A 55,445-nucleotide genomic window follows, 5' to 3' on the forward strand; every position below is an offset into this window, starting at 1 on the left:
TCGCCATCAGGCCGCTCAACTGCGACGGCCAATACGGCGTCTTCTTTGCCAGCTGGCAGGTCGCATCTATCGACTTGACCAATGGCCAACCTGTCAGTGATGTGTCCGAACAGGCGTCAGCTATGTCTCCGGTCTAAACATCAAGCCGGGCGATGACAGTTGAGGGTGGAGCGCGGGCCACGGCGGAAGTGCAATCGGGTGGGCAAAGGCGCGCCAGCGCCGTGCCCACGATCTGTCCTTGATTGAGAAGAAGCCGTGGGCACGCTTCCGCCTTCGCTCTTCGAGCTACGGCGGACAAGTCGCTTTGCCTACCCTACGAAACCGGGCGACGCCGATAGCGCGTCGCCTACTCCGCCAGCCGCTGCTGCAGCCTTGCCTTCACGATCCCGTCGCGCGCCAGCTGATCGGCACGCTCGTTCTCGGGGTGGCCGGCATGGCCCTTGACCCAGTGCCAGCGGACCTCGTGCTGCTTCAGCGCGGCATCGAGCCGCTGCCATAGCTCGACGTTCTTCACCGGCTTCTTGTCGGCGGTGCGCCAGCCATTGCGCTTCCAGCCATGAATCCAGCCGGTGATGCCCTGCCGGACATACTGGCTGTCGGTGTAGAGATCGACCGTGCACGGCTTCTTCAGCGCTTCGAGCGCCGAGATCGCCGCCATCAGCTCCATCTGGTTGTTGGTGGTGTGGCGCTCGCCGCCGTTCAGCTCTTTTTCCTTGTCGCCGAACTTCAGGATCGCGCCCCAGCCGCCCGGCCCGGGATTTCCCGAGCAGGCGCCATCGGTATAGATCGTGACATTGGGAAGCTCGCTCACGCGACCAATCCTGACGGCATCAGCCCGTAATCGCGTACGCTCGTCACGCTCTGGTGGAAGCGCAGCTTGCGGACATATTCCTGCGGATCCTTCGGCTTGACCAGCGCGCCTTCGGGCACGTTGAGCCAGTCGACCAGCCGCGTCAGCAGGAAGCGGATCGCAGCACCCCGCGCCAGCAGCGGCAGCGCCGCCTCCTCGGCCTCACTCAGCTTGCGCACGCGGCCATAGGCATTGAGGAAGGCGCGCGCCTTGGTGACGTTGAAGGAATGATCCGGCTCGAAGCACCACGCGTTGAGGCAGATCGCGACGTCATAGGCCAGCATGTCGTTGCAGGCGAAGGTGAAGTCGATGATTCCCGAGAGCTGGTCGCCGAGGAAGAAGACGTTGTCGTTGAAGAGGTCGGCGTGGATCACGCCCTCCGGCAGATTGCTCGGCCAGATCCCGCTCGAGAGATAGTCGAGCTCGGCCGCCAGGAACGCGCGCAGGCCCGGCTGCACCTCGTCGGCACGGCTTGACGCCGCATCGAACAGCGGCCGCCAGCCCGCGACCGACAGCGCATTGGCGCGCTTGATCGCAAAATTCGCGCCGGCCAGATGCATCTTCGCCAGCGCCGCACCGACGCCGGCGCAATGAGCCACGTTCGGCTTGCGCGGCCACATGCCTTCGAGAAAGGTGATGATCGCCGCGGGACGCCCCGACAGCTCGCGCAACGCCTCGCCGTCTCTTCCCTTCACCGGCAGTGGGCAGTTGATGCCGTGCTCGGCCAGATGCGTCATCAGGGCGAGGAAGAACGGCAGGTCGTTCTTCGCCACACGCTTCTCGTAGAGCGTGAGGATGAACGAGCCCTCGGTCGTATGCAGCAGGAAGTTGGTGTTCTCGACGCCCTCGGCGATGCCCTTGTAGGAGAGCAATTCGCCGAGATCGTATTGTTTCAGGAAATCCGCAAGCTCGTCGGCGGCAACGTCGGTGTAGACCGCCATAAAAGTCTACTCGGCGGCGGCTTCAGGGCGCACCTGACGCGGCAGCGGGAAGAACTCGTTCTCCTCCGCGGCCGAGACCGTCTCCACATGCAGCGTGAAGCGCTCGGCGAAGGCGTCCATGATCTCCTCGACGATCACTTCCGGCGCGGAGGCGCCCGCGGTGATGCCGAGGCTCGAAATGTTGCCGAACTTGTCCCAGTCGAGGTCGGTGGCGCGCTGCGCCAGCACCGCGATCCGGCAGCCCTCGCGCTCGGCGACCTCGCGCAGGCGCTGCGAGTTCGACGAATTGGGGGCACCGACGACGATGAGCGCGTCGACCACCGGCGCCACCTTCTTCACCGCGAGCTGGCGGTTGGTGGTGGCGTAGCAGATGTCTTCCTTGTGCGGCCCGTTGATGTTCGGGAAGCGCTCCTTCAGCAGCGCCACGATCTCCGCGGTGTCGTCGATCGACAGCGTGGTCTGGGTCACGAAGGCGAGGTTGTTGGGGTCCTGCGGACTGATCGTCTTGGCGTCCTCGGCGGTCTCGATCAGGGTCACGGCACCGGTCGGAAGCTGGCCGAGCGTGCCGACCACCTCGGGGTGATGGGAGTGGCCGATCAGGAAGATCTCGCGGCCACGCTTGAAGTGGATCGCCGCCTCGCGGTGCACCTTGGTCACCAGCGGGCAGGTCGCATCCAGCGAGAACAGATTGCGGGACTGGGCGTCGGCCGGAACCGATTTCGGCACGCCGTGGGCCGAGAACACCACCGGCGCGCTGGTGTTTTCCGGGATTTCGGCGAGCTCCTCGACGAAGATGGCGCCCTTCTTTTTCAACCCGTCGACGACATATTTGTTGTGCACAATCTCATGGCGAACATAGACGGGGGCGCCGTACTTATCGAGCGCGCGTTCCACGGTGTCGATCGCCCGGACCACCCCGGCGCAGAAGCCACGGGGAGAACAAAGCACGATCTTGAGGTCTGGTTTGGCTGACATTGAGCGATCTCGGGACCGAATCACCTCGCCAAATGGGCGGGAAGCGGTCGATGGATGGAATAGGGCTTGGGTACGGGCTTACAGGGAATTGGGCCCCCTTTCGGGCGCTGTCAAGGCACTATCTATAGCAGAACCATTGCGTGGCTACCCCCTCCGGGCTTATATAGCGCGAATTCCCAGTCATCGCTGATGACCACCGGTTTCGCCTCCAGAGGGGTGGGCGAAGCACAAAGGAGATTTGCCATGAGCAACGCACCTCTGATGCCCAAGGCGACCGCCGTCTGGCTGCTCGACAACACCGCGCTGACCTTCGACCAGGTCGCCGATTTCACCAAGATGCACCCCCTCGAGGTGCGCGCGATCGCCGACGGCGACGCTGCCCAGGGCATCAAGGGCATGGATCCCCTCTCCAACGGCCAGCTGACCCGCGAGGAGATCGAGAAGGGCGAGAGGAATCCGGATTATCGGCTCCGCCTCCAGGAGAGCAAGGTGGTGCTGCCGCCCCAGCCCAAGCGCAAGGGCCCGCGCTACACCCCGGTCTCGCGCCGCCACGAACGTCCGAGCGCCATCCTCTGGCTGCTGCGCAACCATGCCGAGCTCAAGGATGCCCAGATCATGCGCCTGGTCGGCACCACCAAGAGCACCATCGCGAGCGTGCGGGACCGGACCCACTGGAACACCTCCCAGCTGACCCCGATCGACCCCGTCACCCTCGGCCTCTGCTCGCAGATCGAGCTCGATTTCGAGGTGGCGCGCGCGGCCAAGGAGAAGCCGATCGACGCCGCCTATGGCGGCGCCACGCTGCTGCCGGCCTCCGAGACCACCAAGAAGGACGAGTTCGAGCCGGCCGAGCGATCGAGCGACGACCTCAACCTCGACGCCGTGTTCGCCAAGCTGAAGACGCTCGGCGGCAAGAAACAGGAAGACGAGGAGCAGTAGTCCTCTCTCTCTTCCGTTCGCTTCAAACGCAAAAAGCGCGGCAGGAAAACCTGCCGCGCTTTTGTTTTGTCCCCCTCTCCCGGTGGTCGTCCCCGCGAACGCGGGGACCCATAGCCCCAGGGAGAGGTTTGGCGAAGACTCGTCGTTCGGTACTGCTATCGCTTTCTATCGATAGCTTCCGCGGTATGGGTCCCGGCGTTCGCCGGGACGACAGCGGAATTCGTTGCTCTATGCGAGCGCTCCTCAGAACTTGTACGTCACGCCGGCGCCGACCAGCCACGGATCGATATGCGCGGTGCCGGTGACCGGCAGGCCGGAGACGGTCGCGCTGTAATCCGGACGCAGCCAGAGCTTCTTGACGTCGACGTTGAGACCCCAGTGCCGGTCGATCATGTAGTCGAAGCCGAACTGCACGGCGCCGCCCCAGGCGTTGCTGACATGCAGGTTGGTGGTGGTGGCGACGATCGCGGGCGGACCGACGATTGCGGCAGGCGAATTGGCCGCGGAATTGTTGAAGAACACGGTGTAGTTCACGCCGGCGCCGACATACGGCTTGAACGCGCCGAACTGGTCGAAGTGATATTGCAGCGTCAGCGTCGGCGGCAGCAGCGTGGTCTTGCCGATCGGCAGGTTCGCGAGCGAGCCGGTGCCGCTGATCGAGTGCCGGGTCACGCCGAGGATCAGTTCGGCCGCGATGTTCTTGGTGAAGAAGTAGCTGATGTCGAGCTCGGGGACGACCTGGTCGCTGATCGAGAGGCCGGAATTCGGCGAGGACAGCGAGGGCACGCCCGCGACATTGACGGTCGAGCCGCCGGCATCCGGCAACACGCCGAGCACGCGCAGGCGCACCATCCACGGATTGAACGCCTCCACCGGCGGCGGCGCCTTCTTGTAAACCGGCAAATCGGCAGCCTGCACCGATGCAAACGTGCCCGCGAGCATCGCGCCAACCGTCGCAAGCCGCGCCAGGTTTCTCGTCGTTCTCTGCATTTCAATCCCCTTCAGCCTTCTCTCGCGCGTCGTTGCGCGACATGAGCGTCAGAGCAGAAAGGGGGTACCGAGGGATTTGACTTCGATCAATTCAGGCAAAGGCCGCCACGATTTGGCCGCAGCGTTGCAGATCTGTCACGGGAACAGCGAATGCGGGGTGCGCGGCGCGGCAGGATAATGCCGCACCTCACCTCAGGGTCGCTCGGGATGGTTCAGCATGTATTCGCCGAGGTCGCGCTGGCGGCGATCGGCACGGGCGGTGGCGGCGTTGCGCTGAACGTCGCGATCCTTGCGGCAGGCCACGTATTCCGGCGAGCCTTGCGCATTGCCCCGGCTCAGGCAGACCGCGTCGTCATCGTCACCGCCCACCGCCACCGGCGTCTGGTAGCGCGCGGAGCAGGCGGAAAGAGCGATGGCGAGCAGCACAGCTGCAAGCAGGCGCGGCGCGGCGGCAAGTGGCATACGAGGTCCCCTATTGGCCGGCCCTGTTTAGCGCGGAATGAGGAGATTGTAAGTCGGCAACACCGTCATACCGGGGCGATGCGAAGCATCGAACCCGGAATGACAGACCAGATTCGCCTCACACCCGCCCCTTCAGCGCCTCCCCGATCTCGTCGAGCGCCTTGGGATCCTCGATCGTCGCCGGCATGGTCCAGGACTCGCCGTCGGCGATCTTCTTGATGGTGCCGCGCAGGATCTTGCCGGAGCGCGTCTTGGGCAGGCGGCCGACGGTGATTGCGAGCTTGAAGGCGGCGACCGGGCCGAGCTTGTCGCGCACCAGCGCGATGATCTCCTTCTCGATCTCGGCGGGCGCACGCTTCACGCCGGCCTTGAGCACCAGGAAGCCGCAGGGCACCTCGCCCTTGATCGCGTCCTTGACGCCGAGCACGGCACATTCGGCAACATCGGGATGCGAGGCCAGGATCTCCTCCATGCCGCCGGTGGAGAGCCGATGGCCGGCGACGTTGATGATGTCGTCGGTGCGGCCCATGACGAAGACATAGCCGTCCTCGTCCTTGTAGCCGGCATCCGAGGTTTTGTAATAGCCGGGGAATTCGCTGAGATAAGCCTCCTTGAAGCGCGCATCCTGATTCCACAGCGTCGGCAGGCAGCCCGGCGGCATCGGCAGCTTGATGACGATCGAGCCCATGGTATTGGGCGCCACCGGTTTCGCCGCTTCGTCGACCACGTCGACCTGGTAGCCCGGCATCGGCACCGTCGGCGAGCCGTGCTTCACCGGCAGCATGCCGAGCCCGACCGGGTTGCCGGCGATGCACCAGCCGGTCTCGGTCTGCCACCAATGGTCGATCACCGGCACCTTCAGCTGCTGCTCCGCCCATTCGACCGTCGGCGGATCGGCACGCTCGCCGGCGAGGAACAAGGTGCGGAATTTCGACAGGTCGTATTGCCGGATGAACTTTCCTTCCGGATCGTCCTTCCGGATCGCGCGGAACGCGGTCGGCGCCGTGAAGAACGCGACCGCCTTGTGCTCGGCGATCACGCGCCAGAACGCGCCGGCGTCGGGGGTGCCGACCGGCTTGCCCTCATACATGATCGTCGTCGCGCCGTGCAGCAGCGGCCCGTAGACGATGTAGCTGTGGCCGACCACCCAGCCGATGTCGGAGCCACACCACCACACCTCGCCCGGTTTGACGCCATAGAGGTTGAACATCGACCATTTCACCGCGACGAGATGGCCGCCATTGTCGCGCACGACGCCCTTCGGGATGCCCGTGGTGCCCGAGGTGTAGAGGATGTAGAGCGGATCGGTCGCGGCAACAGCCGCGCAGGGTGCCTTCTTGCCGTCGTTCAGCGCCTTGCGGCGCAGGCTCGCCCAATCGTAGTCGCGGCCCGGGGCCAGGTCGCAAGTGAGCTGCGGACGTTGCAGCACGATGCAGGCCTTCGGCTTGCTGCCGGCCAGCTTGATCGCCTCGTCGAGCAGCGGCTTGTACTGCACGATGCGGCCGGGCTCGATGCCGCAGCTTGCGGAGAGAATGAGTTTCGGCTGCGCGTCGTCGATGCGGGTGGCGAGCTCCTTCGCTGCAAAGCCGCCGAACACCACGGAGTGCACCGCGCCGATCCGCGCGCAGGCGAGCATCGCGACCACGGCCTCCGGCACCATCGGCATATAGAGGATGACGCGGTCGCCCTTGGCGACGCCGAAATCCTGCATGATGGCGCCAAGCGCCTGCACCTCGTTCAGCAGTTCGGCATAGGTGAGCTTGGTGACGCTGCCCGCGAGCGGCGAATCGTGGATCAGCGCGACCTGGTCGGCGCGCCCGCCTTCGACATGGCGGTCGAGCGCGTTGTAGCAGGTATTGACGACGCCGCCGGCGAACCAGCGGCCGTAGGTCCCTTGCGAGGGGTCGAAGATGGTCTTCGGCGGCTCGATCCAGTCGATCTCTTTCGCGGCCTCGGCCCAGAAGCCTTCTGGATCGGCCAGCGAGCGCGCATGGACCTCGTGATAACTGCTCTTGCCCTGGATGTTCATTCCCGCGCTCCCGTTACCTTTATCGGCCTGACCTCGAACCTTGCGGCAGGACGGTCGCCCCGCCATGACCCGGATCAAGTGTCGGCCTTGTTTGAGAGGTATTTTCCCGGGAACGGGCCGCGGTTCAAGCTGAAAAGGATGGGCCTTTTGGTGGAGAGGCAAAGAGTTCGCGCGGCATCGGCGCTGCGCTCCTTCTCCCGCTCTTGTCCGCCGAAGCCTTGGCGAAGGCGGATGCGGGGCCGCGACGAGCTTCGCTCGCGCTGAGAGGGTTGGGGTGGGGGTGCCTCCGCGTCGGGACCGCCCGAGGCTTTAGCAGGCGGTCTCCAAGAGGAAAAAGCCCTCACCCGCCGCGCTCTTCGATCGCGGCGACCTGTCCCGCAAGCGGGAGAGGTGACCGAGCCACCGCGCGACTTCGGCTTCTCCAACGCTCCTCAGCTCTCCGTCGCGTTCAGCTTCTGCAACCGCTCCTGCATGACCTTCTTCAGATCATAGCCCGGCCGGCCGAAGCTGGCGTTGCGGAGGCTAAGGAAATCGCGCTGGGTCCTGCGCAGCTCGCCGGCCGAGCGCTTGCCCGCCGACTTCAGCACGCGCTCGTAGGTCTCGGCGATCTGGCGGTCGAGCACGCCCAGCTCCGGATCGGCGCAGATCACCTTCTCGACCTCGCGCTTGGCGCTCGCGCATGCGAAGGACGGACCATTGCCGGAAGCCGCATTCAGCGCCCGGGGCGGCTCATCGCCGAATTTCGCGATCTCCGCGATCATGCTGCGACGGCCATTGGCAGCGTTCTCGTTGCCGGGATCGAGCTTGAGCGCCGTCTCGTAGTCGGCCAGCGCCTTCTTGCGCTCGCCCATCTTCTTGTAGAGCACGGCGCGATTGTTGTAGGTCAGCGCGAAATTCGGATCGAGCTTCAGCGCAGCCTCGTAGTCACCAAGCGCCGCTCCGAACTCACCCTTGAACTGGTAGGAATCGCCGCGGTTGGTGAAGAAGTTCGGCCGGGGCGCGAGGCGCAGCGCCTGGTCGTAATCGGCGATCGCCTTGTCGTACTCTTTCATGGCCGCATAGGTGAGCCCGCGGTTGTCAAAGTATTCGGGCACCTTCGGATCGAGCCTGATCGCCTCGCCGTCGTCGGCCACCGCCTTGTCGAGCTGGCCGAGCTTCTTGTATGCGGCGCCGCGGTTGGTGTAGGTGCGGGGACGGTTTGGATCGAGCCGCAGCGCCTCGCTGAGATCCTTGATCGCCTTCTCGTTGTCGCCGCCGAGATAGTAGTTCACGCCGCGGTCGGACCATGCCTGTGCATCATCCGGCTTCAGCTTGATCGCATGGTCGCAATCAGAGAGCGCACGATCAAGCCTGCGCTGGGTGGTGTACACGACACCGCGCAACTCGTAAGCCTCCGCATCCTGCGGATCGAGCTCGATCGCCTTGCTGAGGTCGGCCGCCGCGCGGTTGAGATCGCCGCCGGCCTCGCGCAAGAGGTCGCCGCGCAGGCGCCAGGCCTTCGCATTCTTGCCGTCGATTGCAATGGCGCGGTCGATATCCCGCAGGGCTTGCGTAAGGCCGCCCGAAGTCCGCGCGTTGGCGTCGGCACGAACCAGCAGCGCCGCGGCGCGGTCGGACGCGGGACTTGCGCCCTGGTCGATGATGACGGTGCAGGCGGGGATCAGCTCCGCAGGAGCAGCCTTGCTGCCCGTCACGCAATCGGTGCCCGCCGAGGCGGGGGCCGCCAGGACGAGGCTCACCGCCGCCCCGAGAAGAAAGGCGCGAAGCGAGGTTTTGGCAAGCGAAGGCGCTTGCGCGGAAGAATGCGTGCCGCACATGGCAGAGGGCTCCGTGACGTCAGGTTTTCACCATTGTCGCGGCAGAAAGAGGATGGGTTCAATTCGCCACTGTCGACGAACTCTCGTGACGCAACGGGCCTAATATCCGTCTACCCCGTTGAGTCGTTGCAGTCGCTCCTGCATCGCCTTCTTCAGATCATACCCCGCCCGGCCGTAACCGGCATTGCGGCGGGCAATGAACTCATCCTGCTCGCGCTGGAGGTTCTTCGCTTCCGCCGGATTGCGCGCCTCCCGGATCACCCGGGCATTCGATGCAAAGATCTCGCGATCGAGATCGGCGAGCTCGCGGTTGCCGCAGATCGCCTTCTCCACCGCCCGGGCCGCACGCCTGCAATTGAAGCTGGGCTTGCCGGCGACCGCCATCTGCGCGCCGATCCGCTCGATCTCGCGCGCCATCGCCTTGTGATTGGCCTTGGCCTTCTCGTGGTTCGGATCGATCTTCAGGGCCGCGCCGAAATCCTGCACCGCCTTGGGCTTGTCGCCCTTCCTCAGCCAGAGCTCGCCGCGCGCGTTCCAGATGTCGGCGAGCGCAGGGTCGAGCGAAAGAGCGCGGCTGTCGTCGGCGATGGCGCGGTCGACCTGGTCGTGGCGCGCATAGAACGCGGCGCGCGCGATCAGCGCCTTGATCAGATCCGCCTTCGCCGTCTTCTCATTGTCGATCACGCCGGCGCAGGCCGTGGCCACCTTGTCCATGTCATCGGCCGCGGTCGCCGCGAGGCATGAGGCGACATCGACCTGGATCACCGCAGCCGGCTCGCCGCCGGTCGCAGCCTGGGCGGCACCGAGCGACAGCGCGCAAAACAATACGGCACCTGACAGTTGAATGAGTTTTTGAAAACACATGCTCGTTGCAGTTGGAAGTCTTGCTTTCGGACTTGCCTTAAGTCTTGCCTTTAGATCTTGCCTCGGGGCCGTACTATCCATCATACGGCCGGATTGGTGCTAGCTTGTGGCGCCGCTCAGACCGGCTTCGGGGATCATCGTGTCGACATTCGAATGGATCATCGCGCTTCTGCTCGGCGCCGTTGCCTTATCGGCGCTGGCGCGGCGGATCAAGGTCCCCTACCCGACCTTTCTGGCCATCGGCGGCGCGCTGATCGCCTTCGTGCCGTCCAGCCCGTCCTGGGCGCTGGAGCCGGACCTGGCCTTGGCGCTTTTTGTCGCACCGGTGCTGCTCGATGCCGCCTTCGACACCTCGCTGCGCGATCTGCGCAACAATTGGGTTCCGGTCTCGACCCTGGTCGTCGCCGCGGTCGGCCTGACCACGGCCGGCGTCGCCTTCGTCGCGCACCGGCTGATGCCCGACATGCCGTGGGCCGCCGCAATTGCGCTCGGCGCCATCGTGGCGCCGCCCGATGCGGCCGCCGCGGTTGCGATCCTGAGCCAGGTCAAGCTGCCGCACCGCATGGTGAAAGTCCTGGAGGGCGAAAGCCTGCTCAACGACGCGAGCGCGCTCCTGATCTACCGCATCGCGGTCGGGGCCGTCGCCACCGAGCATCTGTCATGGAGCCAGGTCGCGCCGACGATGGCGCTCGCGCTGGTCGGCAGCGTCGTCGCCGGCCTGCTCGCGGGCTACATCATCCCGCTGCTCCTGGAACGGGTCAAGGAAGCACCGAGCGCGATCATCGTGCAGTTCGCCACCACCTTCATGGTCTGGATCGCCGCGGAGCATCTCGGCCTCTCCGGCATTCTCACCATCGTCGTCTACGCCATCACCATGGCGCGTACGGCAGGGGCGCGTATGCCGGCACGGCTGCGGGTGCCGTCCTATGCGGTGTGGGAAACGATGGTGTTCGTGCTCAACGTGCTCGCCTTCATGCTGATCGGCATGCAGATGCGGCCGATCTGGACGCGGCTGGATGCGGACGTGCGCTGGGAATATTGCGTGGCCGCTGGCTGGATCCTGCTGACGGTGATCCTGGTACGCCTCGCCTGGGTGACGTTCTATCGCACGACCTTGCGCGTGCTGGTCGCGCAGGGGATCTACCATCCGAAGGATCCCAGGGCCGTCGCATCGCCCAAGGGCGGCCTCATCATCTCCTGGTGCGGCATGCGCGGCCTCGTCACGCTCGCCACCGCTTTTGCCTTGCCGGAAACCTTTCCCTATCGCGACTTCATCGTCTTCATCGCCTTTGCGGTGGTGCTGGGATCGCTGGTGATCCAGGGCCTGACGTTGCGGCCGCTGATCCTGGCGTTCGGCCTCAAGGACGACGATCCCGTCGGCACCGAGGTCGCGCGCGCCCGCGCCGTCGCCTATCGTGCCGCGCTCGATGCGATCGAGAGCGATCCGTCCGAGGAGGCCGAGATCCTGCGGCTGGAATATCGCGCCATCCTGATGCAGGCCGGGACCGATCCCAACGGCGGCATCGCCAGTGGCGAGCTGCCCGCCGATCCCCTGCGCCGCCGCGCCATCGCGGCCGCGCGCAAATCGATCTTCGAGCTCCGCGCCACCGAGGTGATCGGCGACGATGCCTTCCACCGGCTCGAAGAGGAGCTCGATCGCGCAGAATTGAGCGCGGGGGGATGAGGTAGCGCAGCCACAAACTCGGTGTCGTCCCGGACAAGCGCGCCCCAAGCGCGCGCAGATCCGGGACCCATAACCACAGGACGTCGTCGTGACACGAGGTTGGCAACTCCAAATCTTCGCCAAACACAATCCTGTGGTTATGGGTCCCGGGCTCGCGCTACGCGCGCCCCCGGGACGACGACGGTTTGAACCAAACCCCACCTCCCCAGACTCATTCCTGATGACGACCCTGACCGACGACCGTCGTGTACGCGCGCGAGATGCGTCGCCTGCACGATATTTTTATCTCCACATGGCCCTGGCCTGCGCGGCCACAGCTTTTCTCGGTTTCGCGCCGACCTATTGGGTGCCGCTCGCCCACGGTGCGTTGTCCGCAAGCCCCGTGATTCACTTTCACGGACTCTTGTTCTTCACCTGGTCTGTCTATTTCGTGCTTCAGACCTGGCTCGCGGCCTCGGGCCGCGTGGTCAATCATCGCTCGCTCGGCATCGCCGGCGTCTCGCTCGCAACCGCGATGACGATCTTCGGCTTCCTCGCCTCCGTGCACGTGATGCAGCACTCCGCCGGGCAGCGCGAGGCCGGCATCGGCTTCTCGATCGTGCCGATGAGCGGGATCGCGTTCTTCGCCGTGGTGTTCGTGCTCGCGATCATGAACACCCGCAGAGCAGAGATTCACAAGCGCCTGATGCTGCTCGCCGCGGTCTCGATCCTCGATGCCGCGATCGCGCGCTGGTTCCTGACCTTCCTGGCGCCTCCCGGGCCACCCGGCCCGCCGCCGGTGCCGGTGACGATCGCGCCCGCCGTCCTCGCATCGCTCCTGCTCGTCGTCGCCATGGTGCGCGACTGGCGCACCGAAGGCCGTGTGCATCCGGTCTACATCTATGGCACGCTCGCGCTGCTGGCGGTGAAGGTCTTGAACTGGCCGATCAGCGAGACGGCCGCGTGGCATTCATTCGCTGGCGGGATATTGGCGCTGGCGCAGTAGGTCGCCAAACACTCCGCTGTCATCCCGGGGCGCGCGAAGCGCGAACCCGGGACCCATAACCACAGGGAGTAGTTACCTTGGTGAGCTGGTCACCGCGAGTCTTCGCCAAACCACGTCCTGCGGTTATGGGTCCCGGATCTGCGCTGCGCTTGTCCGGGACGACAGTGAAGCGTGAGGCGGCGCCTACGCCCCCGCCTTGCACGTGATCCCGCCGTCGACCACAAGCTCGATCCCCGTCACATATTTCGACTCGTCGGACGCCAGAAACAGCGCGGCGTTGGCGACGTCGAAGGCATCGCCCATGTGGCCCATCGGCACCTGCGCATCGCGCGCGCGCCACATCGCCTCGACATCGCCCTTGGCGTAGCTGCTCGCAAGACCTGCGGAGTGCTCGACCATCGGCGTCTTCATCAGGCCGGGCAGGATCGCGTTGACGCGGACATGGTGGCGCGCGAACTCGATCGCGGTGGTGCGCGTCATCTGGTTCATCGCCGCCTTCGAGGTGCCGTAGGTGACGTAGGAGATGCCCATGTGGCGGATCGAGGCGATCGAGGAGATGTTGATGATCGAGCCGCCGCCCTGCTTCACCATGACGGGAATGACGTGCTTCATGGCGAAATAGGCGCTCTTGAGATTGACGCTGAAGACGCGGTCCCAGCTCTCCTCGGTCACCTCGACCACGCTGCCCATCTCGGCGATGCCGACATTGTTGTCGAGCACGTCGATGCGGCCATAGGCCTGCAGGCACGCCGCCACCATCGCCTCGACCTCGCTCGCACGGGACACGTCGGCGGTGAACGCGGTCGCCTTGCCGCCCTCGCCGGTGATGATCTTCGCGGTCTCTTCGGCCGCAGCGCCATTGCGGTCGACGCAAAACACCTGCGCGCCCTCGCGCGCGAAGGTCACCGCGGTCGCCTTGCCGTTGCCCCAGCCCGGTCCGATCGAGCCGGCCCCCACCACCATCGCAACCTTGCCCTTGAGCCGATCCATCATGTGTCTCCTTTGTTGTTGTTCTTGTAGCCTGGATGAGCGCAGCGATATCCAGGCTACGGATCGTTGCAGATCTTCATCGTGGTGACGTTAGCACCAATGGGATGCCCGACAATCTCCGACAGCGTCCGGCAGCTTCCATCATGGCACAGCCGCCATTCGCCGGCCGCGCCCGAATTGCCGAGCACGACCTCCTGCATGGCTGCGCGCTTCGGCTGCCACTGAAACCAGCCGTCGACCAGCCGCGCCTCGGGCGGCGGCTCCATGCCGGGGCCGGTGCCCTTGACGCGGGCCTGCACCAGTTCGAGACCGGCGGGGGTGACGCGCCAATCCTCCTGCCAGTCGACTTTCGCGATCGAATGCGTCCAGACCAGCGTGAACGCCGACAGCGCCAGCGCCTTCACGCCGAAAGCCGTTGCGAAGCAGAGGCTCACACCGCCTCGACCGTTACAGGCGGGCGCTGCCGCCATTGCCACAGCGCGAGCGCCGCAGCGAGCACGAAGCCCGCGATGTCGCTGAACGGGAATTCGCCGAGCAGGCAGAACGCGGCGCCGAGCGCGACCAGGCGCTCGATCAGCGTCAGCCGGGTGAACAGGAAGCCGATCGCGACCATGCCGAACAGGCCGATCGCCACCAAAGCCTTGACGGTCGCGAGCGCGACCGCACCATAGAAGCCGAGTTTTGCCGCCATGGGGTCGCCGGCTTGCAGCATCAAGGCCGGGGAATAGACGAAGATGAAGGGGATGACGTAGCCGGCCAGTGCGATGCGCATCGCCTCCCAGCCGATCTTGTCCGGGTTCTCCTTGGCGATCGGCGCCGCCGCGAGCGCAGCGAGCGCCACCGGCGGCGAGAGGTCGGCCATGATGCCGTAGTAGAACGCGAACATGTGGCTCGCGATCAAGGGCACGCCGAGTTTGGCCAGCGCAGGTGCCGCGAGCGCGGCGGTGATGATGTAGGTCGGGATGGTCGGGATGCCGGTGCCGAGCAGGATCGACAGCAGCATGGTCATGATCAGCGCCAGGAACAGGCTCTTCTCGCCGAGCCCGATCACCCAGCCGCCGAAGATGGTGCCGACCCCGGTCTGCGACATCATGCCGATGATGACGCCGACGATGGCGCAGGCCATGCCGACGGTGATGGCGGATTTGGCGCTCTCGGCCAGCGCGTCGCGGCAGGCCCGCAGCGCCGCAAGGCCGCCGCGCACGAAGGCGGTGATCACGATCAGCCCGACCACGACGCTGGCGACCGGCACGATCTTGAGGCCGTCACGCGACAGCGCGGCGACGAGGAGCGCAAGGCCGATCCAGAAGATGGTGCGGATCACGTTCGAGGAGGCGCCCGTGGTGATGGCGGTGCCGAGGATCAGCGCTACCGTCAGCGCGAGGCCCATGCTGCCGGCATAGAGCGGCGTAAAGCCCTCGAACAGCATGTAGACGAGGGCCGCAAGCGGCAGCACGAGGTACCAGCGCGTCACCAGCGCCCTCCAGGCGCTCGGGATTTCCGAGCGCCTCATGCCGACGAGCCCATGCTTGCCGGCTTCCAGATGCACCATCCAGAACGCGGACGCGAAATAGAGGATCGCGGGAATGGCCGCCGCCTTGACGATCTCGGAATATTGCACGCCGAGCGTCTCGGCCATGATGAAGGCGACCGCGCCCATGACCGGCGGCATGATCTGCCCACCCATCGAAGCCGTGGCCTCGACGCCGGCGGCGAAGGCGCGGCGATAGCCGAACCTGATCATCAAGGGAATCGTGAACTGGCCGACGGTCACGACATTGGCGACGCCAGAGCCGGAGATCGTGCCCATCATGCCCGAGGCGAACACCGCAACTTTCGCAGGTCCCCCGCGGGTGCGGCCGAACAGGCCGAGCGAGACGTCGGTGAACAGCTGGATCATGCCGGCGCGCTCCAGGAACGAACCGAACAGGATGAACAGGAAGATGTAGGTCGCCGACACGTAGATCGGCACGCCGTAGAAGCCCTCGGTGCCGAACGACAGATGCGTGACGATCTGGTCGAAATCGTAGCCGCGATGGTTGAGCGGCGACGGCAGGTACTGACCGAAGAACCAATAGACGAGGCAGGCGCCGCACATCAGCGGCAGCGCCGCGCCCATCAGGCGCCGCGTGCCCTCGAAGATCAGCACCGCCAGCACCGTGCCGACCACGAGATCAAGCCGCGTCGGGTCGCCGTCGCGCGCGATCAAATCGGCGTAGAAGATCCACTGGTAGAGCCCGCACAGGAATCCGGCGCCGCCGATCACCCAGCCGAGCGCACGGCCGGCATTGCTCTTCGCCGTGAAGTTGGCGATCAGGCCGAAGGTGAGGAGAACGAGGAAGCCGACATGGACGCCGCGCACCACCTGGCTCGGCAGATAGTTGAAGGCGGCGACATAGAGCTGGAAGGTGGCGAAGGCGATGCCGATCCAGTAGGCGAGCGCGCCCCACCAGCCCGGGCCGAAGCCTTCCGGAAAACCGTGCTCGAAATTGTCGAACTCGACCTTGACCTTGTCGGGCGCAGCTGCGGCGCCCTCTGCCTTTTCCAGCATCTTATTCGTCCTCAGCCTGTCCATGCCGCGATAGCATTGGCACAGGACCCAAAAAACGTCATGCCCGGGCTTATCCCGGGCATGCGCGAACAATCTCTCCACCGTCATTCCGGGGCGATGCGGAGCATCGAACCCGGAATCTCGAGATTCCGGGTTCGGCTCTGGCGAGCCGCCTCGGAACGACACCGGATGGAATTACTTGATCAGCCCTTTTTCCTTGTAATAGCGGATCGCGCCGGGGTGCAGCGGAACCGGGCTGCCTGTCGCGGCGGTCTCGAGCTTGATCTCCTTGCCGGCGGCATGCGCATTCTGCAATTCCGGCAGCGAGTCGTAGATCAGCTTGGTCATCTGATAGGCAAGATCGTCCGACACCGCGGAGCTCGTGACGAGATAGTTGATCACGGCCGCAGTCGGCACGTCCTTGTCCTGGCCGGTATAGGTGTTGGCCGGAATGATCGCGGAGACGAAGGGCGGGCCGATCTTGTCGACGGTCTCCTTCGGCACCGACACCACCGTGATCGGGCTCGAGGTCGAAAGGTCCTTCAGCGAGGCGACGCCGAGACCGGCCGATTGCAGCGTGGCCGCAAGCTGGCGGTTCTTCATGAGGTCGACGGATTCGGCGAACGGCAGATATTCGACCTTGCCGAGATCCTTGTAGGTCATGCCCGCGGCGCCGAGGATCGCGCGCGAATTGAGCTCGGTCCCCGACTTGGGCGCGCCGACCGAGAGGCTCTTGCCCTTGAGGTCCGCCAGCGTCTTGATACCGGACTCGGTGGTGGCGACGATCTGGATGTAGTTCGGATAGATCGCGCCGATGGTCCTGAGCTTGTCGAGCTTGGACTTGAAGCCCGCTTCCTCCTCGCCGTCCCAGGCGGCCTTGAGCGAGTCGCCGAGCGTGAACGCCAGCTCGCCGCGGCCCTGCTGCAGCAGGATCAAATTCTCGACCGACGCCTTGGTGGCCTGCACCTGCGTCTTCACGTTCGGAATCTTGTCGCCGTAGATCTTCCCGATCGCGACGCCGAGCGGATAATAGACCCCGGAGGTGCCGCCGGTCAGCACGTTGATGAAGGATTGCGCCTGCGCGCAAGGTGCCGACGCCGCCAGAGCAAGAGCCGCGGCCGCGCCGAAGATAGTCCGTTTCATGGTTGTTGTACTCCCCAAACCGGCGGCGAAATTGGCCGGATGAGGGATGCGGGTCAACCCATCCAAAAGATAAAGCTGGGCTGCGGTAAACGGCCGGTCAGGCTCGATTTTTGGGAACCTGCGGCTGCGGCGACGTGGCGCAGCGAAGAACGAGCGACCTCACATGAGGATCGAACGCTGGTGCCGCTGGCTCGGTCGCCTCTCCCGCTTGCGGGAGAGGTCGCGCCGAAGGCGCGGGTGAGGGTTCTCTCCTCTAGGGAATTGTCCCATTGCGGAGACACCCTCTCCCCAACCCTCCCCCGCAGGCGGGGGAGGGAGCGCACCACCTACGAGGCGATCGAGCTCCCCCTCACTGGAACGTCATGTCCAGGCACTTGGAGATGTCGGAACCGAGGCCGGACGAGATGATGATGCAGCCGCGCACCTTCTGCGCGCCGACATCGGCGGCCCACACCGAATAGCCGCCCGGGCCGAAGAACGAATTGGTGTTCGGCGGCTCGGTCTCGGTCGCGTCGAAATCATACTTGCCGTCGGTCTCGAAGATGCGCGGCTTCTTGATGCAGCCGCCGTCGGTCTGGACGTTGATGACTTCCTTGTTGTCGCGCGTCAGCGCCAGCGAGACCTGGCAGCGGAAATATTCCGAGGTCTTGGTGTTGAAGAGATAGGTGTAGGACTTGCAGGTCGCCGTGTTCAGCTTGCCCGGGGCAAGGCCGCGGCTGCACGAAATCCTCTGGTTGTGGCTGAGCTGGTAATCATCGGCCCGGGCGGCCGGCGCCAGCGCCGTCAACGACAATGCAGCAGCCCAGCAAAGTTTAATCACATGGCGCATCCGAATCATCCCCACCCCTAATTTTGTCGAGTTGCGTTCTAGACGGAAAGCGGAACATAGTCGCGAGGGGACGAAGGGAAAATCACAAACTGCTGGGCCAGACGTGATGCGCTGCGGCGCTTTCGCAAATTGACCCGGATATACCGTTCGTGATTTGTTCAAGCCCAGTGCCCCAACGACGGGGAGGATGGGATCATGGCATTTTCAATGAAGACATTTGCAGTTGTTTCGGTTGCACTCATAACGCTCGGCGCATTCGCCGGGTCCGCTTTCGCGCAAGCCCCGGCAACGCCGTGGGAGCTCAAGCCCGACACCGGCTACGCCTATGACAAGGAAGGCAAGACCCTTTCCTACAAGATGGGCACCAGCAACGCCGGCGAGCTCCTGAAGGGCGCCAAGAAGGTCCCGAGAGGCACGCTGTTCTTCATCGGCCACAACGGCCAGCTCTACATGCGCAGCGGCCCCTATCTGGAAGGCGACGGCAAGTTCAAGTTCGGGCCGGATCAGTAGGTGCGGCGACGGGCGACAGAGCCGCCACACTCGGTGTCATCACCCGCGAAAGCGGGTGATCCAGTATTCCAGAGGCCATTGTGATTGAATCGAGAGGCCGCAGCGTACTGGATGCCCCGGTCAAGCCGGGGCATGACAGCGGAGGATGTGGCAGGGCTAAGAGCTAAAACGCCCCCGCCAATTCCCTTGCACCGGGTTTGCCGCTGTTCGAATCCATCCGATCGTCCGTCACCGCCAGCAGCTTGGCGACCGTGTTGTGGCGGATCGCGACCGGGTTGCGCTCGTAGCCGCCGCGCTGGAAGAAGTTCGAGGTCGGCACCTGCTCGCGCATCGCCTGCGGCATCGTCACCATGTCGAGCCCGGTGCCGTCGCCGGTGAGGTTCATCATCTCGAGCTCGGCCGCGGTCAGCGGACGGGTGTAGCCCTTGGCGCGGGCGAACAGCACCGAGGTCAGGAGCTTGTGGGTCTGCAGCATCGGACCGACATCAATGTCGAGCACCATCGCATGCATGGCCCAGCCCTGCGCGGTGTTGCCGATCTTCTCGTGCTCCGACCAGGTGTCGGGCACCGACTTCGCATGGGCCACCATTTTCTTCAGCACGACGAGCTTGTGCTCGAGCGACTGGCGCGCCGGTCCTGATGTCCGCGCCACCTTCTCGGAGAGCGCGCGAATGAGTTCGTGGCCCTGCTCGGCCAGCAGCTCGACGCTGTTGGTGGTCAGGAGCTGGTTGTAGCCCATCGCGGTCGAGATCGCGCGCTTGCCGCCATGCTCGATTCCCGCCTGAACGTCGTGGCTGCCGGTGCCCCCGGTCTCGAACGAATAGACCCGCACGGCCTGCTCGCGCGTCAGCCCGGAGGCGAGCGCGTAGCGCGCATAGGCGCGCTTGAACTCGACCTCGCTCGCCGGGCGCTGCGGCGTGAACTGGTAGAGCTCCTGCGCCGCGCGCAGGAAATCGGCGACCACCGGGATCGGCTTTTTGGCGGGACGGTCCGGCGTTTCCTCCGGCTCCGGATTCACCGGCTTCTTCGGCCCGTTATAGAGCGGCGGATGCTCCAGCACGTAATCATCGAGCGTCACTTGCTGCCCGCTGCGCCGCTTGGCGTTGCGGCCTTTCCGCTTCTCCGAGATCTGGCTCCAATAGGCGCCGGCCTCGGCGTCGAAGGCCGCGCGCGCCGCCTGATATTCCGCAAGCTTGCGGCGATATTCGAGCACGGCCGGCGAGGCGCCACCCTGCGCGAAGAATTGCGACAGCAGCTGCGCGTTGGCATCGCGAACGGCGGGCGGCAGCGCGTCGGCCTCGCCGCCACGCGCGGCGGGCGCGAGCAGGACGAGCGCAAGTGGAACCAGCGCGAAGCTATTGCGAATCGAATGATGCATGCTGCCCTCTTAGCAGGCATCCGGTAACCGTCACGTTAACGCGCCGTTTACCTCTTTTTTCGTCTCTTGCGTCACTTCCAGGCGAACACCGGCTGTTCCAGCTCCGCCACGCGGGTGTGCCGGCCCGCAAGCACCTCGCGGAACTGGTAGATCAGCGCCGCCGTCGGCGCGTGGATCAGGCTTTCCTGGTGATGGAAGCGAATGACGCGGCGCGCGCTTTCGGGGATGGCGACGAAGTCGAAGGCGTCGTCGCGCTCGATGGTGTCGAGCGCAATGCGATGGACCGAAGCCACCTCGTCCGGGTTCGGCCTGATCGCGGTGCCGCCCGAGGCCCACACCACCACCGGCGTGATCAGATAGCCGGAGCGGGTCGGATAATCGTCGAGCGTGCCGAGCACCTCCGCGCCGGTGAGGCGCAGGCCAAGCTCCTCGTCGAGTTCGCGCAGGGCCGCCTCGACCGGCGTCTCGCCGGCGTCGCAGCGGCCGCCCGGCAGCGCCCATTGGCCGCGATGGGCGCGCAGATGTGATGCGCGCAGCGTGAGCAGGAATGCGGTGTCATCGTCCTCGCTCGCCGTCAGCGCAACCGCCACCGCGGCACGCTTCAGCGTCGTCGGCGCTTCACCCGCCGGCAGCCGCATGAAGGCCGCGCAGGCATTCGCGATATTCCGCCGTGTGGCATCGTCGAACGGTCTCATGATGCTTGACTACACCACGTCCGGCCCCGATGAAACGAGAACGCAAGGCCTGCACAGGAATGGACGACGAGATGACCAACAAGGCCGCCGCAAGGCTCAAATCAGACGGCTGGACCATCCTTCAGACCACGGGCTTCATGCACCTGATCGGCCCCCTGTGGGAGCGCAAGGTCGACGGCCATTATGAATTCGCGCTCGCGACCGAGGACAAGCACCACAACCGCCGCGGCATGGTCCAGGGCGGCGTGATGATGACCTTCGCCGACCGCACCTGCGGCATGACCGCCCGCTACACATCCGGCAAGGAGTTCATGGCGACGGTGCAGCTCGACACCCATTTCGTCGAGGCCGGCCAGATCGGCGACATCCTGATCTCCCGCCCGCGCGTGGTGCGCTCGACGCGCAGCCTGATCTTCATGAGCACGGAGGTGACAGTGGATGGCCGCTGCATCGTGATGGCGAATGGCGTGTTCAAGATTCTGAAGGGGCCGGGATAGGCTCGCGGTCAGGCCGCCATTGCTGCCGACCACACACTCCGCCGTCGTCGCCCGGCTTGACCGGGCGACCCAGTACGCCGCGGCCTCCCGGCTCAATCACAGCCGTCTCTGGAATACTGGATCGCCCGATCAAGTCGGGCGATGACAGTTGTGAGTATAGCGAGCAGTTTCCGCCATGCGTCATTGCGAGGAGCTCTTGCGACGAAGCAATCCAGAATCCTTCCGCGGATGCAGTTCTGGATTGCTTCGCTGCGCTCGCAATGACGGCTGTAGCTGGCTATGCTGCGCTCCATAAAGATATCGAGGATAGCCCATGCAATACCGCCAGCTCGGCCGTAGCGGCCTGAAAGTGTCGCCGATCTGTTTGGGCACCATGATGTTCGGCGGGCCGACCGATGAAGCCACGTCAAAACGGATCATCGCCAAGGCGCGGGATGCCGGGATCAATTTCATCGACACCGCGGACGCCTATTCCAAGGGCGGCTCCGAGGAAGTCGTGGGGCGCGCCATTGCCAGCAACCGTCACGCCTGGGTGCTCGCCACCAAGCTTGCCAACCCCATGAACACTGGGATGGGCGACGATCCCAATCGCGCTGGCCTGTCGCGGCGCTGGGTGCTGCAGGCCGCCGACGAAAGCCTGACGCGGCTCGGCACCGACCACATCGACATCTACTATCTGCACAAGGAAGACCATGCGACGCCGCTGGAAGAGACGGTGCGCGCGATGGGCGATTTGATCCGCGCCGGCAAGGTGCGCTATTTCGGCGTGTCGAACTACCGCGCCTGGCGCGTTGCCGAGATCTGCAACATCTGCGACCGCCTCGGCATCGACCGGCCCGCGGTGAGCCAGCCTTATTACAACGCGATGAACCGCATGCCCGAGGTCGAGCACTTTCCGGCCTGCTCCTATTACGGCCTCGGTATCGTGCCCTACAGCCCGCTGGCGCGCGGCGTTCTCACCGGCAAGTACAAGCCGGATGCCGCCCCCGACAAGGAGACGCGCGCGGGCCGCAACGACACCCGCATGATGCAGACCGAATGGCGGCCGGAATCGCTTCAGCTCACGCAGGAGATCAAGACGCACGCCGAGAAGAAGGGCATCACCGCCGGCCAGTTCGCCGTCGCCTGGGTGCTTAACTCCGCCTTCGTCTCCTCGATCGTCGCAGGTCCCCGCACCGAGGAACAGTGGGACGGCTACATCAGCGCGCTCGACTATCGCTTCACTGGAGATGACGAGGCGCTGATCGACCGGCTGGTCGTGCCGGGCCATCCCTCGACGCCGGGCTACAACGATCCCGCCTACCCGATCGAAGGACGGCGCGCGCGGACGGCGTGAGATCGGGAGATCACGATGGCGCTTGATGACCGCTACGGCCTGCCGCTCTCCACCATGTCGCACGAGGCCGCAAGCGCCTATCGCGAGGGTGTCGACCTCATGCTCGCGGGCTGGACCGGCATGGCGGAGATGCTGGAGCGCGCCATTGCCGCCGATTCTGACTTCGCGCTTCCCCATATCGCCCGCGCCCGCGTGCACGCCTTCTACCAGCAGGGCGATCTGGCGCGGACCAAGGCGGCGCTCGCGCGCGAGCTGGTCAGGACGCGCGGCACCGAGCGCGAGCGCTCGCATGTCGAGACGCTGGCGCTTGCGATCGAGGGCCGGCTACCGGAGGCGATCGCATCCACGCTAAGGCATGTCGAGAGCTGGCCGCGCGATGCCTTGGTGCTGTCGCTGCCGCTCGGCGCGTTCGGTCTGTTCGCCTTCTCCGGCATGGCCGACCACGACCGCGCGCGGCATGAGCTATGCGAGCGGCTCGCGCAGCATTATGGCGAGGACTGGTGGTTCCTGACCATGGCCGGCTGGGCGATGACGGAGAATGGCGATGTCGCGCGCGGCCGCGCCATGACCGAACGCGGTTTCGACCTCCGCCGGGCCAATGCCCACGCCGCGCATGCGGTGCTGCATGCGATGTTCGAGGACGGCTCGATCGAGGCGGCCGACCGGCTCGTCGACGAGTGGATCCCCTCTTACGACCGCGCCGGAATCCTGCATGGCCACATCCGCTGGCACCAGGCGCTCGGCGCGCTCGAGCATGGCGATGCGACACGCGCGCTCGCGATCTATGCCGACGTGCTCCAGCCCACGGCCACGCAGGCACCGCCGCTCAACGTCATCACCGACGCCGCCTCGCTGCTGTGGCGCCTGTCGGCGTACGGTCACACCGTGCCGAAGGCACTGTGGGTGGAGGCCGACACCGCCGCGCAAAAACTGTTTCCGAAGTCGAGCCTGTCCTTCGCCGACGTCCACATGGCGCTGTTCGCGGCGGCGACGCAAAACCACGCGGCGCTCACCGCGCGCCTTGCGGTGGTCGAGCAGCGGCTCGCCGAGGGCAAGCTGCCGGCCGGCGCCGTGGTGCCGGCGATCTTCCGCGCGCTGGCGGCCTTCGCGGACGAAGACTACGCCTCATGCGTCGAAACGCTCGCGCCTGCCCTCGCCGAGGTCGTGCGGATCGGCGGCAGCCACGCCCAGCGCGAACTGGTCGAGGACACCTATATCGTCGCACTCATGCGCAGCGGCGAGTTGCCCCGCGCCCGCACCCTGCTGGACGCCCGCCTGCACCGCCGGCCCTCACTTCGCGATACGCGCTGGCAGGCGGCGATGGCCTGAGTTCCGCCACGAAAAAAACACCGGCCTGACGGCAAGTGCCGGCGGACGGTTTGGGCGATTTGGACAAAACGCCGTCGGGGTGGCGCGGTGGTATTCCAGGCGGGACTTGCAGGACAAACGGGATCGCAACCAATGTGCGGTTCGATGGTTATGGTGCGGAACCTGTCCATGGTTCCCTGGCACGTGAGCCTTCCGATGCGCCTCTGCCGATCGCTGCTGGCCGCGACCCTTGTTTTCACGGCCACCCTTGCCGCTTTGGCAAGTCCTTGTTTTGCCGAGACTTCCAAACCAATTCCGGTCAACAATCCGCCGGCGCCGCAGAATGCCTTCATCGACCTGCTGGCGCTGATGTCGGGCCACTGCAAGACCTTCAAGGTCGCAGGCCGCACCTTCGCCTGCAAGACGGTGGCCTACGCCCACGGTGACAAGGGCCGGGTCAATTTCGCCGTCGCGGTCGACGATCCCACCGACGACAGCCACGTCGTGTCGTTCTCCGGCGAGAACGGCAAGCGCGCCGACGACAATTCCTACGAGCTGCCGATCGACCGCATGCTGCTCAACTCCAAGGACCGCCCCAGGGTCGACGGACTGCCGGTGCCGGCCGAGCAGACCTCCACCGGGCTCTGCCGCCAGACCGGCAATTTCGCCGCCAGGAAGGTGACTGACGTCACCTGCTCGGCCACCGACAGCGAGGGCCGGCGCTACGAGTTGCTGTTCGTCTCCGACGGCACCCCGGTCAGCGTGCGCCGCATCCGGCAATCGGCGCCGTCGATCCAAGATCCCTTCAAGTAACCCGTTCAAGTAGCGATCACGCGAACGCTTTCTCCAGCGTCGCGAAGATCACCGCGAGCGACTTGTCGTGGCGCGTCACCGGCGGTACCGGACGATCGATCTTCATCAGTTGATAGACCGCCATCTGCGCCGCGCGCACCGAATATTCGACGGTGAACACGACGTCGTCGGGAATCTCGACGAACTGACTGACGAAAGCGAGGTTGACGGAGTTCTTCGGCACCGGCAGCGGCCGGTCGGCCAGATTGCGCGGCATGAACATGCTGGTGATGTAGGGCATGCGGCAGGGAACGCAGATCGCATCCTCGAACACGACCCCGTCGAAATTCAAATGGCCGCACAGCTCCTTCAGGATCTCCGCGCCGCCGCATTCGGACATCGGCTTGCCGACGAAATTGCCGACACGGTCGGGATGCAACCCATAGCCCCAGAACACCTGCAAATTGTTCGGCTGACCGACGAAATGCGGCTGGTGATAGAGCACGACCGACATCAGCCAGTTGGAATCCTTGAACGTGACGAGACCGCCGGTGCCGGCCCGGTTGCCGGAGAACGCCTCCATCCGGTCGAAGAAGAGCGGATCGCGGCAGGTGACGGTGAAGGACAGCCAATGGGATTCCGGGATCGAGCTGTTGAACGCGGAGGGATTGCCGAATTCGGGACGCTCCTTCGCGATCGTCTCCCACAGCGCCCAGCCCTGGCTGTCTTTCTTGGTCAGATGCGGCGGCGGCTCGGTCATGGTGCCGAGGCTCGAGGCGTCCGTCATCGAGCCGTTCTGGAAGAACACGAGATCGCCGTCCTCGAGCCGGACATTGGCGATGCGGCCGTCGCGGTCGAGCACGAGCTGACGCACCCGCAAGCGTCCGTCCTCGTTCTCGAGTCCCATGTCCGTGACGCGCGTGCCGCGCACGAACTGCACACCCTGCTGCTTCAGCCAGTCGACCAGCGGCCGCACGATCGCGTCATACTGGTTGTAGACCGTGCGCTTGACGCCGGCGAGCGTCTCGATGCGCGGAAACTCGCTCATGAAGCGGTGCAGATAGCGCTTCAGCTCGACCGCGCTGTGCCAGGGCTGGAACGCGAAGGTGGTCTGCCACATGTACCAGAAATTGGATTCGAAGAATTTCGGCGAGAGCCAATCGGTGATGCGGCTATTGCCGAGCGTCTCCTCCGAGGCCTCGGTGAGCCGCAGCAGCTCCAGCCGATCGCGCGCGGAAAACCCCATATGCGAGACGTCGACCTTGAAGCGGTTGCGGTCGACCAGCCGCGCCTGCGAGTGCGCCGGGTTCTCCAGATTGAACGCGATGGTCTCCTCGCGCACGCTGAGGCCGGGATGCTCGAGCGAAGGGATGCTGGAGAGCAGATCCCAGGTGCATTCGTAGTGGTCGGTGGTCAGCATGCGCCCGCCGCGCAGCGAATAGGCGCCGTTCGCGAGCAGCGCGCCGTCGAGGCTGCCGCCGACCAGCGGCTGCGCCTCGTAGATCACGATGTCACGCCCCGCCTGCTGCGCGTCGCGGATCAGGAACGCCGCGCCCGCGAGCGATCCAATGCCACCGCCGATGAAATACGCCTTCATGACTTGCCTCGATTGCCGTACGAATTTTCACCGGCGACACTGCATCCGGAGGCACTAACTGAAGTTGCGCTGGATCAACTGCGGGAAGAGGCGAAATCACGTCGGCGTTATCGCCGCGGGCTTCTTCGCATAGACGTGTTCGATCTCGTCCGCGAAGCGGCGTTCGAGCGCGGGCCGCTTGTTCTTCAGCGTCGGCGTGAGCAGGCCGCTCGCAATGGTCCACGGATCCAGCGTCCACCACACCGCGCGCGGCGTCGCGTAGGACGGATAGGCCTTCACGGCCGCCGCGATCCTGGCCAGCAGCGCAGCCCGTTCCGCCGCGCCGCCTTGCTTGCCGCTGGCAGCTAACCTTTCCTTCTCCTCGACCCAGGCTTTTGCATTCAGCACGACCAGCGCGGTGAGGAACGGCCGCTGCTCGCCCACCACCAGCGCCTGCTCGAACAGGGGATCGGCGAGGATCGCGGTCTCCAGGTCCACCGGCGCGATCTTCTCGCCGGTCGACGTGACCAGGATGTCCTTGATGCGGCCGGTGATGGTGATGCGCCCGTTCTCGATGCGAGCCTGGTCGCCGGTGTGCAGCCAGCCGTCGGCGTCCTTGACGCGGCGCGTCTCCTCCGGCTTGTGCCAATAGCCGAGCATCACGCTGGGGCCGCGCACCAGCAATTCGTCGTTCTCGCCTAGCCTCACCTCGACGCCGTCGAGGACGTGGCCGACCGAGTGCGGATCATTGTCCTCGATGGTGTTGACGGAGACCACCGGCGAGGTCTCGGTCATGCCGTAGCCCTGGAGGACGTCGAGCCCGAGCGCGAGAAACAGGCGGATGACGGGCTCGGCGATCGGCGCGCCGCCGGACACCGCGACGCGCAGGCGGCCGCCGAGCTGCGCCAGCACTCTGTCGGCGACAAGCCGCTCCAGCATCGGCCAGGCCAGCCGGTCGAGCAGCGACGGCGCGCCATGCCGCTGCCGCGCATCGAAACGCCGCCCGCCGACGGTGATGGTGAGGTCGAGCAGCGCGCGCTCGATCCAGCCGGCTGATGCGCGATGCTGCATGATCAGCGCGTAGATGCGCTCGTAGATCCGCGGCACCGAGACCAGCACGGTCGGCTGCACATGCTTCAGGTCCTCCGACAGTTGCGGCACCGAGCGGGCATAGGCGACGCAGGCGCCGGCCGCGATCGGGTAGTAATAGCCGCCGGTGCGCTCGAAGGTGTGCGAGAGCGGCAGGAAGGACAGGAAGACGTCGTGCGGTTCGGCGGCGATGCGGTGCGCGATCGCCTTCACATTGGCGACGACATTGCCATGCGACAGCATCACGCCCTTCGGCCGCCCGGTCGTGCCCGAGGTGTAGACGATGGCGGCGAGATCGTCCGGTTCGATCAGGACATCGGCCAGCGCCGCGGTCGCGCCGGGTGCTTGTGCGAGCCAGTGGTCGAGCCCGACGATGCGCGCGTCCGGCGTGATGAGCCCGCCTGCATCCGCGCAGACGATGCGCTTGAGATGGTCGAGCGGCTGGCCGGTCGCCACGATCGCTTGCCAGCGCTCCAGCGTATCGACGAACAAGAGCAGCGCGCCGGAATCGACAAGGACGTAGGCGATGCTGTCGGGGTTGTCGACGGCATGCATCGGCACCGGCACCAGGCCGCGCGACAGCGCCGCCTGGTCCATCGCGATATGCGCAATGCCGTTCGGCATCAGGATGGCGACGCGTTCGCCTGGCGCGAACTCCTCCGCGGCGAGCGAGCGCCGCCACAGCTCGAATTCCGCGTCGATCTCGTGCCAGGATTGGCTGACCCAGCGCCGCGCAGTCGCATCGAAATGACGATAGGCCTCCGCCGCCGGCGTCGCCTTGACGCGCCAGCGCAGCAGCTCCGGCAGCGTCCTGATTCCGGCAAGTCCGTCCGGTTGACTCAGCCCCTGCATGGCGTCCTCTCGCATCTCATCGATTCCCAGCAATTTGGTGCCGCGACACTAGGCCGGCCAGTCCTTGCCGCTTTGATCCTCAGCAAGCCGGCCATGCAGGGAAAAGACGCTGCGCTGCGTCCGGGGCACGAAAGCTGTCGCGAAACGAGGGAAGATCGGCATTGCGCGCGATCCCTGTCGCCTCGCATATTCGCCACCACACCCGCCCGAAAGGTCCGATCATGCCCGCCCCCTTCCCCGCCCTCATCGTCGTCGACGTCCAGCGCGCGTTCGACGAATGGGAGGCGGCGGGACAGCGGCGCAACAATCCGGATGCGGTGGCGCGGATCGCGGGTCTGCTGCAGGCGTTCAGGGCGCACCGCGCCCCGATCTTTCATATCCGCCATGCAGGCACGAAGTCGAATTCGTCGTTTCTGCCGCAAGGCTCCGGCTACGCCGTCAAGGACGAGGCGCGCGAGCAGCCGGGCGAGACCGTGATCGTCAAGCGCGTCAACAGCGCCTTCATCGGCACCGATCTGGAACAGCGCTTGCGCGCGGCCGGCATCGGCACGCTCGTGATCTGCGGCGCGACCACCAATCATTGCGTGGAGACGACGACGCGGATGGCCGGCAATCTCGGTTTCGATGCGCACCTCGTGCGCGATGCGACATGGACCTTCGATCGCATCGGGCCCGACGGCGACAAGCATTCCGCTGAGGAGATCCACGCGATGACGCTGTCGAACCTGAACGGCGAGTTCGCGCGCATCGTCACCAGCGACGACGTGATCGCCTCATTCGCGGCCAAGTGATGGCAGCCATGCGATCAATGCGGATGATGCGACAATAAATCTCACGACCCACACGCACGCGCGCGAATCGGACGTCGCGATCCTGCGTCGTTTCGACGCCCGCACTGGCCGGAACGCGGGAAGCGCCCATCTGTTGTCACACGACATTCAACTGGAGTGATGACACCATGAAGTATCTTATTGTCGCGATGGCGGTCGGTGCTGCGGCGCTTGCCGGCGGATCGGCGGCGAACGCGGCCAATAATTCAAGCGCGAAGCAGAACGCGCCAGCCAGCCAGTCGACCGACATCAGCGCGCAGCACCGGCACCACGGCCATCGCCACCATCATCACTGGCGTCATCATCACCACCATCACGGCTACTATCGTCCGCACCATAGGAACTACGGCTACTACCCGCGGCATCACGGCTATTACGGCGGCGGGCCGTACGGTTATTACGGCGGCGGCGGTCCCGCCGTGACGTTCGGCTTCGGCGGTAGCCGCTGGTAAGAGGAAAGGCCCGCGATGCGGGCCTTTTTTCCGTCAACTCGTCATGACCCGGCCATGACGACAAACCTCCTCAAACGCGCAAAATCATCTCGGCCGTCTCCAGGCCGCTCGCCAGCGCCGCTTCCACCGTGCCCATGTCACGGCCGCGATAGAGCGCTTCGCCGGAAAACAGCACCAGGCCGTCGGCGCGCGCGAGGATCACTTGCGCCGCGCGCGTCCGCGGCGTCGCCCAGGAATAGGCACCGCGGGCGAAGGGATCATGCGCCCAGTTGGTCGCCGTGGCCGCCACGAGCTCGCGCGCGACGTCCTCGCGCGACAGCTTGAAGATGGCGGCGAGCGAATCGAGCCCGGCATCAATCAGTCCTTGCGGATCGAGGTTGTCCAGCTCCGCCGTGCGCGGGCCGCCGAACCAGCCGGTGAGCACGGCCTGCCCACTCGGATATTGCGTCCACCACACCGGGATGGTCCGGTCGGACAACAGGAAGGTCATGTCCGCGAGATCCTGTTGCCGCTCGCGCCACCATGGCTTCGCGAAGCGCAGCAGGATCTTGATGACGTTGCCGAAGCCGATGTCGCCCACCGCAGCAAGCCTCGCGCGCGCGCTCGCCGGGAAGGCCATCTCGCGCAGCAGCGGCAGCGGCACGGTGAGGATCACGCGATCGCAGCCGTAGACATCGCCGCCGCCGCAGCGAACGGACGCCGTGTCGCCGTCCTCCGCGATCGCCGAGACCACGCAGCCGAAATGGATGGTCACGCCGAGCCTGCGGCAGGCGGCCGCCAGAAAGTCGATCAGCGCGCCATAGCCGCCATCGATGCGCGCCTGCGCCGCGTGCCCGCCATCCATCCATTCCTCGCGCAGCGCCAGCGTCGAGGCACGCTCGGGGTCGGCCGCGTCATAGCCCTCGACCATCCGCTCGATCGATTGGCGCATCGGCGCATAGTCATCCCCGGCGAAATGCCGGCGCAGGAACTCGGCGACGGAGAGATCCTCCTTCAAGTCCCTCAGCACGGCCTGAAGCTCCGCCTCATGCGGATCGTCGCGTTCGTCGCGCGAGAGCTTCGTCCCGTCAAAGCTCCACTGCTCGCCTGCGATCTCGTGAAGGGCCAGCCCGGCCTCGCGCAGCAGTCCGCGCGTGACCGGCGCCTCGCCATGGACGAATTCGGCGCCGCCCGCGGCGGGGTAGCCGAACTCTTCAACCGGCAGCGGAAGGATGCGGCCGCCGCAGCGCTCGCGCGCCTCCAGCACCGTCACCTTGCGGCCGGCCCGCACCAGCGCGCGCGCCGCCATCAAGCCGGCCGCGCCGGCGCCGACGATGACGATGTGCTCTGTTATCCCGGGCATGGCCGCGCGTTACCGGCTCGCAGCTTGCGGATCGTTCTTGATCAGATAGCGCAGCAGCAGGACACCGCCGCCGAGATCGCGTGTGCTCTCGAGCGTCATCGCGGTGATCGGCGCGCGCTTGTCGCTGTCCGCCTCCGTTGACGAGAACACGAAGGGCGCGCCCGTTGCGCCATCGATCGCGGGACTGAGGATCAGGTTGAACTCGTCGATGAGACCGGCGCGCAGGAACGCGCCATTGGCGACGCCGCCGCCCTCCACCAGCAGCCGCTTCACACCGAGCTCGCGGCTGAGAATGTCCAGCGCCATCGCCAGATCGAGCTCGGACTTGCCGGCAAAGATGTAGGACACGCTCTCGCCCCGGAGCCCTGCGAGATGCGAATCCGGCACGCTCTCGGTCAGCACGACGACGATCGGATCGCCGCCGATGTCCGAGCGGCCCCAGCCGATCTTGCCCTGCGCATCGAGCACGATTCCATAGGTCTTGGCGTCCCGCCGCGCGAACCAGTTTTCACGCGGCAGCTTCGCGTCCTTCGTCGCAGGGTAAGGCTGACCCTTGGCGAACTCCGAGCCGGTGACGCGGCCGATCACCCAGGCATCGCCGCCGAGTTCGTCATGAATCTTCTCGAACCAGTCCGTGCCCGCCCCCTTCGGGCGCCAGCGGCTGGGATGGGTGCGGCCGTCGAGGCTGGAGTGCATCAGACAGATGACATAGGGCTTCATGCGATTCTCCGACGCCGCGCCTCACACTGCCGGCCCATTGTCCTTGGTGCGATCGTTCACGATCACCGCGAGCGGATTGAGCTTCGGTGGCGCGACCAGCTGCAGCGTGTTGGTGTCGCGATGATCGAACGGCGCGCCGCGGACGAACAACTCGGTCTGGATCAGATAGGTCCAGCTGCCGTCGTCGTTGAAGGTGATGTCGCAGCGGTAGGAATCGGTGCGGAAGGCCTGTTCCAGAAAGTCGGTCGAGCAGATGCCGTAGGCGGTGTCGCCCCGCTTCGCGGTAACGGAGATCGTCCTGTCGTCGGGCCCGGCCTTGCCCGAAGCCAGCAGCACCTGCCCGCGCGGAATCGCCAGCGTCTGCATGATCAGCCCGGTCGCGGGCTCCCACAGCCAATAGCCGACCTGGTCGTGGAAGGTGATGTCTTCCTCGGGCGTGTTGATGTGGATGTGATAGCGCAGCCCGTACAGCAGCTGCGGCCCGTTGGCCTGCGGATCGATCGGGTCCATGCGGATGCGCTCGATGAAGGTCCGCCGCTCCGGCCCCTCCGCCTTCGGATTGATGTCGATGCCCTTGTCCGCCTGCCAATGCCCTGCGAGACGGCGGAGCGGGCCGAGGTTGGCAAGGCCGTCGGGCGAGACGTCCTCGGGCTCGGTGAAGATATCGGCGGGAATGGGGAGCATGGCGGCCTCGCGGGAAGTTGCGGGAACAGCCATAGCATGGCGGCGGGAACCTGGCGCGTGCTCAGGCCTCACAATCGCGAATGGACGTCGGCGCTGCGTGCGCAGCGATTGTCGGGCGTTTAGGAAAAAACAACGGTGGAGCCGAGCCTGTCCGGCTCGGCTCCACCGGCACACGCTTAGTGGCGGTGGTCGCGGACCTCGGGCTGGGTGCGGTGGTCCCTGACGATGGTCTGATTGCGATGGTCGCGCACGATGGGCGGGTCGCGATGATCGCGGACGATGGTCAGCGCGCTCGCGGGCGTCACCGCGCCTGCCAGGGTGATCGCTGCGAAAGCCGCAAGGATGGTATTGCGCATAAGGCTTGTCCTCTTCCTGGTGGATCACTGCGAACCACCTGACTGCAAGCTAGATCGACCAGCTGGAATGATATGTGTCGCCGATCACGCGGCGATGATCGGGACGTCGGCGATCACGCGTCATCCGCAGCACGACGCCCGCGTGGCGGCTTGTCCGTCGAGCTCATCTGGGAAGGACGGACGCGCGACGTGATCTTCGCAACGCTCGGCGTGTCCGTCAGCACCGTGAAGAGCCATCTCATTCACGACAGGCTCCGCGGTCATCTCGAAGGACGAGGCGCGCGCTCAGCCGGCTGAGAAGGCCATATGCGATTGCCCTCCAGTGTAGCCGGAGACTGCGCTCAAGCCGCTTCCGCCACCGATTTCGCGCGCTCCTCGAGCACACCGATCGTGGAGACCAGATTGTCGCGCCGCGCTCGAAGGTTGAGTGCAAGCAACGGATAGGTCGGCTGAAGCACGTCGAACACGCCGGCCTTGGCTTCCTCCTCGAGAATATCGGTATTCAACAGCCGAACGCGCCACCACAAATCGGCGATCAGCGCATCGAGCCGGAGTTCGCCAGCAGTACCAGAACGGGACATTTCTTGCATCGCATGCCTCAACCTGAAACGGACCTCTCTGCCGAGGCCCGGCTTTGGTCATGACTGAGCAAGCAGGGTGCCAGGATCGGCGGGTGCGATGTGGCTCGGGAATTGGCTCCGCGGTGCGGTCCTTCGGCTCTCAGCGGAAGTTGAACGTGCCAGGGCGGACCACCAGGTCTTGCCCCCTTCCAAACTGTTAATAGGGAGGCTTCACCTGCTCAGCTTTCCTGCTTTTGGGCGGCGGGCGATGATGACAGACGCCGGAGGCATTCAGCTCACGCCGCCCGCTGTTTCCGTCGCGCCGGGGGGGCCTGCCACGAGAGGCCGGCGAGCGGCACGGGCTTGCTGAAGTGAAATCCCTGGCCGAGCGGGATGCCGAGTGACTGAAGCCGTTTAGCCTGCTCGAAGGACTCGACCCCCTCAGCGACGATCGAGAGCTTCAACGTCTTCGCGAGCTGCACGATGGACTTCAGCACGGCGACGGTCTCGCAGCGATCGATCCTGTCGATGAACGATTTGTCGATCTTGACCTTGTCGAAAGGAAAGGCCGTCAAATAGGACAAAGACGAGTATCCGACACCGAAATCGTCGAGGGCAATGGAGACGCCGAGCGCCTTGAGGCGCTGGAGTGTCTTGAGGTTCTCCTCGGTGTCGGCGAGAAATACGCTCTCGGTGATCTCGAGCTCGAGCCGGGTTTGCGGAAGGCCGCTCTGCGCCAACGCAAACGTCACGGTGTCGACGAGATTGGTGCCGGCAAATTGCAGGGCAGAGAGATTGACGGCGACCTTAACGTCGGCCGGCATGCTCATCGCATCGCGACAGGCCCGGGCAAGCACCTGATTGCCGAGCTCGACGATCAAGCCCCCCGCCTCCGCAACCGCAATGAACTCAGCCGGAGGAATGTAGCCCCTGGTGCCGTGATGCCAGCGCGCCAGGGCTTCGACCGATTTTACCCGGCCGGTGCCGAGCTCGATCACGGGCTGATAAAACACCTCCAGCTCCTCGCGCCAGATCGCTTCGCGCAGTTCGATCTCGAGCACGTTGCGCTGATCCGCTTCCGCCTTGAGCTCCGCTGAATAGAGGTGGAAGCAGCTTCGGCCGGCATTCTTCGACCTGTAGAGCGCAAGATCGGCGTTGCGAAGGATCTCATCGACCCGCGTGCCGTGCTCGGGCACGAGCGCAAGGCCAATGCTACAGCCGATCACGACGGGATGGCCATCGATGTGATAGGGCTCGGCAATGGCCTGGACCAGCCGCTCGGCCAGGCTTGCAGCGCCGTCGCGCATCGCGGCCACGATCACGGCAAACTCGTCGCCGCCAATTCGCGCCGCCGTATCGGCATCACGAATCTGCGCCTTGATCCGGTCGGCAACCTGCTTCAGCAACGCGTCGCCGCATTGATGGCCGAGCGCATCATTGACGGACTTGAACTTGTCGAGATCGAGCAGGAGTACGGCGAACGCAGGCTCCAGCCGGCGCGGGCTGGCCAGCGCCTCGTCGAGGCGCTCCTTGAACAGGTTGCGGTTGGCAAGGCCGGTCAGGCTGTCGTAATGCGCCAGCCGCTCGATGCGGTCCGCCGACGCCTTGCGCTCGGTGATGTCCTCATGAGTAGCGACCCAGCCGCCACCCTCGCGCCGGCCGTAGGAGATGTAGACGACCCGCCCATCGGGAAACTGCACCGTGTTCGAGATCTGCTCCGACCGGGTGAGCCGGTTCTTTAAATCGACGAGATAGGTCTCGACGTCGAGCACGGCGGTCTGTTTTGCGAATATATCCCGGAAATGCATGCCGATCCGAATGTCTTCCGGCAGGAGACCATAGAGTTCGAGCCATTGCGGGTTGAATGCGATCAGGCGGTCGCGGCCATCGAACATGCTCAAGCCCTGAGGAAGGTTCCGGAGCGCATCCTCGAACTTGCTGGCAAAATCGCGCCGCTCGCGGTGAGCGCGATCCAGCGCCTGCTGCCGTCGCCAATGGAATGTCGTCGCGGCGAGAATAATGAACGTAAGCAGCAGCGCGCCGCCGAGATAGACCTTCTGCCTGAAGGCGGAGCGGGAATAAATCTCCCGCTCCGAAATGCCGACGGTGAAGATGAGCGGAAACGCGCGCGACCTGCGCGCCGTGATCAGCCGGTCGCTGCGGTTCGGTCGGTTCTCGTTCCAATATTGCACATAGAAGCCGTCACCGAGCTCGCCCTCGACGCGGCTGGGTGTGCGTTGTCCCAGCACGGAGCCCTGGTCCACGCCCCGGGCGGCGAGCACGACGTAATTGGCATTTCTGAGCACCAGCGTTCCTCCGACGCCGAGCTTTGCCGTGTCGTAGAACCTGCCGACCACGTCGACGCTGATCGAGCCGACGATCACCCCGGCCGGATTCCCCTCGAGGTCGAACAACTTTCTTGCGAGCTGGATCGTCCATTTGTTCGAGGCCCGTCCCAGCACCGGCTTGGCGACGTAGAGGCGATCGTCGGCTTGCGCCATGACATTGATGAAGTGCTCGCGATCGCCAAGATAAAGCGGCGGACCGGAATAGCCCGCGGTCGTCTCGATCATGTATCCGCCCGATCCGATCAATGCGAGCTGAACCACGTCGCCGGTCGCAATGCGGGCCTTGTCCGACCATGACTTCAAGCTGAAGGTGAGCGGATCCTGGGCGTAGAGCGCTCGTACCACCAGCAATGACTGATCGACGCGCTCGAAGATGCGTTCGGTGTTTTCCTCGAACAGTTCGGCGACGCTGTCGCCGTGCGACCGCGCCTGCTCGACCGCGTCCATCCGCTCCGACGCGGTGATGGCGAAATAGCCGATCCAGACCAGGGGCAGAAAGAACAATGCGATCTGCAGCGGACCATTCCGCAGGATCGTTCTTCCGGCTTTGCGGACTGCCCCTGCGGGAATCACGACGCGCACCCCCGCTTCGGCCGCCAGGGCAGAACTGCGCTCGCCCGCAGTATTGGCATCGCCTTGTCTCCGCCTCGACTGCACAGGGACACCCGCGGCCGAAAGCGGCGCGGGTGCTGCTCATAGCGCAAAGGTAGCTGAAACAGCCTTAAGTTTGTGTTTGGGCAAAGCTCAATTCTTCAGCTTAAAGCATCCGTATCATCACGGAGGTCGGCTGGCCTTGAGCAATCAGGTACATGGGCATGTCGAAAGCGGCACATTTCCAGCCGCCTTTGGACCGGCTTTTCAGATTGCGCGCGCAAGAACGATCGCGCCGGACAGGATGAGGACCCCTCCTGCCGCATAGCTCAATCTTCGGCCGAACGGCAGCAGCTTCTCGCCGGCGACATAGAGCGCGATGCCGATGATCCAGGCGAGGTTCATTACGCCGCCGACGAACAGCAATACCATCAGAAACCAGCAACAGCCGACGCAGTAGCTGCCGTGGCGAAGTCCCATTCGCAATGCGCCGCGTGTGCCGGGCCGCCAATGTCGGCTGAGAAACAACAGCGGGCTCTCGCAGTAGCGCAGACACGCCTGTTTGAGCGGCGTGAACTGATAAACCCCTGCTGCAATCAGAACGCCGCCGCCCAGAAACGCGCTGGTGCTTGCCATCGCCATCGACAGCAATCCGAAGCGTTCGAACGCTCCTTGCACCAGGACCGCGGCAAGACTGAACCCCGCCCACGTCACGAGATAGCCGGCGAGAAAGATCCAGGTATCGATTGCGGCGCGGGAGGCAGTCTCCTGCTTGCGCTTGACGGTCGCATACAAGAGAAGGGTGAGCACCGCGCTCGGCGCCATCATCGCGACCATCATCACCCACCACATCACGAACAGCAGCACGCCATAGAATGGCGTCCACGGCATCGGCGCCATGTCCGGCATGTCGGTCATCATCTCGGTGTCCATGCCGGCGCCCGCGGCGAGATAGGCCCAGGCGAGCACCACCACTGCGGCAGTCCCGATCGCGACGATCAGCCGGTCGCGGTGGAGCAGGTGTTCCAGTATCGAGCGCCCCTGCATCGACTTGTCCATAGCGATGAGGAGCTGACACCGAGGTCTTGTGTCGGTGTCAGCGCCCTATCATGCGGCAACCCCCTCGGGCGTCTGCACAACATTGGCGAGCGAGCTATGCGTACCCCGGGTCTCGAACGGGATCGCGCCGGTCGAGCGGATGTTGGCGGATGCGACCTCGGCCGCCCGATGTTCGAACCCCTCGGGCATGACCACCTGGATGCGGTGCGGATCACCGGTCACCGGATTCTTGATCGGCTCGACATCGGTCTCGAGCACGCCCCTGGCGACGAGTTTTGCGACGCGTCCTTCTTTGTCGAAGGAAAACTCGAACGACGCAAACACCGGATCGTGGATCTTGGTAACGATCATGCTGACGATCTGGAAAAGCGTGCCTTCGGCCGAATGCTTACCGGAAAAGATATCGAACAACGCCTGACGCTGCTCCGCCGTGGCGCGTTCGTCGATGATGGGCTGGATTGTCCCATTGCCCTCATGAAGCGGCCCAGGAAAGTCGACCGTGATCGCAAAGCAGAGACCATCGAGCCTGGTCCCTTCGAAATGTCCCCTGGCGATCCGCATGGCGACCATTCCCTTGCAATAGCCTTGGGTCGGCCGTGCGTTGAAATCGCAGGGACAGCCAAACGCGCAGGTGCAGTTCTTCATCCATTCGCCTTCGAGACGCCAGTCCGATGCAGCCATGGCACATCTCCCAATGTGAGCGGGGACGCGGCAGCCATTGACGATTTGTTCAGCGTTCTTGTCGAGGCAACGCGAAGAGGCGCGAGCGGGATCGAGGTCCGATCAGAAGGCCGGCATCGCAGAAAAAGTATGATGGCGAGCTGCCGCTTACCGTCCAACGATCATATCAGCGGCCGCCGGCCACGTATAGCGAACGAGGGTAGTGCCTCAGGAGCAGCCACATCTCGGGGATGTCCGACGTCAGGGGGATGGCGCGCCATTCAGAGCAAAATTGCGAACTCTTATGTTGTTGATATTACTATGTAAATCTCAGATTACGGAAGGCGCTTGATGACCAACAATAGAGGATGTGAGGGGGCGGCTCGGTTAAACGCAGCGCATTTACCCAGCTTGAAAGTCCCAGTCCTTGCACCCAAACTTTCTGATCACATGCACTTTTCCAAAGCTGCTCATGCCTCGTCGGCTATGCGAAGATATGTGGCCTGCGGCCCCTCAGTTTGCGCGCAAGAGGTCTTCCGATACGCCAAATTACGAGGCGAAGCTCGATTGATCATATCTGATCATCGGCCATCAGCGGGTTAGCTCACGGCACCGTACCAAGCAGCTTTAGCTCGGCCCTGGCGGCGTCCCACTCGTCGAAGCCGTGCGGGCACTCGCTTGCGACCTGACGGAAGAGACGCGTTGCATCCTCCTTCTGCCGCTTCGTCAACGCGAGCTCACCGATGTAGAAATTCGCCTCGCAGATATGGCCCTTCTTTGCGATGGCATCCGGGTGGTCTGCGGCAGCGAGAACGGCGTCTGGCGTCGTCTGGTCCATGAACAGCTTGACCAAAGGCGCCGGCCAAACAGTCATGTCGAGCTTGGAGCTGGTCTGCGCGAGATGGCTCGGCTGGTTGTTGCGCCGGCCGGCGATATCGGCCCACAGTGCCAATTGGACAATGTCCGGCGCATTCGCGTTGGCCTGGTTGAAATCGGCCAGCGCTTTTTCCGCCTCGCCGGCCGCGAGATAGAAACGCCCGCGCGCGAAATAGGCCAACGGTGACTTCGGATCGAGGCGGATGGCCTGATTGACGTCGGCGATGGCACGGTCGAATTCACCTTTTTCGCTGAACGCGTAACCTCGCCCTACCAAAGCTCGGACAGATTTCGGATCGCGCCGGCTCGCCTCGTCGTAGTCGGCGATCGCGCGCTCGATGTCGCCCTTGGCGCGATAGGCGGAACCTCGCCTGGAGAGGGCGCTGACGTCTTCAGGGTAGAGCCGGATCGCCTCGCCGTAATCGGCGATGGCCAAGTCGTTGTCGCCCTTTTTGAGGTAGGTGTCGCCCCGATGCCTGAACGCCGAGGCGGATTTTGGATTGAGCCGGATCGCCTCGCCGAAGTCGGCCATCGCGCGCTCGTAGGCGTCCTTGTCGCTGAAGGCGATGCCGCGACCGAGGAAGGCCTTGGCGCGTTTGGGATCTAGTCGGATCGCCTCGTCGTAGTCGGTGATGGCGTGGTCGTTGTCACCCTTGTCGTGGTAGGCGTTGCCGCGATTCTGGAAGGCGATGGCAAGCTTGGGAGCCAGCCGGATCGCCTCGCTGTAGTCGGCAATGGCGCGGTCGTTGTCGTCCTTGTCGTTGAAGGCGTTGCCGCGATTGATGAAGGCCGCGGCATGGGTCGGATCGAGCCGGATCGCCTCGCTGAAGTCGGCGACGGCATGATCAGTGTCGCCCTTGTCCCCGTAGGCGACCCCTCGATTTTGGAAGGCCCTGGCGAACCGGGGATCGAGCCTGATCGCCTCACTGTAGTCCGCAATGGCGCTGTCGTTGTCGCCCGTGTCGTGGTAGGCGTTGCCGCGATTGTTGAAGGCCAAGGGCAATTTGGGATCGAGGCGGATCGCCTGATTGTAGTCAGCGATGGCGCGATCGTTGTCGCCTTGCTCGTTGTAATAGGCGCCGCGATTGTTGTAGGCCATCGCCAGCTTCGGATCGAGCCGGATCGCCTCGTTCAGATCGGCAACGGCGCGCTCGTTGTCGCCCTTGGCGCGGTAGGCAGCGCCTCGGTTGTTCAGAAGGGCCGCGAGATAGCGTCCCTTCGCCTTGTCCGAGATGATGGTCTGAGTGCAGTCGACGATCGCCGCGTCAGGATCTTGCGGGCTGTCACACCGCTCCCCGGCGGTGGCCGAACAGCTCAGGAAGACGGTGGCAGCGAAAAGCGAGCTCCAAAATCTCCAGTCCGTAGAGGCCATGCAATCGTCCCGAAGCGAACCTGGTCTTCTGAACTATGTGTCCGCATTGGTGGTTCCGGTTCACAGTTTGCCGGGTCAAGCGGATGCCAAGTTCAAGCGGCTCTACGAGGGATCGAAACGGTATCGCCGACTTCGACCCGATGTTCAAAGATCGCACGGCTGAAAGAGGACGATTCGCGATCTCGCCCGCACTGACGCAGTGCTTGCCGACGAAGGCCCTCGATCTCGAAGCCATCTATGATGCAGCGCCGGCCCCATCGCAGTGCAAGCGCTGGGTGTGCGATTGCGGATTGTGGGCTCGCGAAGCTTATTGAAAGAACCTAGTCGAACCGTCGAACCTGGACTTCGCGGGAGGCTAAAACACGCCTCCCCCCATTCGCAGTCTTGTTCGATAGCGGTTTGAGGCCAACAACTCCCCTGGACGTCGCTCGCGTGCGGGAGCGCGGATCGAAACCAGATTGGGGCAATGCTGCGCAACTGGGCGCGAGGTCTGGGTCGAACTGACGACCCGGCGCTCTCCGTCACTTCATGCCCACATCAGGCCTTGATGTTCGCAGTTTTGTTCTGAATGGCGGGAGAATGGTGCCCAGGGGCGGAATCGAACCACCGACACTGCGATTTTCAGTCGCATGCTCTACCAACTGAGCTACCTGGGCGTGCTCCAAGAGAGGGGCCAAAGCCCATCGAGCGGGCGGTTTATAGTGGGCTAGGGGCGGCCTGTCCACCCGGCTTCGCCAAGTGGCTTCGCCGGGCGCGGCCCGGCTGTGCACAAGCTGGCGCGGCTGGGGCGCGGCGGCTCGCGTGAGCCGCTAAACGTTTGATATTGTTGCTTATTCCAGGTCATCCAAATCGTCGTCGCGACCGGGGATGACGTAGGAGCCTTTCAGCCAGCGGTTCAGATCGACGTCGCGGCAGCGCGGGGAGCAGAACGGGCGGGTGGCCTCGGACTGCGGCTTGCCGCAGATCGGGCAGGTTTTGAGCGGGCTGGCGGGCTTTTTGATGGGGTCGTCCATGATGTCGGCGGCTTGCACGGGGTGAAGGGGTTCAAGAGCCTGTCGGCAAACGAGTTCCTTGGGCGGCGGCGCGTGCGCCCCGTCAGGCCATTCTACTGTGCATGGGGTTGTTTTCGCGATTTTGTTGGGCCGTAGCTTTCGGCTCAGACGGCGGTGGCGTTGAGCCAGCCGAAGCGAATCGGAAAGCCCTCGCCGCCGAGCAGCGTGGTGGTCTCGTAGAGCGGCAGGCCGACGACGTTGGTGTAGGACCCCACCATCTTCACCACGAAGGAGCCGGCGATGCCCTGCACGGCGTAGCCGCCGGCTTTGCCGCGCCATTCGCCGGAGCCGATATAGGCCTGGATGTCGTCCTCCGAGAGGCGCTTGAAGCGGACGCGGGTCTCGACCAGGCGCTGGCGGAACGCCTCGCGCGGCGTCACCAGGCAGATCGCGGTGTAGACGCGGTGGTTGCGGCCCGACAGCAGCCGCAGGCACTGCGCGGCTTCATCGACGAGATTGGCCTTGGGCAGGATGCGGCGGCCGACTGCGACCACGGTGTCGGCGGCGAGGATGAAGGCGCCGCGCAGCTCGTCATCCAGCTGCACCGATTTCAGCGCTGCGTCGGCCTTGCCCCGCGCCAGCCGATTGGCGCAGGCGCGCGGCAGCTCGCCCCGCTTCGGCGTCTCGTCGACGTCGGCCGGCCGAAGCGCGTCCGGCTCGATGCCGGCCTGGTTGAGCAGCGACAGGCGCCGCGGCGAACCGGAGGCAAGTACGAATTTGGGGCGGCCAAGCATCAGGTGATTTGGGGGATGAGCAGGGGGTGAATTGCGCGCGGAACCTATCGGAAGGGGGCTGATTTCACAACCCGGGAACCCCAGCTTTGGTGATTCGAGGGGATGCCGAGATGCGTGTGCCCGCGGTGTGTGACGCGGGTGTTACGGGACGTCTCGTGTCCCGGACGCGGCGCGGCATGAAATGCTGCGACGCTGAGCCGGGACCCTGGAGCTTGCGCTTGGGGAGAGATGGGCCCCGGCTCTGCAACGCACCGCGAAGAGGCGCTGCGCTGCGTCCGGGGCACGAGATCAGCCTGACGCCGCACCTGTCTTGGCGAAGCGTCGGCGGATGCGCAGCAGCAGCTGGTCGCAGACGTCGCGATAGGCGACGAGCTTCTGGTCGCGGCTGCCCTCGATGGTGGTGGGATCCTGCGTCGGCCAGTACTCGACGTCAGCCGCGAGCGTCCGCGTCAGCTCCAGCGCCTTGTGGTGCGCCTCGGGCGAGAGCGTGATGATGAGGTCGAAATTCAGCCCCTCCCAATCCTCCAGCTCCTCGAAGGTCTGCGGCTTGTGGGCAGAGATGTCCTGGCCGAGCTCGGCCATCACGGACACTGCGAACGGATCGAGCTCGCCGCGCCTCGCGCCGGCCGATTTCACGTAGAGGCCTTGCGGAAACATGTGCTGCAACAGGCTCTCGGCCATCGGCGAGCGCACGCTGTTCATCGCGCAGGCGAACAGCACCGATTGCGGATCGCGTGCGCGTGGCGGCGCCGCCATCGCGCTTAGCCCTTTCTAAAAGAGGGCATGGCCTTGGCGGAAAACCGCTGCACACTTTTCCGGGCCATGCCCTAACCCTTCCAGTGCAGGACGGTAATGAGCGTGAACAGCCGGCGCGAGGTCTCGAAATCGACCCGCACCTTGCCCTTCAGCCGCTCCTGCAGCGTGCGCGATCCCTCGTCATGGATGCCGCGCCGGCCCATGTCGATGGCCTCGATCTTGTCGGGGGTCGCGGTACGGATCGCCTGGTAGTAGCTGTCGCAGATCATGAAATAGTCCTTCACGATCCGCCGGAACGGCGTCAGCGACAGCAGATGCGCGACGACGGGCGTGCCGTCCTCGCGGCGGATGTCGAACATCAGGCGGTTGCCGGTGATGCCGATATGCAGCGTGAACGGGCCCTTCCCGTCGGCGCCGTCAGGTGCGAACAGGTTCTGCTCGATCAGATCGTAAATCGCGATCGCGCGCTCATGCTCGATGTCGGGCCCGGAACGGCCGATCGATTCTTCGTCGAGCGTGACGCCGACGATGCGATTGGTCGAGTCGTCCTGTTCGGGCAACACTGTCATGACAGATTGAGGCGCAATCCAATCGAACGCGAATGAGCGTCCAGGCCCTCCGCTTGTCCGAGCGTCATCGCGGCGGGGCCGAGCGCACGCAGTTGATCCGGGCCGCATTTCAGGATCGAGGTGCGCTTCATGAAGTCGTGCACCGACAGGCCTGAGGAGAATCGCGCCGAGCGCGCCGTCGGCAGCACGTGATTGGAGCCGCCGACATAGTCGCCGATCGCCTCCGGCGTATGGGGCCCGAGGAACACCGCACCGGCATTGCGGATTTTCGCGGCAAGCCCGTCGGGATCCACCGTCATGATCTCGAGATGCTCGGCGGCGATGGCATCCGCGAGCGGGATGGCGTCGCTGAGGTTCTTCACCATGATGATGGCGCCGAAATCGGCCCAAGACGCGCTGGCGATGGCGGCGCGCGGCAGCGTCTTCAACTGCGCCTCGACCGCCTTTTCGACGTCGGCGGCAAGGCGCGCGGAATCGGTGATCAGGATCGACTGCGCGCTGGCATCATGCTCGGCCTGCGCCAGGAGATCGGCGGCGATCCAGTCGGCATTGCCGGTGTCGTCGGCAATCACCAGCACCTCGGACGGGCCGGCGATCATGTCGATGCCGACCTTGCCGAACACTAGCCGCTTGGCGGCGGCGACATAGGCATTGCCGGGGCCGACGATCTTGGCGACCGGCGCGATCGTCGCGGTGCCGTGTGCCAGCGCCGCCACGGCCTGCGCGCCGCCGACACGGTAGATCTCGGTGACGCCGCCGAGCGAGGCCGCGGCCAGCACCAGCGGATTGAGCTTGCCGTCGGGCGAGGGCACCACCATCACGAGGCGCGAGACGCCGGCGACCTTTGCAGGCACCGCGTTCATCAGCACCGAGGACGGATAGGCGGCGGTGCCGCCGGGCACGTAGAGGCCGGCGGATTCGATCGCGGTGTAGCGCCAGCCGAGCTCGACGCCGAGCGGGTCGGTGAAGCGCTCGTCCTGCGGCAGCTGCCGGCGATGATAGATCTCGATGCGGTCCCGCGCGAGCTTGAGCGCATCCAGTGTCGCCGCATCGCAGGCCTTGTTCGCGGCCTCGATTTCGGCGGCCGAGACGCGCAAGGAGGCCGCATCCAGCCTCAAGCGGTCGAACTTTGCGGTGGCCTCGAGCAGCGCGGCATCGCCCCGCTTCGCCACGTCGTCGACGATGGCGCGCGCGGCGGCCTCGACGTCGGCCGAGACCTCGCGTTTGGCGGCGAGGAAGGCCGCGAATCGCTGGTCGAAATCGGCGCTGCTGCGGTCGAGGCGAACGGGCATGTCTGGCTTGGCTTCTGGCTGGTCTTTGGGGCGGATTGGCGCACCAGGTCCCCTGCTCAATGGCGCGGCGGGGAAGCGGCGTCAACCCTCGCAAGGCGCCGTTCTGGCGCAGGCCTGAGCCGGCGCGGCTGGTATACAGGTCACCTCATGCCTCCCCTTCGATCTCCAACCCCGTTCCCAGCGCGTCGGCCCCGAGGTCGGTCAGCTCACATTCCAGGCATTCGACGTCGAGCCGGATGGCACCGCCCTCGGCGAACAAGAGCAGGGCGCTGCCGCCGGGCTCCTCGTCGCGGCCGTCCCGGGGATGAAATTCGATCCCGACGAGGTCCAGGACCTTGTCGGGAGCCGCAAGCTCGATGTTGCGCGACTTGCAGGCGAGCACGCGGTCGAAGCGGAGCGCGGCGACCAGCCGGCGCGGCTCGGCTTCGCCCTCCAGCGTCTGCTCCCAGTCCAGCCGGCTCATCCCGACCACAAGCCGCTTCTCGCTTTGTCGCCAGATGATGTCGGAGGCCTGGACACGGGCGTCCTGGACATGGGTCGAGATCACGGCGAGATCGTCGGCGTCGAGTGCGATCAGTTTGAGCTGGGGCGACATCGCCGACGCTTCTCCTTCGGAATGGACAGGGCTCAACGCGCACAGGCCCCAAAATTTCCGCTCAAACTAACGGGCCGGCAGGCTAGAGGCTATTGATATCCTCCATCTCCAGCACCTTCCGCGGATACCCCTCCCGGGCGACGCGGATCATGGCGCGGCCGATCTGCTCGGTCGAGGTGACGAGCCGGGGCGAGAGCCGGCGCAGCACCGACCAGAGCGGCCCGGTTGCGGAATAGACCGCCTGCACCCAGACGGTCTTGGAACGGGCGCGGTGCAGCGGCTGGATCGCGCCGGGCCGGAACATGTAGGCGGCCCTGAACGGCAGCTTGAGGAGATCGTTCTCGGTCTTGCCCTTGATCCGCGCCCACATCCGCGAGCCCTGCTCGGTGGAATCGGTGCCGGCGCCGGTGACGTAGGTGAAGACCATCTGCGGATTGAGGCGCGCCAGCGTCGTCGCCGCCGCGAGCGTGAGGTCATAGGTGAGGTGGCGGTAGCGCTGCTCGCTCATGCCGATGGAGGAGACGCCGAGGCAGAAAAAGCAGGCATCGAAGCCGGTGAGCTGGGTTTCGATCGACGAATAATCCAGGAAATCGTCGTGGATGATCTCGGTGAGCTTGGCGTTGCGCACCCCGGTCGGGCTGCGGCCAACCACGAGCACGCGGTCGATGCCGGCATCGACCAGGCATTCGCGCAACACGCCCTGCCCGACCATGCCGGTGGCGCCGAAGATGATGACTCGCATCGGGATGTTCCTGGCAGGCTCGCGGCTCATGCGGCGGCCGCGATCTCGTCGAAGGATACACCGGTCAGCGTCGCCGAGGCATCCCACAGCATGGCGGCGGTGGCAAAATCCCTGGCGTGCGGCATGATCCGCGCCGGCGCTGGCGCCCCCTTCATCTCGTAGAATCCGTTCGGACCGTAATAGCCGCCGGGCTCCGCTGTGGGCGACGTCGCGGCGAACAGCGTCGGCAGCGCGCCCTCGGCGGCGGACTGGCTGAACAGCGGCTGGAGCAGCCGGCCGACCCGCCACTGGAACGTGTTGGCGCCGGGACCGTTCGCGATGAGATCGGTGCGCGCAAAGCCGGGATGGGCGGCAATGCTGCTCACGCCCCAGCCGGCCGCATCGCTGCGGCGCTGCAATTCGAGCGAAAACATCAGCATCGCCAGCTTGGACTGGCAGTAGGCGCGCCACGGACGATAGGAATGCCTGGCTTGCAGATCGTCGAAATTGATCGCGCCGGAGCGGTGCGCAAGACTGGAGAGATTGACGACACGCGACGCCTTCGCGCGGCGAAGCTGCGGCAACAGCTGCGCCGTCAACGCGTAGTGACCGAGATAGTTGGTGCCGAGCTGCATCTCGAAACCGCCCTCGGTCTGCTGTCGTTTCGGCAGCGCCATCACGCCGGCATTGTTGACGAGGAGATCGAGCTGCTCGTTGCCGGCGGCAAAGCGCCGGGCGAAATCGGCGACGGAGGCGAGGCGGGCGAGATCGAGAGGCTCGTAGGCGATCAGCGCATCGGGAAATCGCTCGCAGATGCCTTCGATCGCCCGCAGGCCCTTTGCGTCGTTGCGTCCGGTGAGTATGACAATGGCACCGGCGCCCGCCAGCGCCATCGCCGTCTCGTAACCGAGGCCACCCGTCGCCCCTGTCACGACGGCCGTCTTGCCGCTGAGAGAGGGGATGTCTGCCGTGGTCCAGTCGGTCATGCCATGTCTCCGTTCGGGGCTGGAACGAGGCCCGCGACCGGTCTAAATGTGCACTTAGTGCAATTTTACAAGAGGTGAACCAGTTTGAAGGCTTCGAAGGTGGCCCGGAAACGCGTCAAGTCATTGCACGTGGACGGAAAATCCCCGGCCGTGCCCGGCCTGCGCGAGCGCAAGCGGCAAGAGACCCGCGAGCGGTTGACCCGTGCCGCGATGGCGCTGTTCCTGGAGCGCGGCTTCGAGGCCACGACCATCGACGACATCGCGGCCGCGGCGGAGGTGTCGCGGCGGAGCTTCTTCCATTATTTCGCGTCCAAGGAGGACGTGGTGGCGGCCTGGCAGGAAAATGCCGCCAGCGCGCTGGTCGCCGAGGTGGTCGCGCGGCCCGCGGACGAATCCATGCTGACGGCCGCGGAGAATGCGATCGCGGCGACGGTCAAGCGGCTCGATCCGGCGGAAGCCGCGGCGATGTCGCGGCTCAAGCGCGACAATCCCGCGCTGCAGGCGCGCGATCAGCTCAAATACGAGATGATCGAGCGCGCGCTCGCCGAGGGCCTTGCCCAGCGCGGGCGAACCAAATCCGACCGGCTGCAGGCGCGGCTCGTCGCCATGATCGCCACCGGCGCGATGCGCGTCGGCGGCGAGAGCTGGATCGGCGAAGGCGCGCGTGAGCGGCCGGAAGCTTTCGTCAAGCGCACCTTCGATGCGATCAGGGCGATCTTGAAATGAGGCGCCTCACTCCCTGAAGAACGCCAGCAGGTCCGCGTTGATGGTTTCGGCGTGTGTGGTCGGCATGCCGTGGGGGAAACCCTTGTAGGTTTTCAGGATGCCCTTCTTCAGCAGCTTGGCCGAGAGCGGCGCGGAATCGGCGTAGGGCACGATCTGGTCGTCGTCGCCGTGCATCACCAGCACCGGCACGTTGATCTTCTTCAGATCCTCGGTGAAGTCGGTCTGCGAGAACGCGACGATGCCGTCGTAATGCGCCTTCGCGCCGCCCATCATGCCCTGGCGCCACCAGTTCTGGATCACCGCTTCCGACGGCTTTGCGCCGGGACGGTTGTAGCCGTAGAACGGGCCGGCGGGGAGGTCGCGATAGAACTGCGTGCGGCTGGCCGCGAGCTGCTTCTGGAGATCGTCGAACACGCTCTTCGGCAAGCCGCCCGGATTGGCCGCGGTCTGCAGCATCAGCGGCGGCACCGCGGAGAGGATCGCCGCTTTCGCCACCCGGCTCTCGCCGTGGCGCGCGATGTAATGCACGACTTCGCCGCCGCCGGTGGAATGGCCGACATGGATGGCGTTCTTGAGGTCAAGATGCGCAGTGACGGCCGCGAGATCATCGGCGTAGTGATCCATGTCGTGGCCGTCGGAAACCTGCGACGAGCGGCCATGGCCGCGGCGGTCATGAGCGATGACGCGATAACCGTTGTTGGCGAAGAAAATCATCTGCGCGTCCCAGTCATCGGCCGACAACGGCCAACCATGGCTGAACACGATCGGCTGGCCACTGCCCCAATCCTTGTAGAAGATCTCGACGCCGTCTTTGGTGGTGATGATGGGCATGAGCGCTCTCTTTCAGTGAAGTTCAGTTGCGTTGCGCGTGAGCAAGCACGCGCCCGTGGTGCGCAGATAGTCGCGCGAGATCGCGAATGCGATGCCCCGCATCAACCGGGGACGTTGAGAATCGTGTGATCAGGCAAACGCCATCGGCCGAAAGCGGCGCCAGGCGCCGATCGTGAGCACGACGAAGAACACCAGCACGACGCCCTGCACCACCGCGAACACGGGACCAGACGGCGGCGCCGGGGCCACGGCGGGGGCGAGCGCGGCAAGCGCCGGCACCTTGAGGAACGACTGGATCACCAGCACGAAGACGTTGAAGTAGAGCGAGACCATCGCGGTCACGACATAGACGGGGCGCCAGACACCGGAGAGCTTCATGCCGTACAGCGCGATGCAGGCGATGGCGAGCAGCACCAGCGAGATGATGCCGATGATGTGCGAGGGCAGCAGCTTCTCGAACGGGAAGAGGAAGCCGGTGGCGCTGGTCAGGATCGTGAACAGCAGGAAGACCGCGGTGAGGCCCGGCATCGACTTCGAGCCGAGCAGGCCGAACATCACGACGAGGCCGGCGGCGATGGCGATCAGGCTGATGATGACATGGATCATCGTGAAGGCGGGCAGGCTCAAGCCGAGGACCATGACATCTCTCCTACGCATCGAGGTCATGAGAGTAGTATTACGGTCCTCATGAGATTGCCACCTGTGTTGTCGTCACATGCATGTGCGAAGCCATGCGTCATCGTGCGAATCGACAAACGCATGGCTGAATTTTTTGCACCGCTGTCACAAACGACGGCAGATGTAGTTTGTAGCCCGGATGGAGCGCAGCGAAATCCGGGAATCGTGCCACAAGAGAGAGCGGCCCCGGATTACGCTGCGCTCCATCCGGGCTACGCTCTTGCAGGCTTTCGACGAAAGTTGAATCGAGCCTCACACTTCCTTGGTGTCGAAGATCAAGAGGTCGGCACCGCCGCTGGCGAATTTCGGCACGTCGCCTGCGGCCGCCTTGCCCGCTTCGCTGCCGAAGGCCTTCTGGATGTCGCCCACGCTGTCGAAGGTGAGAATGGCGACGAGATGAATCCCTGACGGCCCAGCGGGGGAGCCGACCGCGCCCGTGCTGACTGCGTACTTCTTCAAGCCGGGAAGCTTCTTGGCGAGCGGAATGTGGGTCTCGGCATAATGCTTGTCGAAGGCGGCAGCATCCTTGGGCGTTTTGTAGAGCACGACGAGTTCGGCCATTTATTCCTCCCTTGGGAATCTTTGTTTTTCCGCGCGCGATTGGCCTCGCGACGAGGCGATAGTCTGTGGGGCGCGGCAAGATGGCAAGTCCCATTCGTCTTGCCAACTGCTTGTCTTCTGCTCGGCTAAAGCGCCGGTTTTGCGGCGTCGCCGAGATAGCCGTGCAGGGAGGCCACCACCTGCGCGCCCTCGCCGATGGCGCCGCCGACGCGCTTGACCGAACCGGAGCGCACGTCGCCGACGGCATAGACGCCGGGCACGGAGGTCTCCAGCGGTGCCACCAGCTTGCCCTGGTTCTGCTCGGACTGCGCGCCCGTCACGACGAAGCCGCCGCGATCGAGCGTCACGCCGCAGCCGTCGAGCCAGGCGGTGGCGGGATCGGCGCCGACGAACAGAAAGAGATTGCGGATGTCGGCAGAATCCTCGTCATCGGACAGCCGGCTCTTCCAGCGGATGCGCCGCAGCAGCGCGGCCTCGTCGCCCTCGAGCGCCGATATCTCGGTGTTGAACATCAATTCGATGTTCGGCGTCGCTTCGATGCGCTCGATGAGATAGCGCGACATGCTGGCGCCCAGGCCGCCGCCGCGGATGATCATCAACACTTTCTTCGCGTGACCCGACAGGAACACGGCCGCCTGACCTGCCGAATTGCCCGCACCGACCAGCGCGACCTCCTCGCCGGCGCAGAGCTTCGCCTCCACGGGCGAGGCCCAGTACCAGACGCCGCGCCCCTCGAACTTGTCGAGGTTTGCGATCTCCGGCCGGCGATAGCGCGCGCCGCTCGCGACCACCACCGCGCGCGAGCGCAAGGGATCGCAGCCGTCGAGCGCCACCGCAAACGCGCCGTCCTTGCGGGTGCAGTCGAGCGACTTCACCGTGACGGGAATCATGATGTCGGCGCCGAATTTCTGCGCCTGGGTGAAAGCGCGCGCGGTCAGGGCCTGGCCCGAGATGCCGGTCGGAAAGCCAAGATAGTTTTCGATGCGGGCGCTGGCGCCGGCCTGGCCGCCGAAGGCCCGGATGTCGAGCACCGCGACCGACAACCCTTCGGACGCCGCATACACGGCGGTGGCGAGGCCGGCCGGTCCGCAGCCGACGACCGCAACGTCGTAGATGCGGCCGTCCTTGGCGCCGCCAATCATGCCGATGGCGCGGGCAAGCTCGGTCTCATCGGGATTGCGCAACACCGCGCCGCTTGCGGCGACGACCAGCGGCCAGTCTTCGGCCTTGGGCGAATAGCGCGCGATCAACTCACCCGCGTCGGGATCACGATCGGGATCGAGCAGATGATGCGGCTGACCGTTGCGGGTGAGAAAACCCTGCAACCGCACCACGCCGGCGGAGTTCGACGGACCGATCAGCACCGGACCGCCGATGCCGCCCTGGATCAGATTGACCCGGCGCAGGATCAGCGCGCGCATGATGCGCTCGCCGAGATCGGCCTCGGCGACCAGCAGCGCGCGCAGCCGCTCCGGCGGCAACAGCAGCGTCTCGACATCGCCCTCGGCGCGGCCGTCGACCAGCGCCGGCTGTCCGGAGAGCTGGCTGAGCTCGGCCAGAAACTGCCCCGGCCCCTGGTCGATCACAGGCGTGACATGGCCGAGGCCGTCACGCTGGGTGATGGCGACATGGCCCTTCAGCACCACGAACATGCCCGGACCCGGCTTGCCGGTCTCGAACAGGAACTCGCCGTCGGCGTAGCTGCGGACCTCGCCGAAATGCCTGATGCGCTCGATCTCGGCCGGCGTCAGCGCCGGAAAGGTCTGCTCGGGGCGGGTGAAGCGCGACATCAGCGCCTCGTCACCGGTTGGTTGCTGTCCGTTCTGCCCCATCGTCATTCTCGCTCATTGCAAAATTCCAGGTGCCGGCCTTCAACCTCCGGTCTTGCCGGCGGCCCCCTCATCTAGGGAACCATCGTCGTTCTGCGAGGGGTCGGTGCTTGCGCCGCGTTCGCGTGCCTGCAGCTTCCGCCGCTTCAGGTTTTCGCGCAGCGCCGATTTCAAGCGGTCGTCGCGGGACGTCCTCGCCTGGTTCGCTCTCTTGTCGGTCTCGTCGGCCATCACGGATCCATCACATCGGTCGGCGGCAGGATGCCACCGAATGGCGACAGCTCAAGAGGCCGGCGCGATCCATTCGTGCGAAACGCGAAATGGATCGAATCCGGTGCCTGGGGCAACTGGCCAGTTGGCGGGGGATATCGGAGCCCGAATCGCCGGGAAGTCGGTGGTTTCGCGCCAAAACGGGCATTTTGGCCCCGATATCGGCCCGATTTTCTCGGTTTGACGGGTCGAGCAAGCTTGCACAGGAGGGGGGCTTGTGGCAGATATCGGCCCGCTTGGTAGCGCCCCTCGGGCGCCCGATTCTTCACCAGCACATGCTGCCGTAGCTCAGTGGTAGAGCACTCCATTGGTAATGGAGAGGTCGACAGTTCAATCCTGTCTGGCAGCACCATTTTTCCCCATCGAAGCGAGCCCTCCACTTGGCAGCCCCACTTGGCAGCCCCATTTGGCAGCGAGCCCGCAACACCCACGGATGCGATCGTGATCACACGTTCCCTGCCCTATGAAGGACTGCTCCACGAGATCGTCGAGCATAATGGCGTGCTTTATCTCGGCGGCATCGTCCCTGAAGATGCCGGGCTCGACATGGCCGGCCAGGCCGACGATGTGCTGCGCCAGTTGAAGACCCTGCTCGAAGGGGCCGGCTCCGATCTCTCCTGCGTTCTGCAGGTGACGATCTTTGTGGCTGATCTCGCCGACAAGGCGGCGCTCAACCAGGTGTGGAAGCGCTATTTCACCGCGGACCACCTGCCGGCACGTGCGGCCGTTGGCGTTGCGGATCTCGGCCCGGGCGTCAAGCTGGAGCTGACGGCGATCGCCGCCCGCCGCTGATACAGGCGACACGGGCGAGGCGAGAACGCTCGGTCATTTTGTGTTCGGGCGAGAACACGCGTCATTCCTGTGTTCACACATGAAGCAGCAATCTCGCGGCGCGAAGCGTCCGAGTTTTGCTGCTTTCCTTGACCCTCTTCCTTGAAGAGGGCGCAGGGAAGACCGGGTGCCGGCTGGCACCCATGACCCGCTGCGCGAGGAATTTGCACACGCAAATGCGCAGGCGGACAACAGGTGGGCCGGAAAACACCCGGCCTTCCCTGCGCGATGGGTTGACGGCCTATGCCTGCTCTCCCCGGAGCCGAGTTCCCTCTGGCCTCCGTCACCTCGCGACAGACGATGCACCGTCCGGTTGGCCGATGCATCTTCGCGAAAGCTTGGCTGTAGCAACGACAGCCAGGACCACATGGTTTAGCCGTACGCAGCTGCGCCGTTCGTCACACGGAGAAGAACCTCACGAGGATCACCCGCCCTGGTCCCGCCTTGCCGTGCCCGACGCAGCCGCGTCCACCGCACCCCAGCCCACGTTCGTTGCGACGTACGATCGCCCCTCTCCTCGGGCCGGGATGGCGGGAATATGCCGCGAATCCGAATTTCGGTAGAGTGGAATCTTTTTGCGAAGGGGGATTGACGGGGTTTGGGGTGTTTTGCCCGACGGCTCGCGACTGGGGCGCGCTGGTAAGGTTAATCTTTCCTTTCGATTGTCGGTAAAGTTTTATCTATTATCGTCTTGCCGTGGATAACCAACCAGAGGCTTGGATAGTGTTTGCGTGTTGCCTGATCGTGACCGGGATTGCGTTGCTTCTCTCCGGCATTGTTGCCTTCGGCTTTCATAGAAACTCGCTGCACTCCATGGCGCTGCTGTAGCCTTATCAAAGCGCCGGCTTGCAGGATGGGCGGAGCGACTTGTCCACCGTTGCTCGTAGGATGGGTAGAGCGAGCGAAACCCATCGCGGGTTTATTCGGCGCCGAGGCATGATGGGTTTCGCAAGTGCTCTACCCATCCTACGCATCGTCAATTGTCGTTCTCTGCCGCGCGCCTCGCAAACCGATCATCTGCCCGGCGCAGCCGTCGGCACAGCTCGCGGTTGATGTTCTGCAGGACGATCACATAGGCGTGGATGTCGGCCTTGTAGCAGGCGTAGAGATTTTGGGCGGTCAGCTCGTACAGCACCGTCGGCGCCTCCGCGACAACCGTTGCCGAGCGGTTTTGCATTTCGATCAGCGTCATCTCACCGAAGAAGTCGCCGCGCTCCAGCACGGAGATCGGGATGATGCTCCCCGCATTCGTCCGTTTGCTTACCGCGAGCCGGCCGGATTTGACGATGAACAGCGAGCGGCCCGGCTCGCCCTCCGCCACGACGGTGCTGCCTGCCTCGAAGCTTCGCTCGACCAGCATGGACATCAGGAGGTCGAGGCTCGGCTGCGGGAGACCGCCGAAAAATGGCGTCGCGAGCAGGAACGCTTCCAGATCGGGGGCCGTGACGGTCATTGCGCGAGGTTACGCCGCGTCGCCGACTGCGGCAAGCGAGGCTGCGTAGCCCGGATGGAGCGCAAGCGTAATCCGGGACCGTCAACCACGGATGCAATCATCCCGGATTGCGCTTCGCTCCATCCGGGCTACGAATCTCGGCGCGGTCGTGTCACTGCCGCTCGACGCCCTCCCCGCGCAGTGCCCTTCGCTTTCGCCACACCTGCAGGTCAATCATCGCTTTGATCGTCGCCGCGAGGACGGCCGCGCACAGCACGGCCTTCGAGATCGTCTCCATCGTTCCCTCGATCAGCAGGCAATGGACCACGCTGCCGACGACGATGACGATGGCGAGCGGCATATGAATCAAGCGCCAGGTTCGCGGCCGCAGCTCTAACCGCCGGCGCAGGGACGCCAGCAGTGCGACAATGAAGATGGCCCACATCGCGGTCACGCCAAAGGGCGAGAATGGCGTCGGCGATGCGTAGGTCAGGGCGTCGATCATGTCGGGCGGACTGGTGATCCAGAGGCCGGCGACGTGGATCACCACCGCGATGACCAGCGCGCCGCCGATCCAGTGATGGGCGCGCCGTCCGCGATAGGCCGACAGCGGCGCCAGATATCCGCCGATCAGCAGTGGCTGAACCAGCACGAGACCGAGTGCGATGATCCCGGCGAAGCCGGCGAGGATATAGACCGGCCCGCGCCATGCGAGCTGCTCGCTTGTCGCAGCAAGCAGGATCGGCGCGCCAATCGCGAAGGCAAGACCGACCCAGATCAGGATCGACCGCGCCGATGTCCACCCCGTCATTCGCGGCCCGATCAGGCCGGCTGCAGCACGAAGTGCGCTTCGAGGCTGGTTTCCTTGGCGCTGCGCATCACCGGCCGCAGAAAGACGGTTTTGAACTCGCCGCTGTCATAGGCGAGGTGACCATGCGGCTGGCCGAAGATCGGAATGATCTGCGGCATCTCGAGCCGGAACTTGCCGTCCTTGTCGGTGAGCGTGGCGCCGTGGCTCTGCGGCTCGTGCTCCTGGCCTTCGGTCGTGTGTGCCCAGATCTGGATACGCTGTCCGGCGAGCGGCGCGCCGTCGCCGGCGCGGCGCACGGTGCCGCTCATCCAGAAGCCGCCCTTGCCGATCCGCTCTACGATCGCCGCGCCCTTGCGGTAGTTGTTGGCGCCGCCCGACATCGTTTCGGTCGGTGCGAGGGCGTCGGCGCGAGCGGGCAACAGCAGGCCGGGCACGCCGGCTGCGAAAACCCCGCTCGCCAGGACGGAGCCGCCCGCGACCAGCAGGTTGCGGCGATTGAGTACGACCATGGTCATGTCGGTTCCTCCGGGCGAGCAGTGCAGTGGCACCAGTGAGACTACAGCAACAGACGCCCGACGCCCAGTTACGACGAAGGGCGCCCCGGGTCGCAATAACGCTGTTGTGAAAGCAGCCAGAGCCGCGTCAGAAGTTCGCCTTGACGTACTTCTCGCCGATATTGAGGGCGTCCAGCAGCGACTTCTTGTCGTCGTGTCCGGTCTGGTAACCCTTGACGATCGCGTCCCCGCGTTCCTTCGGGGTGCCGTGATGTTTCGGGTGCTTGAGCATGTTGTCGCCCGCGTTGAATTGCGTCAGGGCGATCACGGCGGCGTTGAAGCTCG

General features: G+C 65.0%; 55 protein-coding genes, 2 tRNA genes and 1 pseudogene (1 of these 58 running past the window's edge). 14 read left to right on the forward strand and 44 right to left on the reverse strand.

The window, feature by feature from the left end; translation table 11 throughout:
* Positions 1-137: pseudogene (locus AABA84_RS28160) on the forward strand (IS481 family transposase); the annotation flags it as partial.
* A gap of 209 nt (positions 138-346) precedes the next feature.
* Here the strand turns inward: AABA84_RS28160 and rnhA are convergent.
* From rnhA to ispH, 3 genes are read right to left on the reverse strand one after another with little or no spacing between them, the layout of a single operon-like run.
* Positions 347-811: a ribonuclease HI gene (rnhA, locus tag AABA84_RS28165; protein ID WP_038948865.1), complete on the reverse strand. Its 465-nt coding sequence runs from the start codon at positions 809-811 to the stop codon at positions 347-349.
* Positions 808-1,791 (reverse strand): homoserine kinase, encoded by a 984-nt coding sequence (locus tag AABA84_RS28170; protein WP_338313786.1) that lies wholly within the window; start codon positions 1,789-1,791, stop codon positions 808-810. Before AABA84_RS28170 ends, rnhA begins: the two co-directional genes overlap by 4 nt.
* 6 nt (positions 1,792-1,797) lie before the next feature.
* Positions 1,798-2,766, reverse strand: coding sequence for a 4-hydroxy-3-methylbut-2-enyl diphosphate reductase (gene ispH, locus AABA84_RS28175; RefSeq protein WP_212245933.1), 969 nt, complete (start codon positions 2,764-2,766; stop codon positions 1,798-1,800).
* 243 nt (positions 2,767-3,009) lie between these two features.
* Here ispH and AABA84_RS28180 point away from each other — a divergent pair, with 243 nt between their 5' ends.
* Positions 3,010-3,705, forward strand: coding sequence for a DUF1013 domain-containing protein (locus AABA84_RS28180; RefSeq protein ID WP_212245935.1), 696 nt, complete (start codon positions 3,010-3,012; stop codon positions 3,703-3,705).
* Between the two features lie 243 nt (positions 3,706-3,948).
* Here AABA84_RS28180 and AABA84_RS28185 read toward each other — a convergent pair whose 3' ends face one another.
* The 5 genes from AABA84_RS28185 to AABA84_RS28205 form a co-directional block, all read right to left on the reverse strand.
* The gene (locus tag AABA84_RS28185) at positions 3,949-4,695 is read right to left on the reverse strand and encodes an OmpW/AlkL family protein (RefSeq protein ID WP_338305762.1); all 747 of its coding nucleotides are present in this window, start codon (positions 4,693-4,695) and stop codon (positions 3,949-3,951) included.
* Between the two features lie 192 nt (positions 4,696-4,887).
* Positions 4,888-5,157, reverse strand: a complete 270-nt coding sequence (locus tag AABA84_RS28190) for a hypothetical protein (RefSeq protein ID WP_212245937.1) — start codon at positions 5,155-5,157, stop codon at positions 4,888-4,890.
* Positions 5,158-5,275: 118 nt separating this feature from the next.
* The gene (locus AABA84_RS28195; protein ID WP_212245948.1) at positions 5,276-7,186 is read right to left on the reverse strand and encodes a propionyl-CoA synthetase; all 1,911 of its coding nucleotides are present in this window, start codon (positions 7,184-7,186) and stop codon (positions 5,276-5,278) included.
* 431 nt (positions 7,187-7,617) lie between these two features.
* Positions 7,618-9,003, reverse strand: a complete 1,386-nt coding sequence (locus tag AABA84_RS28200; protein WP_338313787.1) for a tetratricopeptide repeat protein — start codon at positions 9,001-9,003, stop codon at positions 7,618-7,620.
* Between the two features lie 99 nt (positions 9,004-9,102).
* The gene (locus AABA84_RS28205; RefSeq protein WP_338313788.1) at positions 9,103-9,867 is read right to left on the reverse strand and encodes a tetratricopeptide repeat protein; all 765 of its coding nucleotides are present in this window, start codon (positions 9,865-9,867) and stop codon (positions 9,103-9,105) included.
* Positions 9,868-10,006: 139 nt separating this feature from the next.
* Here AABA84_RS28205 and AABA84_RS28210 point away from each other — a divergent pair, with 139 nt between their 5' ends.
* Both AABA84_RS28210 and AABA84_RS28215 read left to right on the forward strand, forming a co-directional pair.
* Complete coding sequence (locus AABA84_RS28210) at positions 10,007-11,551, forward strand: cation:proton antiporter (RefSeq protein ID WP_445083426.1); 1,545 nt, start codon at positions 10,007-10,009, stop codon at positions 11,549-11,551.
* 220 nt (positions 11,552-11,771) lie between these two features.
* Positions 11,772-12,536: a hypothetical protein gene (locus tag AABA84_RS28215; RefSeq protein ID WP_338313790.1), complete on the forward strand. Its 765-nt coding sequence runs from the start codon at positions 11,772-11,774 to the stop codon at positions 12,534-12,536.
* A 183-nt stretch (positions 12,537-12,719) separates the two neighbouring features.
* Here AABA84_RS28215 and AABA84_RS28220 read toward each other — a convergent pair whose 3' ends face one another.
* From AABA84_RS28220 to AABA84_RS28240, 5 genes are all read right to left on the reverse strand, one after another.
* A complete protein-coding gene (locus AABA84_RS28220) occupies positions 12,720-13,526 on the reverse strand; it encodes an SDR family NAD(P)-dependent oxidoreductase (RefSeq protein WP_212245953.1) in 807 nt (268 codons plus the stop codon).
* Positions 13,527-13,582: 56 nt separating this feature from the next.
* Complete coding sequence (locus tag AABA84_RS28225) at positions 13,583-13,996, reverse strand: DUF1850 domain-containing protein (RefSeq protein ID WP_212245954.1); 414 nt, start codon at positions 13,994-13,996, stop codon at positions 13,583-13,585.
* Positions 13,957-16,077: a TRAP transporter permease gene (locus AABA84_RS28230; RefSeq protein ID WP_338313791.1), complete on the reverse strand. Its 2,121-nt coding sequence runs from the start codon at positions 16,075-16,077 to the stop codon at positions 13,957-13,959. The genes AABA84_RS28225 and AABA84_RS28230 overlap by 40 nt, the downstream gene beginning before the upstream one ends.
* 195 nt (positions 16,078-16,272) lie before the next feature.
* Complete coding sequence (locus tag AABA84_RS28235; protein ID WP_338305766.1) at positions 16,273-17,220, reverse strand: TAXI family TRAP transporter solute-binding subunit; 948 nt, start codon at positions 17,218-17,220, stop codon at positions 16,273-16,275.
* A 349-nt stretch (positions 17,221-17,569) separates the two neighbouring features.
* A complete protein-coding gene (locus AABA84_RS28240) occupies positions 17,570-18,049 on the reverse strand; it encodes a hypothetical protein (RefSeq protein ID WP_338305767.1) in 480 nt (159 codons plus the stop codon).
* A gap of 195 nt (positions 18,050-18,244) precedes the next feature.
* Between AABA84_RS28240 and AABA84_RS28245 the strand changes: the two genes are divergently transcribed.
* Positions 18,245-18,559 carry a hypothetical protein gene (locus AABA84_RS28245; RefSeq protein WP_338313792.1) on the forward strand — a complete coding sequence of 105 codons (315 nt, stop codon included), beginning with the start codon at positions 18,245-18,247 and terminating at the stop codon, positions 18,557-18,559.
* A 163-nt stretch (positions 18,560-18,722) separates the two neighbouring features.
* Here AABA84_RS28245 and AABA84_RS28250 read toward each other — a convergent pair whose 3' ends face one another.
* Both AABA84_RS28250 and AABA84_RS28255 read right to left on the reverse strand, forming a co-directional pair.
* Complete coding sequence (locus tag AABA84_RS28250; RefSeq protein WP_338305768.1) at positions 18,723-19,937, reverse strand: hypothetical protein; 1,215 nt, start codon at positions 19,935-19,937, stop codon at positions 18,723-18,725.
* 71 nt (positions 19,938-20,008) lie between these two features.
* Complete coding sequence (locus AABA84_RS28255) at positions 20,009-20,632, reverse strand: NUDIX hydrolase (protein WP_338313793.1); 624 nt, start codon at positions 20,630-20,632, stop codon at positions 20,009-20,011.
* Between the two features lie 71 nt (positions 20,633-20,703).
* On the opposite strand from AABA84_RS28255, the gene AABA84_RS28260 reads away from it, so the two are divergent.
* From AABA84_RS28260 to AABA84_RS28275, 4 genes are all read left to right on the forward strand, one after another.
* Positions 20,704-21,129, forward strand: coding sequence for a PaaI family thioesterase (locus AABA84_RS28260; protein ID WP_338313794.1), 426 nt, complete (start codon positions 20,704-20,706; stop codon positions 21,127-21,129).
* A gap of 313 nt (positions 21,130-21,442) precedes the next feature.
* Positions 21,443-22,465, forward strand: a complete 1,023-nt coding sequence (locus AABA84_RS28265) for an aldo/keto reductase (RefSeq protein WP_338313795.1) — start codon at positions 21,443-21,445, stop codon at positions 22,463-22,465.
* A gap of 15 nt (positions 22,466-22,480) precedes the next feature.
* The gene (locus AABA84_RS28270) at positions 22,481-23,794 is read left to right on the forward strand and encodes a tetratricopeptide repeat protein (protein ID WP_338313796.1); all 1,314 of its coding nucleotides are present in this window, start codon (positions 22,481-22,483) and stop codon (positions 23,792-23,794) included.
* A 195-nt stretch (positions 23,795-23,989) separates the two neighbouring features.
* Positions 23,990-24,586 (forward strand): hypothetical protein, encoded by a 597-nt coding sequence (locus AABA84_RS28275; RefSeq protein ID WP_212245964.1) that lies wholly within the window; start codon positions 23,990-23,992, stop codon positions 24,584-24,586.
* A 16-nt stretch (positions 24,587-24,602) separates the two neighbouring features.
* Here AABA84_RS28275 and AABA84_RS28280 read toward each other — a convergent pair whose 3' ends face one another.
* Together AABA84_RS28280 and AABA84_RS28285 are read right to left on the reverse strand one after the other, a co-directional pair.
* Positions 24,603-26,162: an oleate hydratase gene (locus tag AABA84_RS28280; protein WP_338313797.1), complete on the reverse strand. Its 1,560-nt coding sequence runs from the start codon at positions 26,160-26,162 to the stop codon at positions 24,603-24,605.
* Positions 26,163-26,258: 96 nt separating this feature from the next.
* On the reverse strand, positions 26,259-28,082 hold the full coding sequence (locus tag AABA84_RS28285) for an AMP-dependent synthetase/ligase (RefSeq protein ID WP_338313798.1): 1,824 nt from the start codon (positions 28,080-28,082) through the stop codon (positions 26,259-26,261).
* Between the two features lie 221 nt (positions 28,083-28,303).
* On the opposite strand from AABA84_RS28285, the gene AABA84_RS28290 reads away from it, so the two are divergent.
* Together AABA84_RS28290 and AABA84_RS28295 are read left to right on the forward strand one after the other, a co-directional pair.
* On the forward strand, positions 28,304-28,873 hold the full coding sequence (locus AABA84_RS28290; RefSeq protein ID WP_338313799.1) for a cysteine hydrolase family protein: 570 nt from the start codon (positions 28,304-28,306) through the stop codon (positions 28,871-28,873).
* 167 nt (positions 28,874-29,040) lie between these two features.
* Complete coding sequence (locus AABA84_RS28295; protein WP_212245968.1) at positions 29,041-29,364, forward strand: hypothetical protein; 324 nt, start codon at positions 29,041-29,043, stop codon at positions 29,362-29,364.
* 70 nt (positions 29,365-29,434) lie between these two features.
* Here the strand turns inward: AABA84_RS28295 and AABA84_RS28300 are convergent, their stop codons facing one another.
* From AABA84_RS28300 to AABA84_RS28385, 18 genes are all read right to left on the reverse strand, one after another.
* Entirely contained in the window at positions 29,435-30,706 is a 1,272-nt protein-coding gene (locus AABA84_RS28300; protein WP_338305776.1) for a flavin monoamine oxidase family protein, read from the reverse strand.
* Positions 30,707-30,715: 9 nt separating this feature from the next.
* Entirely contained in the window at positions 30,716-31,426 is a 711-nt protein-coding gene (locus tag AABA84_RS28305) for a RibD family protein (protein ID WP_338305777.1), read from the reverse strand.
* Between the two features lie 21 nt (positions 31,427-31,447).
* Positions 31,448-32,110 (reverse strand): FABP family protein, encoded by a 663-nt coding sequence (locus AABA84_RS28310; RefSeq protein WP_338305778.1) that lies wholly within the window; start codon positions 32,108-32,110, stop codon positions 31,448-31,450.
* Between the two features lie 176 nt (positions 32,111-32,286).
* Entirely contained in the window at positions 32,287-32,466 is a 180-nt protein-coding gene (locus AABA84_RS28315; protein ID WP_212245974.1) for a hypothetical protein, read from the reverse strand.
* Positions 32,467-32,807: 341 nt separating this feature from the next.
* Positions 32,808-33,056, reverse strand: coding sequence for a hypothetical protein (locus AABA84_RS28320; protein ID WP_212245975.1), 249 nt, complete (start codon positions 33,054-33,056; stop codon positions 32,808-32,810).
* 266 nt (positions 33,057-33,322) lie between these two features.
* Positions 33,323-35,878, reverse strand: coding sequence for a bifunctional diguanylate cyclase/phosphodiesterase (locus AABA84_RS28325; RefSeq protein WP_212245976.1), 2,556 nt, complete (start codon positions 35,876-35,878; stop codon positions 33,323-33,325).
* 354 nt (positions 35,879-36,232) lie between these two features.
* Positions 36,233-37,012 (reverse strand): DUF2182 domain-containing protein, encoded by a 780-nt coding sequence (locus tag AABA84_RS28330; RefSeq protein ID WP_246550047.1) that lies wholly within the window; start codon positions 37,010-37,012, stop codon positions 36,233-36,235.
* Positions 37,013-37,072: 60 nt separating this feature from the next.
* A complete protein-coding gene (locus AABA84_RS28335; protein ID WP_212245978.1) occupies positions 37,073-37,705 on the reverse strand; it encodes a DUF1326 domain-containing protein in 633 nt (210 codons plus the stop codon).
* A 583-nt stretch (positions 37,706-38,288) separates the two neighbouring features.
* The gene (locus AABA84_RS28340; RefSeq protein ID WP_212245979.1) at positions 38,289-39,932 is read right to left on the reverse strand and encodes a tetratricopeptide repeat protein; all 1,644 of its coding nucleotides are present in this window, start codon (positions 39,930-39,932) and stop codon (positions 38,289-38,291) included.
* 580 nt (positions 39,933-40,512) lie between these two features.
* Positions 40,513-40,588, reverse strand: a tRNA-Phe gene (locus AABA84_RS28345).
* A 174-nt stretch (positions 40,589-40,762) separates the two neighbouring features.
* Positions 40,763-40,945: a DNA gyrase inhibitor YacG gene (gene yacG / locus AABA84_RS28350; protein ID WP_212245981.1), complete on the reverse strand. Its 183-nt coding sequence runs from the start codon at positions 40,943-40,945 to the stop codon at positions 40,763-40,765.
* Between the two features lie 143 nt (positions 40,946-41,088).
* The gene (locus AABA84_RS28355; RefSeq protein WP_212245983.1) at positions 41,089-41,718 is read right to left on the reverse strand and encodes a Maf-like protein; all 630 of its coding nucleotides are present in this window, start codon (positions 41,716-41,718) and stop codon (positions 41,089-41,091) included.
* A 288-nt stretch (positions 41,719-42,006) separates the two neighbouring features.
* Entirely contained in the window at positions 42,007-42,474 is a 468-nt protein-coding gene (locus AABA84_RS28360; protein ID WP_338313800.1) for an arsenate-mycothiol transferase ArsC, read from the reverse strand.
* A gap of 71 nt (positions 42,475-42,545) precedes the next feature.
* Positions 42,546-43,043 (reverse strand): UPF0262 family protein, encoded by a 498-nt coding sequence (locus AABA84_RS28365; protein WP_104463562.1) that lies wholly within the window; start codon positions 43,041-43,043, stop codon positions 42,546-42,548.
* Entirely contained in the window at positions 43,040-44,335 is a 1,296-nt protein-coding gene (gene hisD, locus AABA84_RS28370) for a histidinol dehydrogenase (RefSeq protein WP_338313801.1), read from the reverse strand. Before hisD ends, AABA84_RS28365 begins: the two co-directional genes overlap by 4 nt.
* Positions 44,336-44,480: 145 nt before the next feature.
* Positions 44,481-44,930, reverse strand: a complete 450-nt coding sequence (locus AABA84_RS28375; RefSeq protein ID WP_212245986.1) for a DUF2948 family protein — start codon at positions 44,928-44,930, stop codon at positions 44,481-44,483.
* A gap of 82 nt (positions 44,931-45,012) precedes the next feature.
* On the reverse strand, positions 45,013-45,672 hold the full coding sequence (locus tag AABA84_RS28380) for an NAD-dependent epimerase/dehydratase family protein (RefSeq protein WP_338313802.1): 660 nt from the start codon (positions 45,670-45,672) through the stop codon (positions 45,013-45,015).
* A 26-nt stretch (positions 45,673-45,698) separates the two neighbouring features.
* On the reverse strand, positions 45,699-46,637 hold the full coding sequence (locus AABA84_RS28385; RefSeq protein WP_338305786.1) for an SDR family oxidoreductase: 939 nt from the start codon (positions 46,635-46,637) through the stop codon (positions 45,699-45,701).
* 84 nt (positions 46,638-46,721) lie between these two features.
* On the opposite strand from AABA84_RS28385, the gene AABA84_RS28390 reads away from it, so the two are divergent.
* A complete protein-coding gene (locus AABA84_RS28390) occupies positions 46,722-47,363 on the forward strand; it encodes a TetR/AcrR family transcriptional regulator (protein WP_338313803.1) in 642 nt (213 codons plus the stop codon).
* A gap of 6 nt (positions 47,364-47,369) precedes the next feature.
* On the opposite strand, the gene AABA84_RS28395 is transcribed toward AABA84_RS28390, so the two are convergent.
* The 5 genes from AABA84_RS28395 to AABA84_RS28415 form a co-directional block, all read right to left on the reverse strand.
* On the reverse strand, positions 47,370-48,194 hold the full coding sequence (locus AABA84_RS28395) for an alpha/beta fold hydrolase (protein WP_338305788.1): 825 nt from the start codon (positions 48,192-48,194) through the stop codon (positions 47,370-47,372).
* A gap of 129 nt (positions 48,195-48,323) precedes the next feature.
* The gene (locus tag AABA84_RS28400) at positions 48,324-48,833 is read right to left on the reverse strand and encodes a hypothetical protein (RefSeq protein WP_212245990.1); all 510 of its coding nucleotides are present in this window, start codon (positions 48,831-48,833) and stop codon (positions 48,324-48,326) included.
* 291 nt (positions 48,834-49,124) lie between these two features.
* Positions 49,125-49,433: an EthD family reductase gene (locus tag AABA84_RS28405; RefSeq protein WP_100175035.1), complete on the reverse strand. Its 309-nt coding sequence runs from the start codon at positions 49,431-49,433 to the stop codon at positions 49,125-49,127.
* A gap of 125 nt (positions 49,434-49,558) precedes the next feature.
* Complete coding sequence (locus AABA84_RS28410) at positions 49,559-51,265, reverse strand: FAD-dependent oxidoreductase (protein ID WP_338313850.1); 1,707 nt, start codon at positions 51,263-51,265, stop codon at positions 49,559-49,561.
* 39 nt (positions 51,266-51,304) lie between these two features.
* A complete protein-coding gene (locus tag AABA84_RS28415; protein ID WP_212245995.1) occupies positions 51,305-51,493 on the reverse strand; it encodes a hypothetical protein in 189 nt (62 codons plus the stop codon).
* A gap of 316 nt (positions 51,494-51,809) precedes the next feature.
* Between AABA84_RS28415 and AABA84_RS28420 the strand changes: the two genes are divergently transcribed.
* Positions 51,810-51,884, forward strand: a tRNA-Thr gene (locus AABA84_RS28420).
* A gap of 89 nt (positions 51,885-51,973) precedes the next feature.
* The gene (locus tag AABA84_RS28425) at positions 51,974-52,324 is read left to right on the forward strand and encodes a RidA family protein (protein WP_212372152.1); all 351 of its coding nucleotides are present in this window, start codon (positions 51,974-51,976) and stop codon (positions 52,322-52,324) included.
* 1,015 nt (positions 52,325-53,339) lie between these two features.
* Here the strand turns inward: AABA84_RS28425 and AABA84_RS28430 are convergent.
* From AABA84_RS28430 to AABA84_RS28445, 4 genes are all read right to left on the reverse strand, one after another.
* The gene (locus tag AABA84_RS28430) at positions 53,340-53,816 is read right to left on the reverse strand and encodes a cyclic nucleotide-binding domain-containing protein (RefSeq protein WP_338313804.1); all 477 of its coding nucleotides are present in this window, start codon (positions 53,814-53,816) and stop codon (positions 53,340-53,342) included.
* Between the two features lie 151 nt (positions 53,817-53,967).
* Positions 53,968-54,606, reverse strand: coding sequence for a ferric reductase-like transmembrane domain-containing protein (locus tag AABA84_RS28435; RefSeq protein WP_338313805.1), 639 nt, complete (start codon positions 54,604-54,606; stop codon positions 53,968-53,970).
* Positions 54,607-54,617: 11 nt separating this feature from the next.
* Complete coding sequence (locus AABA84_RS28440; protein ID WP_338313806.1) at positions 54,618-55,121, reverse strand: Twin-arginine translocation pathway signal; 504 nt, start codon at positions 55,119-55,121, stop codon at positions 54,618-54,620.
* Between the two features lie 127 nt (positions 55,122-55,248).
* Positions 55,249-55,445: the final stretch of a M48 family metalloprotease gene (locus AABA84_RS28445; protein ID WP_338313807.1), read on the reverse strand. The gene runs 568 nt beyond the window's last position; only the last 197 of its 765 coding nucleotides appear in the window; its start codon lies off the right edge, out of view — the gene reads right to left on this strand; it ends in the stop codon at positions 55,249-55,251.

Origin of the sequence: Bradyrhizobium sp. TM239 (assembly GCF_036247985.1) — a bacterium.
GTDB lineage: Bacteria > Pseudomonadota > Alphaproteobacteria > Rhizobiales > Xanthobacteraceae > Bradyrhizobium > Bradyrhizobium ottawaense.

What these genes read in the sequence shown, in the direction of transcription:
- AABA84_RS28170 (WP_338313786.1), bottom strand. Translation starts at nt 1,791, where the DNA reads ATGGCGGTCTACACCGACGTTGCCGCCGACGAGCTTGCGGATTTCCTG.
- ispH (WP_212245933.1), bottom strand. Translation starts at nt 2,766, where the DNA reads ATGTCAGCCAAACCAGACCTCAAGATCGTGCTTTGTTCTCCCCGTGGC.
- AABA84_RS28180 (WP_212245935.1), top strand. Translation starts at nt 3,010, where the DNA reads ATGAGCAACGCACCTCTGATGCCCAAGGCGACCGCCGTCTGGCTGCTC.
- AABA84_RS28185 (WP_338305762.1), bottom strand. Translation starts at nt 4,695, where the DNA reads ATGCAGAGAACGACGAGAAACCTGGCGCGGCTTGCGACGGTTGGCGCG.
- AABA84_RS28190 (WP_212245937.1), bottom strand. Translation starts at nt 5,157, where the DNA reads ATGCCACTTGCCGCCGCGCCGCGCCTGCTTGCAGCTGTGCTGCTCGCC.
- AABA84_RS28195 (WP_212245948.1), bottom strand. Translation starts at nt 7,186, where the DNA reads ATGAACATCCAGGGCAAGAGCAGTTATCACGAGGTCCATGCGCGCTCG.
- AABA84_RS28200 (WP_338313787.1), bottom strand. Translation starts at nt 9,003, where the DNA reads ATGTGCGGCACGCATTCTTCCGCGCAAGCGCCTTCGCTTGCCAAAACC.
- AABA84_RS28205 (WP_338313788.1), bottom strand. Translation starts at nt 9,867, where the DNA reads ATGTGTTTTCAAAAACTCATTCAACTGTCAGGTGCCGTATTGTTTTGC.
- AABA84_RS28215 (WP_338313790.1), top strand. Translation starts at nt 11,772, where the DNA reads ATGACGACCCTGACCGACGACCGTCGTGTACGCGCGCGAGATGCGTCG.
- AABA84_RS28220 (WP_212245953.1), bottom strand. Translation starts at nt 13,526, where the DNA reads ATGGATCGGCTCAAGGGCAAGGTTGCGATGGTGGTGGGGGCCGGCTCG.
- AABA84_RS28225 (WP_212245954.1), bottom strand. Translation starts at nt 13,996, where the DNA reads ATGGCGGCAGCGCCCGCCTGTAACGGTCGAGGCGGTGTGAGCCTCTGC.
- AABA84_RS28230 (WP_338313791.1), bottom strand. Translation starts at nt 16,077, where the DNA reads ATGCTGGAAAAGGCAGAGGGCGCCGCAGCTGCGCCCGACAAGGTCAAG.
- AABA84_RS28235 (WP_338305766.1), bottom strand. Translation starts at nt 17,220, where the DNA reads ATGAAACGGACTATCTTCGGCGCGGCCGCGGCTCTTGCTCTGGCGGCG.
- AABA84_RS28240 (WP_338305767.1), bottom strand. Translation starts at nt 18,049, where the DNA reads ATGCGCCATGTGATTAAACTTTGCTGGGCTGCTGCATTGTCGTTGACG.
- AABA84_RS28245 (WP_338313792.1), top strand. Translation starts at nt 18,245, where the DNA reads ATGGCATTTTCAATGAAGACATTTGCAGTTGTTTCGGTTGCACTCATA.
- AABA84_RS28250 (WP_338305768.1), bottom strand. Translation starts at nt 19,937, where the DNA reads ATGCATCATTCGATTCGCAATAGCTTCGCGCTGGTTCCACTTGCGCTC.
- AABA84_RS28255 (WP_338313793.1), bottom strand. Translation starts at nt 20,632, where the DNA reads ATGAGACCGTTCGACGATGCCACACGGCGGAATATCGCGAATGCCTGC.
- AABA84_RS28260 (WP_338313794.1), top strand. Translation starts at nt 20,704, where the DNA reads ATGACCAACAAGGCCGCCGCAAGGCTCAAATCAGACGGCTGGACCATC.
- AABA84_RS28265 (WP_338313795.1), top strand. Translation starts at nt 21,443, where the DNA reads ATGCAATACCGCCAGCTCGGCCGTAGCGGCCTGAAAGTGTCGCCGATC.
- AABA84_RS28270 (WP_338313796.1), top strand. Translation starts at nt 22,481, where the DNA reads ATGGCGCTTGATGACCGCTACGGCCTGCCGCTCTCCACCATGTCGCAC.
- AABA84_RS28275 (WP_212245964.1), top strand. Translation starts at nt 23,990, where the DNA reads ATGCGCCTCTGCCGATCGCTGCTGGCCGCGACCCTTGTTTTCACGGCC.
- AABA84_RS28280 (WP_338313797.1), bottom strand. Translation starts at nt 26,162, where the DNA reads ATGAAGGCGTATTTCATCGGCGGTGGCATTGGATCGCTCGCGGGCGCG.
- AABA84_RS28285 (WP_338313798.1), bottom strand. Translation starts at nt 28,082, where the DNA reads ATGCAGGGGCTGAGTCAACCGGACGGACTTGCCGGAATCAGGACGCTG.
- AABA84_RS28290 (WP_338313799.1), top strand. Translation starts at nt 28,304, where the DNA reads ATGCCCGCCCCCTTCCCCGCCCTCATCGTCGTCGACGTCCAGCGCGCG.
- AABA84_RS28295 (WP_212245968.1), top strand. Translation starts at nt 29,041, where the DNA reads ATGAAGTATCTTATTGTCGCGATGGCGGTCGGTGCTGCGGCGCTTGCC.
- AABA84_RS28300 (WP_338305776.1), bottom strand. Translation starts at nt 30,706, where the DNA reads ATGCCCGGGATAACAGAGCACATCGTCATCGTCGGCGCCGGCGCGGCC.
- AABA84_RS28305 (WP_338305777.1), bottom strand. Translation starts at nt 31,426, where the DNA reads ATGAAGCCCTATGTCATCTGTCTGATGCACTCCAGCCTCGACGGCCGC.
- AABA84_RS28310 (WP_338305778.1), bottom strand. Translation starts at nt 32,110, where the DNA reads ATGCTCCCCATTCCCGCCGATATCTTCACCGAGCCCGAGGACGTCTCG.
- AABA84_RS28315 (WP_212245974.1), bottom strand. Translation starts at nt 32,466, where the DNA reads ATGCGCAATACCATCCTTGCGGCTTTCGCAGCGATCACCCTGGCAGGC.
- AABA84_RS28320 (WP_212245975.1), bottom strand. Translation starts at nt 33,056, where the DNA reads ATGCAAGAAATGTCCCGTTCTGGTACTGCTGGCGAACTCCGGCTCGAT.
- AABA84_RS28330 (WP_246550047.1), bottom strand. Translation starts at nt 37,012, where the DNA reads ATGCAGGGGCGCTCGATACTGGAACACCTGCTCCACCGCGACCGGCTG.
- AABA84_RS28335 (WP_212245978.1), bottom strand. Translation starts at nt 37,705, where the DNA reads ATGGCTGCATCGGACTGGCGTCTCGAAGGCGAATGGATGAAGAACTGC.
- AABA84_RS28340 (WP_212245979.1), bottom strand. Translation starts at nt 39,932, where the DNA reads ATGGCCTCTACGGACTGGAGATTTTGGAGCTCGCTTTTCGCTGCCACC.
- yacG (WP_212245981.1), bottom strand. Translation starts at nt 40,945, where the DNA reads ATGGACGACCCCATCAAAAAGCCCGCCAGCCCGCTCAAAACCTGCCCG.
- AABA84_RS28355 (WP_212245983.1), bottom strand. Translation starts at nt 41,718, where the DNA reads ATGCTTGGCCGCCCCAAATTCGTACTTGCCTCCGGTTCGCCGCGGCGC.
- AABA84_RS28360 (WP_338313800.1), bottom strand. Translation starts at nt 42,474, where the DNA reads ATGGCGGCGCCGCCACGCGCACGCGATCCGCAATCGGTGCTGTTCGCC.
- AABA84_RS28365 (WP_104463562.1), bottom strand. Translation starts at nt 43,043, where the DNA reads ATGACAGTGTTGCCCGAACAGGACGACTCGACCAATCGCATCGTCGGC.
- hisD (WP_338313801.1), bottom strand. Translation starts at nt 44,335, where the DNA reads ATGCCCGTTCGCCTCGACCGCAGCAGCGCCGATTTCGACCAGCGATTC.
- AABA84_RS28375 (WP_212245986.1), bottom strand. Translation starts at nt 44,930, where the DNA reads ATGTCGCCCCAGCTCAAACTGATCGCACTCGACGCCGACGATCTCGCC.
- AABA84_RS28380 (WP_338313802.1), bottom strand. Translation starts at nt 45,672, where the DNA reads ATGCGAGTCATCATCTTCGGCGCCACCGGCATGGTCGGGCAGGGCGTG.
- AABA84_RS28385 (WP_338305786.1), bottom strand. Translation starts at nt 46,637, where the DNA reads ATGACCGACTGGACCACGGCAGACATCCCCTCTCTCAGCGGCAAGACG.
- AABA84_RS28395 (WP_338305788.1), bottom strand. Translation starts at nt 48,194, where the DNA reads ATGCCCATCATCACCACCAAAGACGGCGTCGAGATCTTCTACAAGGAT.
- AABA84_RS28400 (WP_212245990.1), bottom strand. Translation starts at nt 48,833, where the DNA reads ATGGTCCTCGGCTTGAGCCTGCCCGCCTTCACGATGATCCATGTCATC.
- AABA84_RS28405 (WP_100175035.1), bottom strand. Translation starts at nt 49,433, where the DNA reads ATGGCCGAACTCGTCGTGCTCTACAAAACGCCCAAGGATGCTGCCGCC.
- AABA84_RS28410 (WP_338313850.1), bottom strand. Translation starts at nt 51,265, where the DNA reads ATGGGGCAGAACGGACAGCAACCAACCGGTGACGAGGCGCTGATGTCG.
- AABA84_RS28415 (WP_212245995.1), bottom strand. Translation starts at nt 51,493, where the DNA reads ATGGCCGACGAGACCGACAAGAGAGCGAACCAGGCGAGGACGTCCCGC.
- AABA84_RS28430 (WP_338313804.1), bottom strand. Translation starts at nt 53,816, where the DNA reads ATGACCGTCACGGCCCCCGATCTGGAAGCGTTCCTGCTCGCGACGCCA.
- AABA84_RS28435 (WP_338313805.1), bottom strand. Translation starts at nt 54,606, where the DNA reads ATGACGGGGTGGACATCGGCGCGGTCGATCCTGATCTGGGTCGGTCTT.
- AABA84_RS28440 (WP_338313806.1), bottom strand. Translation starts at nt 55,121, where the DNA reads ATGACCATGGTCGTACTCAATCGCCGCAACCTGCTGGTCGCGGGCGGC.